Below are 56406 nucleotides of genomic sequence, written 5' to 3'. Positions count from 1 at the left end.
AATTCTCCTTTTTAGCTGCTTGGCATTAGGCCGGGACAGGTATTTTTGTGGATATGAAAAATTACCTTAAGAAAAAAATGGAAAATGATTGTTGACTGAAATAGTCAGGATGTAGCGGGAATTGCTGACACATCATGGAGATTTTTATGAATAAAATTGTGTTTGTTTTTATTTTAGCATTTTCTAGCGCGGTAGGGCGGATAAGTGATAACGCCATCCGCCATTTTGGTGCCACCACACTCACCCAATAAAGGGGACGCTACCCTTTTCAGGGGATTTCAAGTAAAATCAAGGCATAACACGGCGCTGCACTTGATGGCTTCGCCGCAGGTGAGCTTCATCGTTAGACTTTGATGCAATGTTCCTTAAACCATAATGACAACTCATTCTCTTTGAGAACATCAGAAGCTAAATTTTCAAAGGCAATAGTAGCATCAACTTCTGTTGCATTAAGTTTAAAACCATTAATTTCAAGAAACAAAGTACCAATAGTAAATGCTGTTCTTTTGTTTCCATCAACAAACGGATGATTTTTTGCAATACCAAAACTATAAGCAGCAGAAAGATCAAAAATTGAAACGCTAGAGTTATAACTAAATTTTTGTTTGGGTCTAGCAAGTGCAGAATCTAATAAAGACTTATCTCGGATTCCACATCCACCACCATGTTCAGCTAATAGCATGGAGTGTATGGATTCAACAATTTCATCAAGTATCCAAATAGGCTCTCTCATTTAGCTAGCTCGTGGAGAGTGTTTCTATATCGCTTCATTATATCTTCAGCTGCTTCAATTTGGCTTTTGAAATCATCTTGATAAGGTGTTAAAGTGAAGCCTTCAGGGTTTTCTACAAGATATAAAGCATCTCCTTTTGATACTTTCATCTTGCTAAGTGCTTCTTTTGGAAGCAAAATACCCATAGAGTTCCCAACTGAGGTAACTTTTACTTTTAACATAACTAATGCCTTTTGTTAGTACAAATGTTATTACACAGTATAGGGTGGCCTAACCAGAAAATCCAGCGGAGGCAAAAAGATGCCCCGCTGATTTAATCGTTAGGTCTGCGCCGCTCCGCTTCACTGCGTTATTCTTTTGAAGAACAAATAATATGCAAAGTGTTTTAGATGAATTTTTAGGATTGTGGCTTGATAAAAATGGCAATCTGTTATTTATTAAACCTTGGAATACTGGAGGGGTAAAAGTTTCTTTCGCTTCTGGTAAAACTAAAGCTCCGGTTGAACGGGGTTTTATGCAACAACAGCTTACAATTGATGTGCCAGGCGAATTTCATGAAGGGTTTGGAGAGTTAATTGTTCAATTTGGCCCTCCTTATTATGGACCTCAACTCCATCTGAGGCATGAGATAACAGATATTTATGAGGGTAAACCAAGTCTTGAGCCTTCACATGCATTAGTAGCTTCAGCTCCAAAAGAAAAAAAGGAATGGCTCCAATGGCTTGAACCATTGGATGATTATGTTCTTGTTGATGATGATAGAAAAGAGGCAGTTTTATCATCATATCAACTTAGCAGCACATAACGGGACGTTGCAGACGGATGCTTTGCCTTCATACAGAAACAGGAGCGCGGTAGTCAGCTATAGAAAAGACAATACTTTTAGGTCTTCGTAAGTTGTTGTCTTTTCTATAGTCTGACGGTCTCAGGAATGCTTTGCTTCCTATGACAGGGCGGATAAGTGATAACGCCAGTGCGACAAGCTTTGCTTATCGCACTAACGCTATTATTTATGCGCCTATGGAGCTGGTGAGTCAATAGAGCCTTTTTCCCCTCTGGGACCCATTTTCCCTTGAGGCCCTTCTTTGCCTGCTGCCCCTGCTTCACCTTGAATCCCTGGTTTACCTTGAGGCCCTTCTTTGCCTGCTGCCCCTGCTTCACCTTGAATCCCTGGTTTCCCTTGAGGCCCTTCTTTGCCTGCTGCTCCTGCTTTACCTTGAATCCCTGGTTTACCTTGAGGCCCTTCTTTGCCTGCTGCTCCTGCTTTACCTTGAATCCCTGGTTTGCCTTGAGGCCCTTCTTTACCTGCTGCTCCTGCTTCACCTTGAGGCCCCACCTCACCCTGCGCTCCTGGTTCACCCTGCGACCCTGGTATTCCTTGGAACCCTTGTTCACCTTGATGCCCCTGCTCACCTTGAAATCCGGGTTCACCTTGGGGTCCAACGGGACCAGGTTCTCTGGCAAGGTCTTTCAGCTGTTTTTTCAGTGCATTAATTTGTTTTTCAAGCACTTTTTTTAAGTTTTCCAGCTTATTTTTTGCCGCCAGTTTTTTAGTGGTTTTTTTAATGGGTTTTTTTGTGGGCTTTTTTGTGGGCTTTTTGTTTTTTTTCTTTGACATTTTTATTTATCTCCTGAACCGTGGTTGTAAAAATTAATTCTAGCACGGATATTATCAATTATTAGAGAATTTTAGATTTTGGGTGGGTAATACGGCTCATGACCGATTCAGAAATGGGGTAAGAATGAGAATTTTATAACTTCAGCAACTTGGCTGGTCTTTTTCTCCATTTTCTGCGTTGTGAAAACTGTTACATACTATTGCTTCTCTCAATCCACTATATATTACTTTTTACGGTATTTCTGTACGATGACTACATGTTATCCACAATATCATGTCACATGGGAAAGGAGAGCAACATGCCCATTTTACAAGAAGAATTGATTACCTATTATCGTTGGCTGCGACAATATGGATTGAACGACTCGCACAGCGGCAACGCCTCAGTACGCGATGGTGATAACTGCTGGATTACACCAACCGGAGCCTGTGCTGATACCTTAACCTCACGCCAGCTCATTCAGTCCCCACTCAATTACCCGCCCGTACAAGGCGCATCACAGGATACGGCTTTACATCTGGCGGTTTATAACATCAACCCGGAAGCCCATGCCATTTTGCATTGCCATAATCCACATACGGTAGCCATTACGATGAATGGCAAGGATTTTGAGCCAATTGATCTGGAAGGCCAATATTATTTTCAGAAAATTCCGGTCTTGAACATTCCTTATACGGAATACGCAGCGCGCGCACCACAAGCCGTGGCAGCCGTGCTGGCAACGCAACCACTGGTGGTGGTGCGGGGGCATGGTGTTTACGCCCAAGCTTCATCACTCAACCTGGCGTATAAATGGGTCTGCTCGGTAGAACTCTCTGCAAAAACCTTGTGGTTAAACAAACAGTTTGTTATAGAATAAACGGTAAAACATCAAAACAATAAAAAAAAGCCTGAATTGAACCCAGGTTACAATTGCTTGGAGGCCACATGAAACACACCACCTTAATTGCTGCCTGCGGTATGCTATTGACACTGTTTGCACAAACATTACCGGCAACGGTCACAAAATCCCTGCCCTATCCCACAGCAGATGTTGGACAAGTGGACGCACTTGAGCTTGCACGGCAAATTTATTTTGTTAATCACTTCTACGCACTAAAAAACTACGCGATTACCAAAAAAGGCGTAACGGTCACCGTGGTGATTAATCGCACGACGGGCGGCAGAATTACAACCAATACGGTAGAGCGTTATCTGAATAATGACTATCATAATGGTAAAATTAACGCCAAGGATCTGACTATTTTCCGCTCTGGAAAATTGCGTGGTACCGGCATGTTAATTACCGATTATGTTGATGATAATAAAAGTCAGAGTTATGTCATCTGGCTGCCCGCTTTGCGTAAAATTCGCCGCTTTTCCCAACCCGCTCATGAAGATGCCTGGGGGGGGTCTGATTTTACTTTTGGTGATGTTTATCTGCGCAAACCTTATCATGAAGCACATGAAGTATTGGGAGTGGAAACCTTTAATGGCTGCCTGCAACGCATGGAAATTGCAGATGAGCAACGCAATCAATATACCCAGAACCTGCCTGCCGCTTCTTGCGCACCAGAAAACAAACAAGTCTATAAACTAAAAAGTACAACAAAATTTAATGACTGGTGGTATGACTATCGTATCAGTTATGTGGATACACAGAGTTTTGCAGATTATCGTACTGATTTTTTCAAAGATGGTGCGCATATTAAAACCATTGACCGCGACTGGTATACGCTGCCAGGTTATCAAGGCAATGATCCCCGCGCCTTAACCTGGGGTTATTGGTACGGGAAAAATCTGCAAACCGGGCATGAAAGCTGGGCGGTCATACCCTCAACAATTGTTGAATTTGATTCCAGCCGTTTTAAATCTTCACTGTGGTCTGAAAAAACCCTACGTAAAATCAAACGCTGAGGAAAATGTAACATAAAGATGAGAGAAACAGTGGGGTAGCAAATTTGGAGATAAATTTGGAGACACCCATCAAAATAACCAAGTTTTTTATACTGGTATTTAAGTGGGTGTCTGGAAATTTTTAGGATACTCTATCAGTTTTTTTGCTTGGGAAGATGACATCTATAGGGAAAGATGTCATTGGCATTGGGATTAGTTTTGCAACCTGCTGCCCAAGTGATACAACTTGCTTGTATTTCGTATTATTATGTAAATGCACGACAATTTCCCCATCTCCAGGTTTTACAACGCCAATTCCGCTATAATCAAAAGCCCTATAGTGCTCAAAAAAAGGGAGTATTAACCCAAAGATTCCAGGAGGGAAGTTGACCTTAATACCGGTTCCTATGTGAGCGAATTCAGATTTTTTTATTTTAATAACCTTGGTCATGCACGATACAAGATTGAATCCAACACCATCTACATTGCTGTTTTTAGGTGGCAGAAACATTGATGATTCAGCAGGTCTCAAGTGGTTACTTTTTATTGCATCTTTATGTGAGTTATTAAAATCTTCGCATAATCGCTCTGCCATTTTCTCGTCATAATAAAGTTCACTTACTGTAATAATTTCTATTTTATTCATACATACTCGCTTGGTAGGGCGCATAAGCGATAGCGTCATGCGCCGTATAATACTGAAAATTCTGGAAAAGTCTGTAAGCCATTGACTTTAGGTGGTACGCATCCGCGTAAGCCATTGATTTTGTTAGAGGCAAAAAAGTTCTTCGGAGTTTTCAGTATGATAAATGATGAATGGTGCTACTTATCCGCTATGCAGGTTAGGTTTTATCTGAGATAAACTTTGGAAAAGCAATGTATATTTCACGCTCTTGTTTATAGCAAAGTTCTGACTGTACTGGAGAACAGAATAGGTGTAGTCTGATTTCCTCGCTATTTCTTTTCATTGGTGTCTTTATAGCTTTTGCGCCGACATCATACGAACTGCTTGGCTTGTAGGTTTCAATGATGGTGTTTGTTGCGAGTTGAATTTTCATTGCTGCTTTTTGACTGATAAATATTTGCGTTAACGCGAACATTTTTCTGCATTGAGCTTCTGAACGGCATATTGCATGAGCTTTATTCCTGGCATCGAGCCAGTGTATTTGTATATTCTCAATACGTTTTTCCTCAGCTTCTACTTTGTGTTTTTTTTCTGTTGCCGCCAATTTCTTTTTTGCTTTTTCCTTTTCGGCAAATACGATTGCTTGCTGAGCGGAATTAGACAGGTATCCTGGAAACGTGAACTCAAAGTTTTCCCTGGCTGTATTTATTTGTATTGAGTCTGCAATTGTTTCAAATAATGCCAGCCTGTCTTTTTCAAGTTTTGCCGCCTGCACTTGCCCGTACTTGTCCGTGCTGTTTTTCAATGATGACTTTGAAAATGTAGATAGCGCAGTCCGGATGATTTGCGGGTTATTGATAACTGATCTCGCTTTTTTAGCTGCCTCATTACCATCATCAAGATAATCTTCAGCCAGTCTGTATGCGGCTTCTGCGTCCCCTCGCTGCAGTGCATCGTGAGCATAATCAAGATTTGTTTTCCTGATATACGATTGATTGCATCCGTTTAGCGTGATGAGAATAATAATTAAAAGCGCGATGTTTTTAAGCATTTCCTGTCTCTTTTAAGTTTGTGTTGATGTTTGATTGTTATAGGCAAACGGCGGATGGCACTGTGCTTATCCACCCTGTCATAGGAAGCAAAGCATTCCTGAGACTGTCAGACTATAGAAAAGACAACAACTTACGAAGACCTAAAAGAGTTGTCTTTTCTATAGCTGACTACGCCCTTTCGTTAATTAATACCTGATAAAGCATTGTCAGTATAGCGTTTTCATGTTTTCATGGGTGTTATATTATTGTGCTAATTACTATTCAATATTGTAGTTTTTGTGAAAAAATTTGAAGACACCCAGAGTGCAAAAAATTTGAAAAAAAATTTGAAGACATCCATGTTTTAACCCCTTCAAAAACATGGGCATCTGTAAATGACAAAATTTGAAGATAAATTTGAAAAGATAAATTTGAAGACACCCAAAATATTAGATAAATTTGGAGACACCCATCTAAAATAACCAAGTTTTTTATACTGGTATTTAAGTGGGGATAAATTTGGAGACACCCATCGTGCGACAAGCGAAGCTTGTCATTTCTTACAGAGTGAAAGTCTCTGTCTGGTGTAATCAAGTAATTGATTACAAGAAGGTCTAACCAACCACCAGTAGCGAGTGTTGCGCCTCTGGCGGAGCGTTGCAAGCGGTTAAGTCTGCTGCAAACGTGAACAAGAAAGGTGAAGCGTACACAGCGTACTATACAGGTCACAGGGGATATGCACATCCCTGAAGCTATAATCAGCATCGTTAGTCTTATTTAATGCAGATGGCGACACTCTGATGGGAAGTGGAAGCCAACACAAAGGAATCGTCAAAGGTGAGATTCTGGAGGATTTGCCGGTGTGATTGGGCATGACATGTGTTTCTAGAACAAATGGCAGGTTGTGTGAGACCCTTACCGTTCCCGGAATACTGCAAGGTATGCGGATATTTAGCCACAGAAGGGGAAACCCGGAAACAGAGGCAAGCCGAAACCTAAACAGCGTTAACGCGGGTAAGTCTACTCAACCAAAAGAAGAGCGGCTGAAGATGGTAAGGGAGTCAGATACATTCATAGTACTCTGAGCGTGGGAAAGCCACGTACATGGGGAAGGGATGTACAAAACTGCGTAGCCCGCAAAGGCAAACTACACCCAGACATGAAGGACTGGATTAATGGAGCAAACCTCACTGCGGGGAATAGCAAACAAGCGTGCAAAGCGAGCAGTTTTGAAAAGCCCTGTGCGGTAATTCCGCACGCAGGGATTTGTGAGGGGGCAACTGGGTAACTGGTTGTTCTACCTCGATAAAATAACCAAGTTTTTTATACTGGTATTTAAGTGGGTGTCTGGAAATTTTTTTATCTGGAAATTTTTTTAAACCCTTCAAAAACATGGGTATCTGTAAATTGTTTATAAATGGCGAACTAATTCTCGTTGTGTAATAACAACCTCTCCAATTACCTCCCAAACTTCCTCTTTTTCTATAATTTCAGCAAATCGCCCAACAGAAAAACCATTTGGGTATAAATCATCTTTCTTTATAATATCCTCTATTATTTGAGATGCCTCAGGGGACAACATTGCCTCTACATTAGCGTTTTGCTGTTTAATATCCCAAGTTTGAAATCCTTCATTTATTTTTAAAGCAGAGGCTAAATCTCTAGCATAAAAACGATGATTACATAATGCTATTATAACTTCTAGTAGTGAAACTTTTAAAAAACCAGAAAATTTTTCATGGTCATTTTCAAACGAAGTATCAATAATCCAAGCATGAATTTTATTTTCATCAACTTGGATTATACCTAGTTTTTCTTTTAACTCAGCATCGGTATTCAAGGTACTGATGACATGGGGAAGTTTTCGTTTAAGTTGTAACCCCGCTTTGCGTAAGGTGTCAGTTTTGTGTTTCCAAGCTGTCTCTAGAGTTGTCCGCACATAAGTTGATTTTAACTCAAAAACAAATACATGCTCATCTTTAGCACAAATAACATCTATATCACCAACCTCTCCTTCATTTGTTCGAGGAGGTTGGTAACTCTGAATAACATTAAATCCAAATTTTTGAAATAAAAGGGCTAAGTTTTTTTCGATACGGTCAGTTTCGTCTTTTAGTGAGGGGCGTTTGTTGTGAAATCGCCGTAAGTTATTGATAATGGCTGTTCCATTATTTTGTTGAGCTAATTGCCAAGGAAACTGAAATAGCCAACGTCCTACTTTCAAGAAAGGTTTTTCAAATAGTTCTCGAAAAGGCTCTCGTTGTCCATTCTTAGGGTTTTGTAATGATTTGGATAGTGCTTTTATATCTGTACTCCATAAGTCCACTATTACTTGAGCATCCTTTTCTAATATTTTTTCTGATTTTGCAATTTGCTGGACTCGCTCTTGCTGATCTATAAAGTCTAAAGGAATGCGAGGTTTTCCTTTTAAGATATTTGCTACTATAAATTTTTGAAATGCCTGTTTCCAGTCCTGCGTATTTTGTAAAAATTCTGAATAAGGCACAATGAAATTTGATTTAAAATCTGCACATATCATTTCTAAGATATAGGTTGAATTGCGTACAGTAGCAGTTTCTGTATTAATTAACTTATCTATACCATATAGTTCATACAAAATATTTTGATATTTATTGGCAAGTAACCAAGCATTTTGATTATATTCATGGTATTCCTTTGAACCAAAAATTTTATCTTTTAATTTATAATTTTGAAACTCTTCAACAACTATATTATTCCAATAAAGTTCAGAATAATGCAAAAGCTTTTCTCCATCTCGTTTCCAATTACGAAACTTCTCTATATCAGCTACACACAAAACCAATTCACCATTTTGGGTATGTAACTCAAAATTTTCGTCATAACAAAATGTATCAAAAGAGCTATTTTTAAATACGATAAAGTCTTTTTGAATCTTAACTAAACTTTCAAATTTACTAAGTTTATCTGCTATATTTTTAGATATTTTCTCCCCCCATATAAAATGCTTATTTATCTCTGTATAAATAAATTCTTGATTCAGTTTAAATTCATCTGGCAGGCATAACTCTAATTTAGTTAATAGCAATTGATTTATGGCTTGAGTGGAAGCCTGAAAGTTATGGATTTGCCTACTATGATGTGTGATTGCAGGAGCATTACCAACTAAATGCTTAAATCCATACAAAGTCGTGTAGAACAAAAATTCCAGGAAAGAAAACTCAGATAAAACCACTTCAGATTTTTTCAAATGATCTTTACGAGTATGAAACTGATCTGAGATAATATGACATGCCTTATTAAACTCAGAAAAATCAGGACTAGTATCAAGAATTTCTTGAACAGTTTTCCAGCGGGGATGGTCTTGATGCTGTATAAAGACCTTAGAATGCCGTATGGCTTGCTTAAAGGAATTGGGGGAACTTAGAACAACTTTTTGCAAGAATTGAAAATCAACACTTTTTTGTTGAAAAAAGCGAGTCAAAGCTAAAATGAAAGCTTCTGAATCAAAGACTTGTTTGTCTACTTGCTGCCAAAATTGGGAGCGCCAAAAAGCATTATCTCGTTCTTTATGAGAGATATTTTGCTTTTTAATTTTACTGGGTTTGTTATCAAGATATTTATGAGTTTGTTTAATAATTGCGTCTGATTCAGAGTATCCTTTTTTGATTAAAGTATTAAATGAGTCTTGATAGGTGTTTTGAGTGGATAGTTTAGTCATTATAGCCTCTGCATTGTTAAGTTGACCCGCAAGTCATTTGCTTAGGCTTATGAGTTACTAAGCTCAAATTCAATAATAGCAAATTAAATATTTTATGTAAAGTTCTACAGATCGGTAAAATGGGTAAAGGTACGCCCATGAACTTTGTTTTAGCAAAAATCAAAGAAAAAGCAAATTTAAACAAATTTGAAGGCATGTATGAATAAAATTCTAGACACCAACCAAAATTATACAAACAGAAAATTCTAGCCTGGTAGCGACAAATTTGGAGACACCCATCGGAAAAAAATTTGAAGACATCCAAAAAAATTTGAAGACTCCCATATTTTAAACCCTTCAAAAACATGGGCATCTGTAAATTATCTGTAAATTACTATACTTATTTGTGAACAATGAATTGACTTGAGAAAAATTGGCTTCAATTGCTTTTTAATACTGTTTCTCAGACGTAATACTTCCCCAGTTTTATAAAATCCAGGGTAAAATTATCGGGATTATAGGCAACTTAAACCCGAACAGGATTTTGTGCTTTATGGTTTTGTTTGGCTTCAAACTATCCACTACTTTTGGGTGAATATGAAGGCTGCCAAAAACAGGCGTCGGTAATTCCTTATATTGACTTTACTCAGTATTTTGGGGAAACCTTGTGGAAATTCCTGAAACAAGCACTACGCCTGCACCTGCAAAATCCGCTATAATTGCAGGTTTTTGTTCTCTTTTAAGCAGGAGCCTTCATGCCGGAATTCATTTGCGGACAACGTTGGATCAGTGATACTGAAGCGGATCTGGGTCTGGGTTTGGTGGTAGAAACCGAACTACGCCGGGTCACCATCTTATTTCCAGCCTGTGACGATACCCGAATTTATGCGACCGATAACGCTCCTTTGACGCGGGTGCGCTTTCAGGAAGGGGATGAAATCCACAGTCATGAAGGCTGGTCTTTAACGGTTACTCTGGTGGAAGAACACGAAGGTCTGTTGACCTATCTGGGAGAAAAAGCCGATGGTATGCCGGGGTTTTTAACTGAACTGCAATTATCGCATTTTATCCAGTTCAGTAAACCCCAGGATCGTTTGTTTGCCGGACAAATCGATAATCAGAATTGGTTTGGGCTGCGCCATGCGACGCTGGAAAAATACAATGTACTGGCGCAGTCACCCGTGCGTGGCTTGCTCGGCGCGCGCGTCAGCTTATTACCGCATCAGCTTTATATCAGTCATGAAGTCGCCAGCCGCCATGCGCCCAGAGTGTTGCTCGCCGATGAAGTGGGGCTGGGCAAAACCATTGAAGCGGGTTTGATTCTGCATCAGCAGTTATTCACTGAGCGTGCGCGCCGGGTGTTATTGCTAACGCCGGAAACGCTGGTGCATCAATGGCTGGTGGAAATGTTGCGGCGCTTTAATCTGAATTTCAGCGTATTTGATGAAGAGCGCTGTATTGCCAGCAGTAACGAAGGTGAAGATGAGGAAGCCCATAATCCGTTTCACAGCGAACAGCGCATTTTGTGCAGCCTGGAATTTTTGCTGGATAATCCCAAGCGTTTAGCGCAGGCGGTGGATGGTGAGTGGGATTTGCTGGTGGTGGATGAGGCCCATCATCTGGCTTGGTCGGAACAGGAAGTCAGCCCGGAATATCAGGCCGTGGAGCAATTGGCGAGCAATACCCGTGGTCTGTTGCTGCTAACCGCCACCCCTGAGCAATTAGGCCGTACCGGACATTTTGCCCGTTTGCGCCTGCTCGATCCCGCACGTTTTTATGATTATGCGGCATTTGTGGAAGAAGATCGGCATTATGAACCGGTTGCCGCAGCCGTGCAGCATTTGCTCAACGATGAGCCATTACCGCAACAGGCATCACAGGTTTTATTGGAAAAACTCCATGAATCCGCGCACATGGATTGGCTGGCACAATTTAATGATCCCAAAACTGATGCCAAGAAACGCCAGCAGGTATCCCGGCAATTATTAGATTTATTATTAGATAGACACGGTACTGGGCGGGTGTTGTTTCGTAATACCCGCGCTGCTGTCAAAGGCTTTCCTGAACGCAAGTTACACGCGCATCCCCTGGAAGCAGATGACAGCTACCGCTTGCCTGAAGACTACGACGGTGAGCCTGAAGATCGTATTTTACAGGAGCTTTATCCTGAGTTCCAAAATGGGCAGGAAGGTATCTGGTGGCAGCAGGACCCGCGTGTTAGCTGGCTCATTGATTTATTAAACGATTTAAGCGAAGAAAAAGTGCTGGTGATTTGCGCCCATCCGCGCACGGCGCTGGAACTGGAAGAAGTGCTGGCAGCTAAAAACGGGATTCGCGCCACGGTGTTCCACGAAGGCATGACGATTATCCAACGTGATCGCGCTGCTGCCTATTTTGCAGATTTGGAAGCTGGTGCGCGGGTGCTGGTCTCTTCAGAAATCGGCAGTGAGGGACGTAACTTCCAGTTTGCGCATCATCTGGTTTTGTTTGATCTGCCTTTGAATCCTGATTTGCTGGAACAGCGCATTGGTCGCCTGGATCGTATTGGTCAGCAACAGCAGATTCAGATTCATGTGCCGCATATCATGAACAGTGCGCAGGAAAGTTTATTCCTCTGGTATCACGAAGGCATGGAAGCCTTTACCCAAACCTGTCCCGCCTGCCCCAGTGTCTATACCCGGATGCGCCCGGCGCTACTGGAAGTTTTAGCCAGCAGTAGTGAAAGCCACTATCAGGATATATTGGAAGCCTTGCTGGAAGAAACCCAGGCACAACACGCGCAACTACGCGCACATTTACAGTGCGGACGGGATTTGTTGCTGGAAATGAATTCACATCGCCCTAAACAGGCGCAGCAGCTTTGTGAAACGATTGAGGACTGGGATCAGGATTCGCAACTCATGCCCTGGCTGGAACAACTGTGTGATGTGTATGGTATTCGCCTGGAAGAACAGGACGGGGAAACCTGGGTATTACGCCCCGGTAATCACATGGTTTCTGCCAGCCTGCCAGAACTGCCGGAAGATGGCTTGAAAGTGACGCTGGAGCGGGACACGGCGCTGGTACGCGAAGACCTGCAATTATTAAGTTGGGAACACCCGCTGGTGCGTGGCGGCATGGATTGGGTGCTGAGCAGCGATCAAGGCAATACCTCGGTGGTGGCGATTCGTGATAACCGCCTGCCCAGCGGCACTTTGCTTTTAGAGACTTTGTTTGTATTGGTTTGCGCCGCACCGCCGGAGCTGCAAGCGCGGCGTTTCTTACCGGCAACAGTATTACGTCTGGTCTTGGATTTGGAAGGCGAACAATGGCAGAGCTTATTATCCCCCGCTGATATTCGCCAGCAGATCCAGCAGAAAAAACCGGTGAATGTGCATACGGCGCGTAATCTGGTGCGGGCAGCCAATGAGCGTATACAAACATTGGTGAAAAATGCGATTACCCAGGCCAATACACAATTGCCGGACTTGATTACGCGCAGCCTGGAGCAAATGGATAAGGAACTCAATGCCGAAATCACCCGTCTGGAAGCCTTGCATCAGGTTAATCCCAATGTACGCCCGGAAGAAATCGACTTTGCCCGCAGCCGCCAGCAAACCCTGCGCACGCATTTGCAGGCCAGCCAGTTGAATCTGGATGCTTTGCGGGTGATTGTGAATACTTAGGAGTGAGAATTTTATAACTTCAGCAACTTGGCTGGTCTTTTTCTCCATTTTCTGCGTTGTGAAAACAGTTACATAGCTTGCTATGCGCTTGTTTTCACGCCTTGAAAATGAATAAAAATCCTGCGCCCATTTTCTGCATTTATTTCATCCTCACTCCTTAATTTATGCTGTAATCATTCAGGTTTCATGACTATCATACCCGTGTAGACGGGTACCCGGTCGCTATTGACAAAGGCTGGGTGCCTGCCCGTGCAGGAATGACAGTAAAAGTATGGAATTTGAATGATTACATACTTACATAATGGCAGCATAAAGGTTGCTGAGGTAGTTGAATGAAAATCAAGTTAAAAGAACTTGGTTCCATCAAACAGGCAGAGTTTGAACTGGGTGACTTTACAATTATTTGTGGTAATAATAATACTGGTAAAACCTATGCTACATATGCTTTATTTGGATTCTTACATGTTTGGCAGGAATTATTAACCGTTGTAATTAAAGATACAGATATTGAAACCCTACTCAATAATGGTGTGGTCAAAATCGATTTATCAGCATATCTGGAAAACTATATGCTGATTTTAGAAAAAGCTTGTGAGAAATATACCCAATCATTACCAACAATTTTTGCTGCACCAGAAACACATTTTAATACAACAAATTTTCAGATTATTTTAGCCAAGCCTTCTTTGATTGATGAATACGAAGCTAAGTTTCAATCTGAAAATACAGAAATTTTTTCACTATTCAAATCTGAAAATACTACAGAACTGGTTGTTTCTTTATTAGCAGGAATGGAAAAAAATATTTTTCCGGAAAAAATTATTAAACGTATTATTTCAAATGCCATCATTGAAATTTTATTTAAAAAATCATTGCCTAAACCTTTTATTTCCAGTGCAGAGCGGACGGGAGCCACTATTTTTAGTAATGAGCTTAATTTTTCCCGTAACCGCTTATTAAAAGAAATGCACAATTTGGATAAAGACATTGATTCCAGGGAATTGCTATTTAAAAATTATCAGGATTATGCATTGCCTGTTGAAAAAAATGTTGATTTTATTCGTAATCTTAAAAAGGATTCAAAAAAATATAGCTTTATTTCTGAAAAGCACTCTGAAATATTGGATGACTTTACAGATATTATTGGTGGTAAATATCATATTACCGAGAATGATGAGTTATATTTCAATCCTAAGAGAAGTAAAGTCAAATTGACAATGGATGAAAGCTCCAGTGCTGTACGTTCCTTATTGGATATGGGATTTTATCTGCGCCATGTCGCTGAAAAAGGGGATTTATTAATGGTTGATGAACCAGAATTAAATCTGCACCCTGAAAACCAACGCCGAGTTGCACGATTATTTTCGCGTTTAGTGAAAATAGGAATTAAAGTTTTTATCACAACCCATAGTGACTATTTTGTTAAAGAATTAAATACGTTAATCATGCTGAATCATGACAAAGCTTATCTTAAAAGAATTGCTGAAGATGAAGGTTATAAGGATTCTGACCTCATTTCAGCAGAGCGGGTTAAGGTTTATATTGCTGAAAAAGCCTCCATCAAGCTAGATGGAAAAAAACGTAAATATCCCTATCAAACATTAACGCCTGCCAAAATCGATTCAGAATTAGGTATTGAAGCGCGTAGCTTTGATACAACCATCAATACAATGAATCGTATTCAGGAAGCGATTGTATGGGGGGATGATGACTGATTTTGAGATATTGTGTGAATTATTAAAAAAAGAAGCTGTTGTTGAAGTTGAAAAAGATCAGCATGGAAAAAATATACTAAACAACCACCCGCTAAAAGACGGGTGGGTTAGAGCATTTGGCGGCTGAAAGCCGAGATACAGGGCGGACAAGCCCTGTTGTTTAGCCCCAACGGGGCGCATTAATATAGCCAAGGGCAACGCCCCACTACCATTAACTTAAAGAGCCCAATCCTCGGATTGGGAGTCTAAAAAGCACACCCAAGCCAAGGCTTGACCTCCTTTAAACTTTTGTGCCAGTATTAAGTTTAGACTTTTGGTTAAAAATTATTGCTTTATTCTCATTGGGTGAGCAAGTATATCCCTGAAAGGGATAAACATACTAGGAGGCTGTCCGAGAACAGAGGCCGTAGCGAGGGAAGGCTGGTTTGAGGCAGATTTTTTCATTATTTGAGGCGAATATTGGGTATATTTAACGAAAATAAGGGAGAAATCTGACCAAATCCAGCTTTTCCGCAGTAGGTCTTGTGTTTTCGGACAGCCTCCTAGCCTGGGGCAGCGCCCCAGGCAGGTTATTTTGTTGAATTAGAGCCCTGAAAGGGCGATACATCAGAGGGCGCATCATTTATGTATCGCCCTTTCAGGGCTCTGGTATCATCACATTACAAACCCAGGGCGTTGCCCTGGGCTAGTATGTTTTGCCCCTTTGGGGCTTGAATACTTTCTTAAGTTAATGGTAGTGGGGCGCTGCCCCAAGCTATATTAAAATACCCCTTTGGGGTGTTAACGCTAAAACCCATATTTTAAGTTTTACCGTTAAACATTAGAGATAAATCTGTTCGCCTGAAAGGCGAAGGTTTTAACCTTGTGCATGGAAAATAAAACTTCATGAGCCTAAATCTGCTGATAATGATGCTTATACTGTAGAAATTCAAAATGTACCGAAGGATACCCTGATTATAAAAACAGATAAGTTTCCGCCAGCAACAGATTTTTTAAAAAAAATAGAGGATAAAGGCGTTCGTCAACGCGCTGATTTTGTAATTATTTCCCAGAAAACTATCAAAAATAAACTTAAAAACTTAATGATTTTTATTGAGCTGAAACGAGGTAAAACTGATTTAGAAACAAACATTATTCAGCAACTCAAAGGCGCACAGTGTGTGATGGCCTATTGTCGTTCAATAGGACAAATTTTCTGGAAAGAAAACGATTTTTTAGACCCTGATAAATATGATTGTCGTTTTATCAGTATCCGTAATATTAGTATCAATAAAAAACCCAGTTTTACCCAAAATAAACCAGGGCAATTACACAGTTCTCCAGAAAATATGTTAAAAATCAGTTCACCCCATAATTTATACTTCAAACGATTGGTAGGGGCTATATAATGCCGCTATACCCTAGTTTTCACAGTATTTTCCATATCATTCTCACCCCAAATGAAGAACTCACCCAATTATGAGCAGCTTATTTTCCATAGTATTGCTGGCTGGACTGGCCTGGTTTTGGCTCGATACCCTGCGTGTGCGGGAAATTGCCAAGGGTTTATGCCAGCAATTATGCCGTCATCACGGCCTGCAATGGCTGGATAGTTCCATTGCCTTTAAACGCCTGCGCGTGGTGCGTAATTTTCCCTCATCGAAACAGACAAACGCCAGCCATTGGCAATGGCAGTTACAAAGAACTTATATTTTTGAGTTCAGTGCTGACCAGGAGGATCGCCAGCAAGGTACGGTGATGATGAATGGCATGAATCCGGTTTTTATCAATATTCCGGGTTATTATGAGCGGGTGATTGAAAGGCCTGAATAGAATTTACGGTTTACGGTTTACGGTTTACGGTTTACGGTTTACGGTTTACGGTTTACGGTTTCAGTATGCTCTGCTTGTAATGGTGAAAACAAGGTGACTTTACTGCCGGATTGAAAAAGTGTTGCCGGGAATTGTTGGGTTTTACTGCGCAGTTGCAAGTAACCGGGGTAGCGGGTTAAGCCCAATGCTGTGGGCGCTTCGGCGTAAGGTGGCTCGATATGAATTTCAGCTTGAGGATGTACATTTAACATTACTTGCTTAATATTCTGATAATGAATTTCTGGCAGGCCGTCCTGATTCCATTCCAGATAACCACTGTCTTCAGCCTTGAGTATATGGCTGATATTTGCAATGTCTCGGCCTTCTATCTGCAAGCTGCGCCCTGTATTTTTTAGGCTATGAATAATAATAGTATGTCCTGCCAGTTGCCTGGCATTAATGATCAGTACATCAAAATCAAATGAAATTTTAATTGTCTGGGTATTTTGATAACTTACCAGGCGCTGTTGCGAAGCATTTTCCAGGTGAATCTGCTTCCCCTGACGATATAAAAAAAGAATTTCTGCATCAGGTTTTCGGGCAAGTTGTGACGTGGGAGGTAATACATTGTGCGTGCTGTTTTCCATAGCAGCGTCCGCACTGACCTGGTGCATTAAAATTAATGCACCTAATAGCAGGATAGTGATTAATCCTCGGCGGAAACAATAAATACAAAAAATACAGCACATTCGAAGTCATCTATTTTGCAAGGTATAAACTCATCATTGGAAACTCTAATCGAATGATTTCATTAAAAAAGACTAAAATAAAACAAAATATTACCAAAGGTAATGGCGTGGTGACAGGTGGTGTCATAATTATATAAAACTGGCTAACAGCAAGTTAAGAAACTAATGTTACGCAGTCACTACTTATTGCACAACTTCTATAACAACTGGAAACTCGAACCATGAAATTATCCATTATTATTCTCGCCGCCGGTCAAGGCACCCGGATGCGCTCCAGCCTGCCTAAAGTTCTGCATCCACTGGCAGGACGTCCCCTGTTGCATCATGTGCTGGAAACGGCGGAGCAACTCAATCCGGAAACCATTTACGTGGTCTATGGTCACGGTGGCGAGCACGTTTGTGACAGCGTGCAGGAAAAAAATATCCAGATGGTTGCCCAGATGCAGCAACTTGGCACAGGACATGCGGTTGACCAGGTAATGCCCAGCATTCCCGATGATCATCAGGTGCTGGTGTTATATGGTGATGTGCCACTGACCCGAATGGAAACCCTGCAAGCGATGACCACAGAGGCTGGACAAAACCTCAGTCTGCTTACTGTTATGTTGGATGATCCCAGCGGTTACGGGCGTATTGTGCGCAATCAACAGCAACAGGTGCAGGCGATTGTTGAACAAAAAGACGCGGATACTCAAACCCTGAAGATTAAAGAGGCTAATACCGGTATGCTGCGCGCCCCTGCGCAGCAATTGCGGCAATGGCTGCAACAACTGGAAAATAATAATGCCCAGCAGGAATATTATCTCACTGACATTATTGCCATGGCGGTGGCGGACGGCTGTGACATCAATACCTTGCAACCACAGCAGATAGAAGAAGTGCAGGGCGTGAACAACCGCCAGCAACTCGCAGAACTGGAGCGTTTTTATCAATATCAGCAAGCCGAACAACTGATGCTGGCGGGGGTGACACTGCTCGATCCCGCACGTTTTGATTTGCGCGGTCAGGTTAAAACCGGGCTGGATGTGAGTATCGACATCAACGTGGTGCTGGAGGGGCAGGTTACGCTTGGTGACAGGGTACAAATCGGCGCGAACAGTGTGATTAAAAATGCTGTGATTGGTGATGACGTAATCATTTTACCCAACTGCGTGATCGAAGATGCGGTGATAGAAAACCAATGCCAAATCGGGCCATTCTCGCGCATTCGCCCCGATACCCATCTGGCGGCACAGGTCAAGGTGGGTAATTTTGTGGAAATTAAAAAATCCCAGGTTGCCAGCGGCAGCAAGATCAGCCACCTCAGTTATATCGGTGACACCGAAATGGGCAAGGATGTAAACATTGGTGCAGGCACCATCACCTGCAATTATGACGGCGCCAATAAATACAAAACCATTATCGGTGACCGCGCTTTTATTGGCTCGGACACGCAATTAGTCGCACCAGTTACAGTCGGTGCGGGCGCGACCATCGGCGCAGGTTCCACCATCACCCACGATGCCCCTGCCGAAACTCTGAGCCTGAGCCGTAGCCCGCAAAAATTCCGGGAGGGCTGGCAGCGCCCGGTTAAGAAAAAATAAAATATCCGGGATAAAGCATAAAAATAGCCATTGTTGGATTTAAAAGCGGCTGTATAATGGTCATTCCCCTGCAAAATAACAAATAAATAACGACTTTAAAAGAAGTAATATTTAAAAATAGATAGGCAAGAATACTTTGGAATGAGGATAAAATAAAAAGCTAAACTGGGTGCAGGATTTTTGTTCAGTTTTGGATGTTATAAAATCCTCATTCCTTTACTTGTCTGTCATGCTACCGATGGAAAAATTATAATGTATAAAATACAAGTGATGCTACTAAGTATTACTCTAAGCCTGCTCTTATGTAACAATGTTGGTGCTACACCGCCTGCCCCCCGTGAATCCCAGGTCAAAGCCGTTTATTTGAATGGTTATTCCAAATTCATAGCTTGGCCAGCATCCGCCTTTAGTGATAAAAACAGCCCATTTCGTATCTGTATATTTGGTGAAAACCCCTTTGGTCGCTCACTGGAATTGGCTGTAGCTAATGAGACTGTGAAAAACCGCCCCGTTCAGGCCATGTATCTGAATGTGCTGGAACAGGTTTCGCAATGTCAAATTCTTTATGTCAGCGATTCTGAGAAAATTCGTCTTAATACAATTCTGGATAAAACACGGCAATACCCCATTCTTACCGTCGGCAATCTTAAAAATTTTGTGTTCAAAGGCGGCATGATTCAGTTCTACAACCACAATAACCATATTAGTTTCATGATTGATCCCGCCACATTACGCGAGGCAGGTCTGGAACCCAATGCAAACCTGCTACGCATTTCTGAAGTTGTTAAACGCTGATAAAGGGAAAATACTCATGAATACCTATCGATTTTTCATGCTATCAGCAACCTGTTTAATGCTGACTGTTAATGCGACAACTCATGCGCAAGCACCGCTAGATGATGATGCTGCCATGATTGAATACTTAAAAAATCTCGACTTTGGACAGTTACAAGAAGTTGAAGTGACTTTAGATGATACCTTTGATATTTTTGATGGCTTAATCAAAGCCCGTAAGGTAAAAGTGGCTTCCGGCGTTGAACAATCCATGTCACGCGCACCCGCCGTCACAACGGTGATTACCGCCCAGGATATTGAAGCCACGGGTGCCAATGATTTAGATGATATTCTGGAAAGTGTGCCGGGGCTGCATGTGGGACGGGATAATTTTTATAACCCGATTTATAGTGTGCGCGGCTTGTATTCAATTACCAACCCTGAAATTCTGTTGCTCATCAATGGCATTCCCATGCGTGATCTGGTTGCAGGCAACCGCGGCACGGCTTGGGGGGGAATGCCGGTCAATAATATCGCTCGCATTGAGATTATTCGGGGGCCGGGTTCTGCGGTATTTGGCGCGGATGCCTTTTCCGGGGTTATCAACATTATCACCAAACAGGCAGAGGATATTAAAGGCACTGAAGTCGGCGTTCGTGCAGGCACTTACGATACTTACGATGTCTGGGCCTTGCATGGTGGCAAGTTCAGTGGTTTTGAGCTGGCAGCGGCATTGGAAATACAACACACCGATGGCCCTGATGAAATTATACGTGCTGATCGTCAGTCACAACTGGATAAAAAAACGGGCAGCAACGCCTCTTATGCGCCAGGTTCAGTGGAACGCTCACAACGCACCGTGGATGCGCGTCTTGATCTCAGCAAAGGTCTGTGGCGGCTGCGCACCGGTTTCCAGAGCCGCAGTAATTTAGGTGTGGGTGCAGGCATAGGGCGCAGCCTGGATCCGAGAGGTGATGTTGTAGAAATTCGCTATAATGCAGATATCACCTACCATGATCCAGTATTCACGCAGCACTGGGATGTCAGCGCGCAGATCAGCTTTCTTGATCGACGTTTTGAGTCGAAAAACCTCACCTTATTTCCGCCCGGTACACGCTTGCCGTTTCCCCGGCAAGCTACTGGTGTGGTTTATGAAGACGGGGTATGGCAATCACATAGCATGGATCAGCGTTATACCCGCCTGGAACTGGACAGTTTATATACCGGCCTGAAAAATCATGTATTTCGCCTGGGTGCAGGTTATGCCTATGAAGATCTGTACAAAACCACTTATATTACCAACCGGGGACTGGGCGCGGACTTAAAGCCAATTCCTCCGGGGGCTGGCGGCGTGGTACTGGATGATACCCCAGGAGTCATCATGCCGGAAAAAATCCGTAAAAATGCGCATATCTTCATTCAGGATACCTGGGCGCTGGCTGATGCCTGGGAAATGACAGCAGGGGTACGCTATGATGATTACTCAGATTTTGGTAATACCATCAATCCACGTTTTGCCCTGGTGTGGCAGACCTCACCGCACTTAACAACAAAATTGCTCTATGGTCACGCATTCCGCGCACCATCATTCCGCGAGCTTTATGTTTATAATAATATTTATCGCGGTAACAGCGATTTGAAAGCGGAAACTATCAGTACCTGGGAACTGGCCTTTGATCACCGCACACGGGATAATCTGCACCTGGCACTTAATCTGTTTCGTTATAAGATAAAAGACAAAATTTTATTTGTACCCATACCCAACACAGCACAGTTACAGGCAGAAAATAAAGGTGGTCAGAAAGGCTACGGCATGGAACTGGAAGCGCGTTGGAAAATTAATAATAAATCCAGTCTGTTATTTAATTATGCCTATGCACGCAGTGACAATGACCAGGGCGAAGACATGGGTGATTACCCAAGGCATACAATTTATTTGCGTAATGACTGGTTGCTCAAACCTAAATGGTATCTGAATATACAGGCCAATTTTGTAGCAGATCGGCAACGGCCTCCCGCTGACACACGTCCAGCACTGGATGATGACATCACAGTCGATTTAACTTTACGGCGCAAGGATATCCGTGCAGGTCAATGGAATCTCGCAACTGGCGTGCGTAATGTATTCAATAGTGACCGACGTGAACCCATATTGCCAGATATTCCAGATGACCTGCCACTGGCGGGACGGCAGTTTTTTGCTGAGGCGCGTTATCATTTCTAAAGGTTATCATCATGACGCACTTCAAGTTTTTTGCAAAACTATCTATCAAAGCAAAACTCAATGCGGTGATGCTGATCACCAGCATGGTATTGCTTTCCGTGATTTCTATTGGTCTGATCGGTAATGAGATTGTTTCTTTGAAACGCAACCTTTCCAGTGATTTACTGACATTAGCCGACATTATGGGCAGCAATGGCAGTATTGGTCTGGTATTTGGTAATGTACAGGCCACTGCTGATACCCTGGCCTCGCTTAAAGCTAAACCAAACGTGACTGAAGCCAAGGTGTTTGATCAGCAGGGTAAGGCGTTTGCCCATTATGCTGTCGCGCCCTGTGATGAATCGATACCAGCTATCACATTAGACAGCTTGTACACAGAATATAGCAATGAATCCGGTGGCAATGCTGAAATTTTGGAGCAAGCATTTTTCCATCGGGATCGTGTTGAGGTTTTCAAGTCCATTCTTATGGATGATAAAGTCATCGGCACGGTTTATATTCAGTCCAACCTGGATGAAATGTATCTTCGCCTGCGCCATTATGCCTTCATGCTGGCAGGTGTTATGTTTATCGCATTGATTATTGCGTTGCTGATTTCAACCCGTTTACAACAGCTGATTACCCGCCCATTATTTACCTTGCTCACTACCATTAATCAGGTTTCAACGGAAAACAACTACGCCCTGCGCGCCACTGAGGGCAACCATGACGAAGTCGGACGTCTAGTTGAAGGTTTTAATGGTATGTTAAGCAAGATTGAGGAACGTGATGATGAAATTAATACCCTCAATCAACGCCTGACGCAAGAAAACCTGCGCATGGGTGCAGAACTGGATGTCTCGCGGCGCTTACAGAAAATGCTATTGCCACGTACGGCGGAACTCACTGCGATCAGTCGTGAAACCGCATTGGACATCGCCTGCTATATGGAACCAGCGGAAGAAATCGGTGGTGATTATTATGATGTCTTATATCATGATGGCATGGTGAAACTCAGTATTGGTGATGTCACCGGGCATGGCCTGGAAAGCGGCGTGGTCATGTTGATGGTGCAAACCGCCATTCGTACCTTGCTCAATGCCAGAATCAATGATCCCGTGTTGTTTCTCAACCTGCTCAATCAGACAATTTTCGACAATGTGCAGCGCATGGGAACCGATAAAAATCTCACCTTATCAACCCTGGATTATCGTCAAGGCGAGCTGCATCTTTATGGGCAGCATGAAGAACTTTTGGTCATACGTGAAGGGGGCCAGGTTGAGCGCATTGATACCCTCGATCTGGGATTCATGATCGGCCTGGTCGATGACATCAGTAGTTTTGTCGATGGTGTATCAGTGTCCCTGAAACCGGGTGATGGCATTGTACTGTATACCGATGGCATTACTGAAGCGCAACATAAACAAAGCAAAAAGATGTATGGCGTGGAACGTTTATGCCAGATCATCAGCGAGCAGTGGCACCGTCCGGCTCAGGAAATTCAGGAAGCAGTGTTAGATGATTTACGTCACTACATGGGGCCGAAAAAACCACTGGATGATATTACGCTGGTGGTGGTTAAGCGGGTGAGTGAGTAATTAATCTGCGAAAAAGAAGCTTTTGCGTAACACTAAGAGACTATCCAAGAACACAAAACCTACTGCGGAAAAGCTAAATTTGGACAGCCTCCAGTTAATTATTTCCGCGCCTGCGCCACCTGCTCAACTTTTTCCTGAAGTATGGGATATTGCTCAATCAGTTTTTCAAAGGCATCGCGCTGTAGTTCGTAAATCACGCAAGGGGTGATGCTGCGGCAGGTGGCGTTACGTGGTGTTTTATGGAGCAGGGCCATTTCCCCAAAAAAATCACCTGCCAGTAAAGTGGCGAGCTGTTGTTCCTGGCCTTGCAATTCAGGTTCGCTGCTTTCACGCACAATACGCACCACACCGCGCCCAATTAAAAACATGGAGTTGCCGCTTTCACCTTTGTGAATAATGATTTCTCCCGGCGGCAAGGTGAGGTTGCGCAGTTGTTTTGCCAAATGCCCAAGCTCTTCATGGCTAAGGGTCTGGAACAGCGGCACTTGGTGCAACAGTTCCACTGGATCCAGGCGCAGTGCATGGCTTTCGTAACCCCGCAGGTTGCGCAGTGGATTTTGTAATTGTTCGATTAACTCACTCGCGACATGTTCCGGTACAAAACCGGCTTCTGCCTGTGCCTGCAAATCTTCTTTTTGTCCTTGCAGCAGGGTGCGGCGCGCCAGTCGGGTTTGCATGGCGGTGACAAATTCCGGCAATTGCTCAGCGGCGGCATCCAGTCGTTGTTGGGCATTATCATGCCAGCGTTGGTAACTTTGTGCGACTTCATCAATTGCACTGCGTTCCGGGTCCAGGCGTTTGAACTCGCGCAATTCACGCAGTACCTTACGTCCGCCCTGGTATAAGCCCCAGTTTTTTTCATAAGTTCTGGTGGTATAACGCATACGCTTGGCTTCCGCCAGTCTGGCAAAACCCGGTAAGTGGCTGAGCCAGATTAATAATTTGCGTTCCAGCATTTGCCGGGTTTGGGAATGCAAAGTATAGGCAGGCACCTGACCCTGATGACGCATACTGTCGGTTTGCAGCGTCAGGGAGTGTGCGAGGTCGAGGTAAACTTCTTCGCTGAGATGACCTTTGCTGAACAAGCGGTAATAAATCACTTTTTCCGTGGCAAAACAGTGAATATAAAGCAAACGGCGCTCGGTTTCCGAGCTTAAATGATCTTTGCGCAAGTCCTGTAATTGTTGATAGGTTTTATCGATATTTTGCTGGTATTCCTGTTCCAGTTGTCCGGCGATGCGGGCGGAAAACAGGCCACCACTTTTCAGTTCGGGAATACGTTTTGCGGCATTACGCACGGCTTCCAGTGTGCCTTCCAGTTTCGACAGGCGATCTTCCAACGGTGGTTCATTCAAACCCAGTTTTTTCACCAGTGGCTCTATGCTCAATCCCTGCACCAGCAAAGTAAACAGTACTGCGCCCGTCACCACCGCCACCAGCGTTTCATTATATAGCGGTTGCGGCAGGCTCATCACCAAGGCCAAAGCCACCGCACCACGCAATCCGCCCCAGTACAACACAAGCTGATAACCGCGACTGATGGCGGTGGTTTGCTTCATCCAGCGTACTATTGGCAATAAACCGTATACCACCACCGCACGGGAAAGTAACATGCCCACCAGCACCCACAGCAGAATATCCAAAGCCCCCCCCAGCGCGATGAGATTGACTTGCAGGCCGACCAGTAAAAAAATCAGTGCATTGGCGACATAAGCAAAATATTCCCACAAGTGGCTGAGTTGTTCGGAAACCGAGGGTGAGATTTTAGTGCGCCCCCAGCCGCCCATGGTAATTCCGGCAGCAACCGCTGCCATCACACCGCTGACGTGGAACAGTTCTTCCGCCAGCAGAAACGCGGCATAAGCCAGCACAATGGTAAGTTGGATTTCTATCAGCGGATCACTTTCAACTTTGCTCAGCAGCCAGCCAAAAATCCGTGCCGCCAGCCAACCCACCAATATGCCGCCAAGAAATACACCGAGAAAATTCAACGTGCCGCTGAGCACTTCATTAGCAGTAAACACGCCGCTTAAGGCAATCGCAATCAAAATCCGGGTCAATACAATGGCAGTGGCATCATTAAACAGGCTTTCACCCTCAACAATCACCGTCAAACGCTCCGGCGCGCCCAGTTGTTTAAACAAAGCAATCACCGCTACCGGGTCAGTGGCACTGAGTATTGCGCCAAGAATTAAAGCGGTGGAAAATTCTAAAGGTGTCAGCAATGAAATCAATCCACCGAGGATAAAAGTCGATAGCAACACCCCAGGCACTGCCAGTGCCAGAATTGGAAACAGGTTTTGTTTAAGCTGACGGCTGTCGAGATTAAAGGCGGATTCAAACACCAGGGTCGGCAGCAACACCAGCATGATCAATTCAGCAGAAAACTGAAAATGGGCAAATGGATGTAAAGCAGCTTGCACAACAACCGGGCCATTTTGTGCCAGTTGTGATAAGGCAATACCCACCACCACCAGCAATACCGTAAACGGTAAACGACTCCATTTGCTGAATGCCAGCGTGGCTGAAGCGATAAACAGCAGGGTAATCACCACCCCGACAAGTTCTGGCAGGGGTAATTGAGTGGACATCATCAGGCCGCCTTCAATAATTATCTGTATGATACTAAGGAATTAATCCATAGCTATAAGCCTAGACCTAAGCAGGAAGAAACTCAATATCAAATGCTTTGTAAGGTGAGTCTGACAAATTTTGGCAAAGCTGCTCCGCAGAACTATACTGTCTAAAGGTGAGCATTGCTGTTAAATTATGGTTTCTTTTTTTTGAGGAAATATGATGCTTTATAGTCAACGATTTTTTGTGTTTCTAATGACTTGTATTCTGATTTCAGGGTATCCCATGCATACTGCAATCGCAGCCAGTTACCCGGCGGCCACCACTGCTGAAACGGAACTACATCAACTGCTTAATGAGTACCGGGGGCAAAATGGTCTGCCTGCCATTCCCTTGTCTCCCGCACTGACCCACGTTGCGCAGACCCATGTTCAGGATATGAATGCTTTTCCGGCTTCCGGTGCCTGTAATATGCATAGTTGGTCGGCAAATGGGCAATGGAGCGCTTGTTGTTATACGATGGATAATGCCCAGGCAAGCTGTATGTGGGATAAACCTAAGGAACTGACAGATTATAGAAGTGACGGTTATGAAACTGCGGCATCTTCTTTTGGCGCTATCACGGCGCAAGAGGCCATGAACCAGTGGAAAAACAGTTCTGCGCATAATGACACGCTGCTTAACCAGGGATTCTGGACACGGCCCTGGAATGCTGTTGGTATCGGAATTTTGAATGGATATGCTGTTTTGTGGTTTGGTAATCAAGCTGACAGCAGCACATTTGATAGCGGCTCCAGTACAGACGGTGGACAATGCAGTCAATATAACAGTGCCACCGGACAGGTTGAAATGCCTTGCCTGCAACTGGATACAGGTGTACACCGACTGAACCTGAACTTGTTACCTAACCAACCGGGTTTGCGCCTTAGTATTGATATGAACAGTTTTCAGCCTGTTACAGGCATGGTGCCAGGTAATGACTGTGCTGTATTTCCCTATAATCAGAGTCAACTGCACTTAAACTGCCTGGACTTAGGTGAGCAATACTGGCTGAATTTCAACCCGGTTAATGGCAGCAGCGGTATTGAACTGGAGTTGACAGGTTATGGCTTAAGGTAATCAACCTGAGTTCAACGTAAGCGTCTTTCCCTCATTAGCAAATTCTACTGGCTAATGTCTAACTTTGTAAGTTCCGCTTGATACAGCAAGCAGGGTGGGCGAAATACTGCCACAATGTTTATCGGCATTTTGCCCACTAATTGCTGTTGATTGGGTATTTACACACCGGGATTTGTGAGGGGGTAGCCGGGCAACTGGCTGTTCTACCTCATTATCCTAATCGCCGCTATACACACAACCCGCAGTACAGGTTTCCTTTACCATAATTTTACTCAACAGCGGCAAAGTGGGCTTTAAGTGTTGCCAAATCCAACGCGCCAGGTTTTCTGCGGTAGGATTTTCAAGGCCAGGAATTTCATTCAGATAATAGTGATCCAACTGTTGATAAATCGGCTGAAAGATTTGTTTAATATCACCAAAATCCATCACCCAGCCGCTATCCTCTCCCACTTCGCCACAGATATAAATACGTATACGGTAGGTATGTCCATGTAAGCGTGCGCATTTATGACCTTCCGGCACATTGGGTAAGTGATGCGCCGCGTCAAAACTAAAGTCTTTAAAAATTTCCATCAGGGAATATCCAGCCATTTATGGGTTTGTATGCTGAGTCGCCAATGCGGGTGTTGTTTGCAATAGGCGATAGCTTGTTGTAGATGTTGTTGTTGCTTATTGCTATCCAGCGGATCGTCTAAAGCCTGTAACAGGAAGTATTGGAATGGAAGCGATTCAAAAGTTTCAGGGCAAATACCATTTTGTGGATAAATTAATTTAAGTTCATGACCTGAAGTTTGCACTAAATCCGTGCCTGCCTTAGGGCTGACACAAATCCAGTCAAGCTGATCTGGCACTGCAATGGTACCGTTGGTTTCCACGGCAATTTCAAAGTTCAGCGCATGTAAAGCCTCAATCAGCGGAGTGTCCAGTTGCAAGAGTGGCTCACCACCAGTGAAAACAACAAATCCCCGTATACTTTCTGTTTCAGGAAAATAGTGTTTAATATGCAAAGCTAATTGCCTGGCAGTGGCAAACTTTCCTCCTCCCTTGCCATTAACCCCAACAAAATCCGTGTCACAAAACGAACAGGATGCTTTGTGTCGGTCTTGTTCCAGGCCTGACCAGAGGTTACAACCCGCGAAGCGGCAAAATACCGCAGGTCGTCCAGCATTAATACCTTCACCCTGCAATGTATAAAAAACTTCTTTAACGCTGTAGGTCATTGCTCAGGGTGCGCAAATAAGGCATCCAACAATAAAATGACAGCCCCCAGCGTAATCGCGGCATCCGCCACATTAAATGCAGGCCAATGATATTGCTGATAATAGATATCAATAAAGTCAATGACATAGCCAAATTCTATCCGATCCCAGAGATTACCTGCCGCACCACCGAGAATTAATGCCAGTGCCAGTGCTACAGTATGGTGTCCCCGACGCATTTTTACTATCCACACAATAAGCACCATACACACGATAGATGCCAGAATAATAAAAAACCAGCGCTGCCAGCCACCGGCATCTGCCAGGATACTAAAAGCTGCACCAGGATTATAGGCCAGAACAATATTAATAAATGCGTTTACTGTTAGTGGGTTACCCATTTCAATATTCTGGCTCACCCAGCCTTTGCTCAGCTGATCAATAAAAAAGACCGCAACAGATAAGGATAACCAGGGATAATTACCTTTGGTTTTTGCCAGACGCCGCCGTGGTAGTAGCTGTTTATGCGTGACATGATTTGCCAGCTCAGCAGCATCCATTTTCTTTAATAAGGCTTCTTGCGCTTCATCTTGTGTTTCATTAGACATAACGTCGTTGTTCACCCATTTCCAAATTCTCAACACAACGTCCGCAAAGCTGCGGATGTTGCGCATGACTACCGACATCCTTGCGATGATGCCAGCAACGTACACATTTTTCTTCGGCACAGGCTTTGACCTGAATGCGAAAACCTGTTTCCGTATCCACGTCTTCCTGATGCACGCGTGCTTCAGAAGTAATTAATACAAAGCGTAATTCATCTTCCAGCAGAGTCAATGCATCAAACCATTTTTTATTACAAAAAATATCCACTTCTGCATCCAGTGAAGAGCCAATTTCACCGGAAACCCGCAGGGCTTCCAATTCTTTACTGACCACTTCGCGCAATTCAAAAACCTGCGCCCAATAAGTTGCATCCAGCGCAGTATTTTCTGCCATCGGGAATAAGCCATCATACCAACGGCTGAGAAAAACAAAGTCTTCATTTTGTTTTCCAGGCAGATGCGACCAGGCTTCATCAGCGGTAAAGCTGAGAATAGGAGCCATCCAACGCACCAATGCTTGCGCAATATGATACATTGCAGTTTGCGCGCTACGCCGTGCTAAGGCTTCTGTTGCAACGGTATATTGGCGGTCTTTGATAATATCCAGATACAAAGCCCCCATATCCACTGCACAGAATTGGTGCAATTTCTGGTAAATCTGGTGAAAGGCATAATCCTCATAAGCGGTACAAATTTCTTTCTGCAAACGCCATGCCCGATCAACTGCCCAACGATCCAATACCAGCATCTGTTCCGGTGCAAGCAAGTCTTTTTCCGGGTCAAAATCATGTAGATTGGATAATAAAAAGCGCATGGTATTACGCAGCCGACGATAAGCATCGGCAATACGTTTTAAGATTTCATCAGAAACATTCATTTCTGCCCGGTAATCAGTGGCCGCAACCCATAAACGCAGAATATCCGCACCCAGGGATTTCAGCACTTTTTTCGGGTCAACCACGTTGCCTTTGGATTTGGACATTTTCATGCCCTGTGCATCCACCGTAAAACCGTGGGTTAATACTTCTTTATAAGGCGCGCTGCCGCGCATTGCCACGGCGGTAACTAAAGCAGACTGAAACCAGCCACGATGTTGATCCGAGCCTTCCAGATATAAATCTGCTGGTAAACCCAGTTCTGAACTACTGCCTTCCAATACCGTGGCATGGGTCACACCAGAGTCAAACCAGACATCCAGGGTATCGCTGAGCTTGTCATAATCTTCAGCGGCATCCCCCAGCAAGTCTTTAGTATCCAGTTCAAACCAGGCGTCAATGCCTTTGGCTTCCACTTTTTTAGCAACCGTTTCAATCAAAGCCGGGGTATCAGGATGTAAAGCCCCGGTTTGTTTATGCAAAAACAAAGGAATCGGCGTGCCCCAAGTACGTTGCCTGGAAATACACCAATCCGGGCGATTTTCCACCATGCCCGCAATGCGCTGCTTACCCCAATCAGGCAGCCAGGTGACTTTTTCAATTTCTTTGAGCACTTGTTGACGTAAACCATTCTTATCAAAGCTGATAAACCACTGTGGCGTGGCACGGAAAATAATCGGGATTTTATGTCGCCAGCAATGTGGATAACTATGACGGATACCCTGCTCACGCAATAGTTTATGTTGGGTTTTCAGCAATTCAATGACTTTGCGGTCGGCATCAAACACCATTTCTCCGGCAAAGATTGGGGTATTTTCCAAGAAACGTCCATTACTGCCAACGGGGTTATAAACTTCCAGGTCATATTTCAGGCCAACCAGGTAATCCTCCTGACCATGACCCGGTGCAGTATGCACAGCCCCCGTACCAGCTTCCAGCGTGACGTGTTCCCCTAAAATAATCGGTACTTCCCGCTCATAAAACGGGTGCTGGGTCAACAAACCTTCCAGTTCCTGACCTTTGCAATAGGCCACGACATGGTAGTTTTCAACATCATAACGCGCCATGGCATCTTTCAGCAGCGCCTCAGCAAGAATCAGGCGCTCGCTGCCTTGCGCGGTTTCACATTCGACAACGGCATATTCCAGTTCAGGATGTACCGCAACCGCCTGGTTAGCAGGTAAGGTCCACGGCGTTGTGGTCCAGATAACAATCGAAATCGGGCCTTTGCCATATTTCTCTGGCGCGTGATGGCAGCGCTGCATCAGAGCAGCCTCATCCTGTAAAGCAAAGCGTACATCAATCGCCAGCGAATTTTTATCTTCGTATTCGACTTCAGCTTCCGCCAAAGCAGACCCGCAATCGGTACACCAGTGCACAGGCTTGGAACCTTTTTCCAGGTGCCCGTTGTCAATAATTTTACCCAAAGCGCGAATGGTGTCCGCTTCGGTCTGGTAATTCATGGTCAGATAAGGCTTTTCCCAGTCCCCTAACACCCCCAGACGCACAAAATCATCCCGCTGGCGATCTACTTGCTGCTGCGCATAATGACGGCAGGTATCGCGGAAGTCCCGCGCATTAATTTTATAGCCAGCTTTGCCTTTTTTCTTTTCCACCGCCAGCTCAATAGGCAAACCATGACAATCCCAGCCGGGCACATAAGGTGCGTCAAAACCACTTAAACCTTTTGACTTAACAATAATATCCTTGAGCACCTTATTCACTGCATGACCAATATGAATATCACCATTGGCATAAGGTGGGCCATCATGCAATATAAACTGTGGCAACCCTGAAAACTGCTGGCGAATTTGTTGATAGAGTTTTTTCTCTTGCCAGTTTTTTAAAAACCCAGGCTCCCGCTTGGCAAGATTGCCCCGCATAGGGAAGTCAGTTTTGGGCAAGTTCAGGGTGTGTTTGTAATCAGCCACGTAGTGCCTCACAGTTGAGCAAAATGTTGAGATAAATTGAACTAAAAAAGCTTTTTATTATAACAGCCTGCGCATGGAGGATAAATAACCTAAGTGAGGATAAATAATCTAAGGAATGAGGATGAAATAAGAACCGAAACCGGGCGCAGGATTTTTGTTCATTTTCAAGGCATGAAAATAGGCACATAGCAAGCTATGTAACTGTTTTCATAACGCAGAAAATGGAGAAAAAGGCCAGCTTGGTTTCAGGAATTATAAAATCCTCGTTCCTAAGTTCAGCATCAGCTTCTTTTAGCCGCTACGCAGCTAAAAACTACATTCAGCTCAGGCCAGGTTATAACGGATATGCAACTTCATCAGGCTGGGCTATAATGTTAGTATTTTATAAATCATTGATAAAATCAATGTGTTTTATTGAAAACTAAATACATTTACGCTGCACTCGCCACTCATTTTCCCGCCTCAAGTATTAATACAATCAGACTCGGTTGCTTGTAAAAATAGAGATAAGGCAGTATTACGCTTGGGCAGCATCAACAGAAGGGAACCCGGCTGATGAAAGAACTCATTGAATGGAGTAACGATTTAAGCGTCAATATACAGGAAATTGACGAACAGCATAAAATACTGGTTGCTCTGCTCAATAAACTATACGCATCTATTATTACCTCAGATGATCAAACGGTGATTCATGAGGTGCTGACAGAGTTAACCCAATATACAATTATCCACTTTGCCGTTGAAGAAAGCCTGATGCGTATTTTCCACTATCCTGATTATGAAGAGCATAAACAACAACACGCCGAATTGACTCAACAGGTTATCGATCTGAAAAATAAAGTAACAAGTGGGAAAACGCAGATTAGCATGGAGACGTTAGATTTCCTACGCCAATGGCTGACAAGACACATCATGGGTGAAGATAGAAAATATGTAACCTGTTTTCTTGAACATGGTATGGAAAAAACCTGGGCAAAACGCTCTTGGATGGGACGCATCTGGGGTTCATAAGCCTAAAAAAAATCCGCTTATAGCGGATTTTTTTAATTTTAACTCTTTTATAAAATATTCAACATTTTATAAATAGTCATAACCCCTTTCTTCATGCTGACTGATATCCAGGCCTTCCACTTCTTCTTCATGCTCAACACGCAGACCAACCAGCATATCAACCAGTTTCAGTATACCCACCGTGACAATCGCAGTATATACAAAAGTCGCAATCACGCCGACAAACTGCACCCACAACTGCTGCCCCATGCTAGTAATATTATCAGCAAAGCCCATGCCGCTGAATACACCTAATTCAGTGGAGGCAAAAACACCAGCTAATAAGGTGCCAAGAATGCCACCAACGCCATGCACCGGAAATACATCCAGGGAATCATCAATCTTTAGTTTGCGTTTAATTAAAATGGTCATAAAAAAGCACACCAGACCTGCACTGAAACCAATAATTAAAGCACCACCCGGCCCAACATAACCAGATGCCGGGGTAATCGAGCCTAATCCGGCAACCATGCCGGTAACAGCACCTAATACACTGGGTTTACCGTATTTTATCCACTCTAAAAACAACCAGGTCATGGTACCCACAGCGGCTGAAATATGTGTAACAAACATCGCCATGCTGGCATCTGCATTGGCAGCCAATGCACTGCCACCATTAAAGCCAAACCAGCCTACCCAAAGCATCCCTGCGCCGGTTACGGTCATAGTTAAATTATGGGGAGGCATTGCAGTATGGGGAAAGCCTTTGCGATTACCCATCCACATCGCAGCAACAATAGCAGCAACGCCCGCAGTGATATGCACCACAGTGCCACCGGCAAAGTCCAGCAAGCCCATTTTGCTCAACCAGCCACCGCCCCAAACCCAGTGTGTTACGGGGGCATACACCAGAACCACCCAGATGGCGCTAAAGATCAACATTGCTGAAAAACGCATACGCTCAGCAAAACCACCAACAATCAAAGCCGGGGTAATAATAGCGAACGTCATCTGAAACATGGAGAAGCTTACTTCAGGAATATCACCGGTCATTGCATCCTTACCAACGCCAGCAAACATAGCCTTGCCCATACCGCCTATCCAGTCATTACCCACATCAAATGCCAGACTGTAAACGCCGATAAGCCATAACACAGAAACCATGCCGGTAATTGCGAAACACTGCATCAGTACGGAAAGTACATTTTTAGAGCGTACCAGGCCTGCGTAAAACAATGACAAGCCGGGAATGGTCATAAATAGCACCAATGCCGTCGAAGTCAGAATCCAGGCGGTATTCGCTGCATTCATTTCTTCTGCAAAAGCCAGTGTTGGCATCGCCAAAAATAAGGATGAAATAAAAAGATAGGACCAGGATTGCTTATACATCGTAGTGCTTAACTCCCCATAAAAAAATTGCAATGGTGGAGCTTTGGGCAATAAATAGGCCAGATTTTATATAGAATAAAATCAAATGGTTAGCACATATTACCTCACAACACTATAATTTAACGCACTCATTTAAGGCAACTTAATATTATGAATGCACAATAATCGTGCAAGGCTAATGCATTTTTTCACTGTATAACAAACTGGTGATTTGCTCGGAAACCAGACCAATTAAAAAAATAAGCAGTGCTGTCGTGAATAACAACGCGCCCATATTGGTAAAGCGCCCATCGGTGAAATAAGTGTAAGCATAATAAAAAAGCCCCATTAAAAAATTCAGCAGGCTGATAGGGCCAAAAAGTTTCAATGGCGCGTATAAGGTGCCAATCTTAAAAATAATCAACAAAAACCGCACACCGTCATTGAATAATTTAATATGACTCTTGCCCTGACGCTGCCCCGCATGAATCGGCACATATTTTAAGCTGTAACCGGCGCGAAAAAAGGCCATGGTAATGGTGGTTGGATAAGAAAAGGTATTTGGCAACAGATAGAGAAAGGCTTTAAATTTACTGGCGCGGACAGCACGAAAACCGGAAGTCAGATCGGCTATTTTCTGCCCCACCACCCAGCTTGCCAGTTTATTATAAAAACCATTAGCCAGCTTGCGGGCAAAACTGGCCTGAGTCTGTGCGGAACGCGCACCAATAGCCATATCATAACCCGCATCAATTTCCGCCAGTAAACGTGAAATATCTTCCGGGTGATGTTGACCATCGGCATCCATAAACACCAGAATGTCGCCGCTGGCAGCGCGCGCGCCACTTTTAATCGCCGCGCCATTGCCCATGTTATAAGGATGGCGAATCACTTTTGCGCCTGTAGTTTCCGCGATATCTGCTGAGTTATCATCGGAAGCGTCATCAACGACTATCAGTTCCGCATCAGGATATAGATAAGTTAATTTTTCCAGCACCACAGACAGACTGGTAGACTCATTATGACAGGGTAAAATAATACTGAGGCTTTGTTTCATTGAGAATTACTTTTATCCGTCTCTATTATTGATTTATGGTTCTGTTTATTTACCCTTCGTCCCTCAATTTTCTGCTCATCAAGTTGTTTTAACTCAGACATTTTTTTTATCATTATATCTAGGTACGCACCATGAATCATCAGTTCTTTAGGATTGAAACTATTTTTTAATTTTTTTGCCAAAGCAAGTGCTTGGTCAAAAGCGCGCCCCTGTGCTAACCAGTACACCTGCATGGTTTGCGCCTGCGCCCGGTTAGGCATTGGATAAGCAGTTCCTTTTTCTATCATGGCAGCCGCTTTCAGGTATTCACTATGATAAGCAAACAAACGTCCTAATTGTAAATAGAGTAAGGTATGTGTGATATTGATATTAGGATTATCCAATAATACCCCTAAAATCTCTTCAATTTTTTGTCTGGAAATATGTGGGCATAACTGCTCAACATGTGAACTCACCAGTAAATTCAAACCATTACCCAGCCCAAAATCATCCTGGCTTTGTTTAAAATGTGCCAGCATGACTTTCTGCTCTGGAGGTTCAATACGTGGATAAGCGCAGTGTAGATTAAGCCAGAAAATATAATGACTGCTTGACTCAGGAAAAACTTCAAGCATGTGCGCATAATATTTTAAGGCTTCTTCCGGTCTGCCTGAATCACCCATAAATGCCGCAGCGTGGGATTGCGCGTAACCGGAATAAGGATGTTTTTCTGCCCAATAAACTGCCTGTAAAACTGGATTATTCCATAAACCAACTTCGAGATAGCTAATAAAACTCAATAACAACAACCAGACACCGCTGGCAAGCACTATAAATATTTTTAATATTTTCTTTTGAATAATACTGTAAAGGTAAAACAGCAAGCAACTGAAAGCAAATAAAAACCCTAATATGGCAAGATAATTACGATGTTCAAAATAAAGCATTAAGGCTAAAAAGGTAGATTCCAGCGCATGACCTGCAAAAAACCATAAAATCGCAAATGATAAAACAGGTATCTTTTTTCGCCATAACCAGGCAATAACGAGAGCACTACAAACAATAATGACAGCAGGTAAGGTGGAGAAAGGTGTAATCAGATTTTTGGAAATGACATAATCATCATGAAAAATAGTAAAGGACTGGGGTTGAGGTAAAAAAGTGTCCCGGAGATAATCCAGTAAAATGCGGGATTCAGTTAATAAGCGTTCAGTCAGTGAAAATGGACGTATTTCATAACCACTAAGCACATTGGCTACAAACATAAAATAAGCAATAATAATTAATAAGGGGCTATAAACAAAGATTGTTTTCCATAATTTCCACAATTTTGGTTCTGGTATTTTGTGAAATAAGGTAAGTTCCAATACCAATACATATAAAATTAATAAAATTCCGTTTTCTTTACTGAATATGGCAAAAATACCTGCAATAAACATCCCGATAGATGCCCAAAGGTAGCCTTGTCGCAGTTTTCCCTGCGCTAAGACCATCCGACCCTGCACAAAACATAACAGTCCAATCACGGTAAATAATACTGAAAGTTGCGCCATGCGTTGCACAACATATAAAACGGTGGAAACCTGAATCGGGGAGAGCAGCCATAAGGCCGTACTTAACAAAGCGATGAATAAACTTTTATGGGTATCCCAAGCTAACAGACGGGTTATTTTGATGAGCAGCCAGAAAATACAAGTGGCTATGAGTAAATGAATACAAAGATTGACATACTTAAATGCAAAAACATTGTGGATATTATGAAATTGCAGGGCAAAACTCAGCAAAGAGATTGGACGCCCCAAGGCTCCTGCTTCACCACTGAATACATAACGAGACATATCCTCGCTAAGACTGCGATCATCAAAATTTTTGATTTCAGTAATATTATGCTCATCATCCAGAATAAATGAACCATCCAACCCCTGCCAATATAAAATACTGGAAAATCCCAGTAGCAACAGGAAAAGCAGACTATATAACCACTGTAAACGGATACTGGATTTCATTTTTTATCAATTTATACTGAAAATAAAAAAACCTGCCTTTTTACAAAGGCAGGTTTTAACACTTATAATAATAAGAAATACTTATTGTTTACAAGCAGTTGGCAAATAAGCCGCATCTAAAGCATCAGTACCTTTAGCTTGATCAGCAACTATACCTGATTTGCAGTCCCATGATTTATCAGCAGTAACATACTGTAAGTGAACAGTTCTACCTGCACTCGCATCACCCCAATCCTCTGGTGTTCCTCTCATAACTGCCTGGAAGCCATAAGGCCCAGTAGCTCCACCTGCGGGGGTAATCATTGAAGTATATTTCCCTGTAACCTTGCCACCCAGTTTACCTGTAATCTCAGCGGCACTTGCAGGCCAGTTAGTAATACCTTTAGAGCCAATATATTCTTCAACAGGGGTTTTCAGACCTGCCATTAAACCAATTGCTTCAGCCACTTTTGAGCGTTTCAGATAATCAGTGTAAGCAGGAATAGCCACTGCTGCCAGAATACCGATAATCGCGATAACGATCATCAGTTCGATTAAAGTAAAACCTTGTTGTTTTTTCATGAGCTTTATCTCCTAAGATAAAAATATAAAATCAAACATCAATACATCTGTTAATAAATGGTATTGTTGTTGTGTCTTAAGTATTAGCGATAATTGTGCCAATATTTTTTCCATTTATTTTCAAAGGCTTATATATTTTTTTGATTTTTAAAAAAACCATTTGCAGTATTGCAGGCTTCTTATGGCCTCCTATAAAAGAATTAAAAATCAATTACTTACAAGTCTTTAACCACACTTTTGAATGTGCTCAGTTTCAGCAGGTAAACTGTTGAAACTGAGCACATGATTTAAGCATCCAGCTTTTTATAATGAATCCGGTGTGGCTTATCGGCTTCTGTGCCTAAACGGCGGTGGCGATCTGCTTCATATTCTTCATAGTTGCCTTCAAACCAGACCACCTGACTGTCACCTTCAAATGCCAGCATGTGGGTGGCGATACGATCCAGGAACCAGCGATCATGTGAGATGACAACCGCGCAACCAGGAAATTCCAACAGGGCTTCTTCCAGGGCGCGCAGGGTTTCCACGTCCAGATCATTGGTGGGTTCATCTAATAATAAGACATTGCCACCACTTTTTAATAAACGCGCCAGATGCACGCGGTTACGCTCACCGCCGGATAAGTCCTTAACCCGTTTTTGCTGGTCCGTGCCTTTGAAATTAAAACGCCCGACATAAGCGCGGGAAGGGGTTTCATATTTACCCACCTGGATTAAATCATGACCATCAGAAATCACTTCCCACACGGTTTTATCGCCTTCCAGTGAATCCCGGCTTTGATCCACGTAAGCAATTTCAACAGTGGAGCCTTTGCGTATCTCGCCGCTATCTGGCTGCTCCTGCCCGGTTATCATCCGAAACAGGGTGGTTTTACCTGCGCCATTGGGGCCGATAATACCTACGATACCCCCCGGTGGCAGATTAAAACTGAGATCATCCACCAGCAGTTTATCGCCAAAATGCTTGTGCAACTGATTAACTTCTATCACCAAATCACCCAGGCGTGGGCCGGGGGGAATGTAAATCTCGCGGGTTTCATTGCGGCTTTGCACTTCTTGAGATGCCATTTCTTCAAACCGCGCCAATCTGGCTTTGCTTTTAGTGCGGCGGCCCTTGGCATTGCTGCGCACCCATTCCAGTTCTTCTTTCATTGAGCGGGCGCGTGCGGAGGTTTGTTTTTCTTCCATTTCCAGACGTTGTTCTTTTTGCTCCAGCCAATTGGAATAATTCCCTTCCCAGGGAATGCCCTGCCCCCGGTCCAGCTCCAAAATCCAGCCTGCGACATTATCCAGAAAATAACGATCATGGGTGACGGCAACCACAGTGCCGCTATAATCATGTAAAAACCGTTCCAGCCAGGCCACGGATTCTGCGTCCAGATGGTTAGTCGGCTCATCCAGCAGCAGCATATCTGGCTTTTCCAGCAATAAGCGGCACAAGGCCACCCGCCGCCGTTCCCCCCCGGATAATGTTGTAACGTCTGCATCCCAGGGCGGCAAGCGCAAGGCATCGGCGGCCACTTCCAGCGTCCGCTCCAGATTATGCCCATCTTTAGCCTGAATCAGATTTTCCAGTTCTGCCTGTTCTTTTGCCAGCGCGTCAAAATCCGCGTCAGGCTCGGCATAGGCCGCATATACCGCGTCCAGTCGGGTTAAGGCATCCTTGACATCCGCCAGCGCCAGCTCAACATTACCACGCACGTCTTTATCCGGATCCAGTTGCGGTTCCTGAGGTAAGTAGCCGATGTTAATGCCGGGTTGTGGACGGGCTTCGCCGATAATTTCCGTATCCACGCCTGCCATAATACGCAGCAGTGAGGATTTCCCGGAACCGTTAAGTCCCAGAACGCCAATTTTGGCCCCTGGGAAAAAAGACAGGGAAATGTCCTTTAAAATTTCACGTTTGGGCGGCACAATTTTGCCGACCCGGTTCATTGTATAAATATATTGTGCCATTAGTTCGCGTCCATGGTGATAATGGTGATATAGCCGTCTGCGCTTTGTTTCAAACGTTCTGCAATAGTGGAAGCTTCTTCGTAATCGTCGAATTTGGTGCCGTTATTTTCCGGGGAATATTGGTGCAGGGTTTCATTCCATTCCGTAACCACGGATTTATAATGATGCTGAATGCGGTAATATTTTCCGCTTTTGCTGGTTTTAGGTTTCGCTTTGATACGCCCCTGATGAATTTCCACTGCACCACCTGCGGCTTTAGTGGCTTCCCGTTCGCCATCATGCCAGCCCATATCCCACCAGTTGTAATTCTGAGGTTCTTGTTTTTGTTGATAAGGATTACTGCTGCGGGGTTTATTGGCTTGAAAAGCAACTCTTCCCTGTACCAGCAGCAACTCCCGCATCTTATCTTCTTCAGTCACCCCGGTCGTGATTTCAAATATCAGGGTTTCCAGCAAGTCGAGAATATCAGTGGTTTTCCATGTCTTGTGTTGTTCCATGCGCATACGGCGAATCACGGAATGCAGCGTACGTAACACGTCACAGGCAAAATCTATTTGCTCTGGCGTTTCAACTTTTAATTGAATATCAACTTCTTCTTTCGCCATATCCGTTACCGTTTATTAAATAAACCAACAGCAAATAAAATGGCAATTGCACCCACGGTTGCGGTAACAATTGAACCGATTAAACCATTAAATGAGATACCTAACAGGCCAAACAAAAAACCACCGGCAATTGAACCAATAATACCCAATATGATGTTGATAAACAGCCCATAACCACCGCCTTTCATGATATTGCCCGCCAGCCAGCCAGCTACACCGCCGATAACCAGAAAAAGAAACAAGTTTGTCATGCTCATGGGAATGCTCCTTTAAATAAATCCTCTTAATAGAGGATTTAATAAAATGATGACACTTTAATCTGCAAATTCCAGGCGTTCTTCAAATTTTTCCAGCGCCTGAATCGCGCAGGCTTCGTCCTTTTCCCCGCCAGGTGCGCCACTGACGCCAACTGCGCCAAGACGTGAACCCGCCGCAGTAATTGCAACGCCGCCCTGCATAATAATAATACCGTTAATGTGATTTAAATCCATGCGAATGTCTTCCCGGTTTTTGCGAAAAGCACCGGAGTTCATGCCGGACATGACCACGGCGTTGGCTTTTTCTTCAGCGATCTGCAAGGTAAATTGCGCCGCCAGATCATCACGCAACGCCGCACGCTGGATACCATTTCTATCAACCACCACAGCACTGACCTGGTAGCCCATTTTACGGCAAGCCAGTACCGTTTCACTGGCAATATCACGCGCCAGTTCCATGCCGATGTTTTTAACAGTGAACATGTCCGTCGCCTGCACCTGGGCAGATAAACAAAAAAGGCTGGAAAAACAGGTGGTATAAATCAGTTTTTTTATTATTTTCATGAAACTCTTCTCGTTATTGATGTTGTTAAAGCTTACAAGTCGCCTGCCGCACCTGCATGAATGATACTGTGCATATTATCCCGTACTTTTTTTGCTAATGTTTGTAATTCCGGGGTTAAATTAACCATGCTCAGCACCATATCCATATTTAAGGTCACTAACCAGGGCTTTTCATTTTCATCAACAACCACGGTGATGCGACAAGGCAAATAGGCGGCAAAAGAAATATCGGCTCTGACCATTTTATTGGCTATCTGGGCATCGCAAAATTGAAAAATCTCCATACGCCGGATATTTTTTAAACCTTGCGCCTCTAATTCATTGGATAAAGGCTGATGGCCTACCAGTTTCATATTTAAGCTATTGGCGCGTAGCTTCATTGAGTCAATGGCATCATCCAGAGAAATACCCTCTTCCAAAGGTACTTGCCAGGTGGTGTGGGATAAGATCATTTTAGGCAGAGCCTTGCCTGCATCGGCTGAATCTTTCGCTGGCGCGCCAAATGCAGATACTGAAAAAAGCATGGAAAAAATTAAGGGCAAAGAAATAATGGATATTGTTTTTAACATAAATAGTTCCTTAGAGTCTATCAGCTATAGAACCTTTGTAAGATAAAAGGTGATATAAAAGCCCTGTATTCTACCTGAAAACCACTTCATACAGTAAACTTACATCAAGTTCGATAACAGGAAAATGAAAATAAAGGAGCATTTTATGTTTAAAAATCTTGAAGGCCAGCGCATTCCTTCTGTTGTTTTTAAGGTACGTGAAGGCGTTGCCTGGAAGGATGTTAACAGCGATGATTTATTTCAGGGTAAAACTGTTATCCTGTTTTCTTTGCCTGGTGCATTTACCCCAACCTGTTCTGGATTTCATGTGCCGTGCTTTAATGAATTGGCACCGGTATTTTTTGAAAATGGTGTCGATGATATTATCTGCTTATCCGTGAATGATAGTTTTGTGATGCAAGCCTGGCAACTAGAGCAGCAGGCAGATCATATTCGCTTTATTCCTGATGGCAATGGTGAGTTCTCGCAGGCAATGGGCATGTTAGCTGACAAGCAGGAATTGGGCTTTGGACAACGCGCCTGGCGCTATTCCATGCTGGTGAAAGATGGCATCATAGAAAAAATGTTTATAGAAACGGAAGATGAGGATGTTAGTGATCCTTACATCGTTTCTGATGCTGAAACCATGCTAAATCACATCAATCCCAATGCCCATAAACCGATTGATATTGCAATTTTCACCAAAAAAGGCTGCCCTTACTGCGCTAAGACGAAGGACATGTTAAGCGCCCATGATTTAGCTTATGAAGAAATGGTGTTGGGTGAGGATTATTCATTACGCGCCCTGCGCACGATTACCAACGCCAAAACTGTGCCACAGGTGTATATCAATGGCCTGCACATTGGTGGCAGTGAAGCCCTGGAGGCTTGGTTTGAACAACGCAAAAATTAATTGGGACAAGCACGGCGTGCCATATGCCTGTGATTTTAATGATGTGTACTTCTCAACGGAAAATGCTCTGGAAGAAAGTCGCTGTATTTTTATTGCAGCCAACCAACTGACACAACGCTGGTCGCAATGGTCAGAAAAGCGTGCTTTTATTATTGCAGAAACGGGATTTGGCTCGGGACTGAACTTTCTGGCAACCTGGCGGCACTGGCAACAACAGCAAAGCCATGTCACTTTAGTTTATCGCGCCATTGAACGCTTCCCCCTGCATGTACAGGATTTACAGCGTTGTCTGCAAAACTGGGATGAACTGCAAGACCTCAGCACAGCACTCATAAAACAATACCCCCCGGCAGTACCTGGTTTTCATCGTCTGTATTTTGAACAGGGTAGGGTGATACTGGATTTATGTCTGGGGGATGTCAGCGATATCTTGCCACAATGGTCAGCTTATTTTGACCACCAAACACCCGATACGCAGGCATCAATGGTGGATGCCTGGTATCTGGATGGTTTTGCACCAGCTAAAAATCCTGATATGTGGACGCCAGACTTGTATCAGCACATGGCGCGGCTCAGTCAAGTTGGCGCGACTTTTGGTACATTTACCGCCGCCGGTCATGTGCGCCGTGGCTTGCAGCAAGCAGGTTTTAAGGTAGATAAACAACCGGGTTTCGGACATAAACGCGAGCGTTTATGCGGTGTGTATGAGGGTACGGAATCGTTATACACTGCTCAGCAAACCAGCAAAAAACCAAGCAGCAAACAGCCACCCTGGTTTCGCAATACCAGTCCAAAATTTACTGATAAAAAAGCATTAATTCTTGGCGGTGGTGTTGCCGGAACAAGCATTGCATACAGTCTGGCGCAACGCGGCTGGTCGTTACACTTAGTGGAAGCACAGGCACAACTTGCCAGAGGCGCTTCCGGCAATGCCCAGGGCGCGGTTTACCCCCTGTTATCTGCGGACTGGAGTCCCGCGACCCGTTTCTACCTGCAAGCCATGTTGCTTATCCAGCGTCGGCTTGACAGCTTGCGCGATGCGGGTTTTGATATTCCCGGAAACTGGTGTGGCGTACTGTTACCCGCAAGCACCATGCAACAGCAAAAAAAACAACAACAAATCATACAAAATCTGCAACTACCAGCAAAGGTTGTACAACTTTGCAGTGCCAGTGAAACAAAACAGCATTGTGGTATCAATCTCCATCACCCCGGACTGTGGTTTAGCCAGGCTGGCTGGCTTTCTCCTGCTACGCTCTGCCATGCGCAGTGGCACAAAGCAGCGCAACAGACGCAAGCACAACTCAGCCTGAATTGCAGAATTCAAAAAATAAGCCGTCATAATGGCCTCTGGCAGCTTTGGCGTGATGGGCAATGCATTGCTCAAGCACCAGTATTGATACTGGCGAATGCCTGGGAGGCGCTTAAGCTCTTGCCTGAACTGGAACTGCCACTGCAAGCCGTGCGCGGACAAGTGAGTTATCCGCCACAAACGCCTGATAGCGCGAAATTGCGCAGCGTGGTATGCGAAACTGCTTATTTAACCCCAACCAATACAACAGGTCTGCATTGTCTGGGCGCGAGCTATACGCCAGGAGATACAGATACAACGCTTAGTATCGCAGAACATCAGCAGAATCTGCAACAATTACAAAGCCTGCCAGCATTGGCAAACAGCCTGGATACTCAGGAAGAACTGATACATGACTGGGCGGGGCGCGTCAGCGTGCGTTGCAGCAGCCGGGATCATCTGCCTGTAGTGGGTGCGATACCGGAAAAACAGGCTTTTTTTGAAGATTATGCAGAAATGCATCTGGGCAGACGCTTTGATACTTACCCGCAGGAACCCCGGATGCAAAACTTATATGCCAGTCTGGGACATGGCTCTCGCGGTTTATTATCTGCGCCCTTGGCTGCGGAGCTTATCGCTGCGCAGATGAATGCCGAGCCATTGCCTTTAGCAGATGATTTGCAACGCGCACTGAGTCCGCAGCGTTTCTGGGTGCGGCAATTGAAATCCAGCACTTAGGAGCGAGAATTTTATAACTTCAGCAACCTGGCTGGTCTTTTTCTCCATTTTCTGCGTTCCGCCTGTTTGGACTTAGGCAGTTACATAGCTTGCTATGCGCCTGTTTTCACGCCTTGAAAATGAATAAAAATCCTGCGCCCAGTTTCTGTATTTATTTTATCCTCACTCCTTAGGATAAGGGAGAGTTTAGCCTTTATATTGGACAAACCACAACCCTCCTCATAAAAAAGGCTGAAGTTATAAAATTCTCACGCCTTAGTGGCAAAGGTATTGATTAAAACATGGATATTATTTACATAAACGACCTTAGAATCGACGCCCTGATTGGGATTTATCCCTGGGAGCGGCAAATCCGCCAAAGCATTGTGCTGGATATTGAAATGGGCGCAGACATTGCCCGTGCCGCCGCCAGTGATCAGATTGAAGACACTTTGAGTTACAAGGATGTGGCTAAGCGGCTAATTGAGTTTGTCGGCAACAGCGAGTTTTTTCTGGTAGAAACCCTGACGGAAAAAATCGCTGACATCATCTTAACGGAGTTTTCCGTGCCCTGGGTGCGGGTACGTCTAAATAAACGTGGCGCGGTGCGTGGTGCGCGGGATGTGGGTATTTTGATTGAGCGCGGTAAAAGGAATTAAACATGGCAACAGTCTACATCAGCATCGGCAGTAATATTGAGCCAGCAAAAAACATTCATGCCAGTCTTAAGGATTTGGAAGCGCATTATGGCGTGATACAACAGTCCCCAGTATATGAAAGTGCTGCCGTTGGCTTTGAGGGGGATGATTTTTATAATCTGGTTGTGGCTTTTGATACGACTGATGATGTATTAACCGTAAATCAGACGCTGGCAGACATCGAAGCGGCTAACGGACGGGTACGCACCGATAAAAAATTCAGTGCTCGGACATTGGATTTGGATTTGTTATTGTATGATGAGCTGATTTTCGAACAGGGCAAACTGCGCCTGCCGCGTGATGAAATCTTTAAATATGCCTTTGTCTTACGGCCTTTATTTGACTTAATTCCACAACAAAAACACCCTGAAACCGGACAAACTTATGCGGAAATCTGGGAAAATTTTGACCAGGATACGCAGCCTTTGCATTTAATTCACTTATTTTAATAAGAGTGTTACTTGTTCCACAACTGCTGAATTTTCTGATAGCTGATTGCCAGCGCCTGTTGTGCAGCCTGGTTATTCTGGCGCTGGGTAATTTTTTGGCGTAGAGACAGCGCCTGTTGATAAGTTGCAAGTGCAGCGCGGGTATCGCTGCTGCGCAGGCTGTCACCCAGGCGATCATAGGCATAGGCCAGGGCATTTTGCTGTTTCAAATCCGGTTTGCTTTCCAGCGCTTGCTTATAATAAACAATCGCCTGCTGATAAGCTGCCTGTGCAGCATCGCTTTCTTTATTACTGTGATATAAATCACCCAGACGCTCATGACTGATTGCCAGATCTCTTTGCCATTGAAATGCTTCAGGGTTTTGCTCGTAGAGTTGCCGGGAAACCTGTAACGCCTTTAAGAACTGAGTCTTGGCGGCTTCTATTTTTTGCTGTTGTTGCAGCAATAAACCCATGCGATCATGGAGTACAGACAAACGCCGCTGGATCTGGGCATCAGGAGCTTTTATGTTTAACCCCGCGTCCAAGGCTTTTTGATAGGCTTTCAGGGCTTCTTCCGGATCTTTTTTACGCCATAATTCAGCCTGTGCTTCCAACGTGCTTAAATCATTATTGCTGACAACGGGGGCTGGCTGTGGTTTGGCCTGGATACTTTCAGTTTTAACAGGTGTTGCCACGGTTTTTACTGGTGCAGGTGTTTCTGCTTGTTTTGATGGCTGCGCGGGTGTTTGCATCATCGCCACCGGTTTTGAATCGGCTTCTGCTGTCTGGGCAATGAGTGATGCATTATTGCTGCTTTCATCATGGGGCCAGAGTGATGGTGAGGATTTTCCTGGTTCATAATCCAGAATTTGCTCAGAAAATTGTAAAGTAACAAAAACCGCAGCACCAACCAACATCAGTAGTAACAACATGGAAAATGCCTGTAACAACGGATGTGGGGTGAGTGGCTCTATGTCTATTTCTGGCACAGGCGAGGTTTTTGTTGTTGATTTTTTGGTTTTGGACGTTGTTGTCGGTGTGGCAGTACTTGCCACGCTAACATCTGCTGCCGCTAAGGGCTTTAAGCCTTCACTTTCCAGCGTATAAATACCATGCTCATATAATAGTTCCATCAACATGGGGTATTGTTGCATGACATTTAATGCGGCAATATCAATTTCTGCAATAATCTGAATCCAGCCGGTTTCCGCCAATTCCAACAAACGCTCAATGAATTGTCCGCGTTGTTGCTCCGATACCCTGGGCGAGAAAATGCCTTCCAGTGCCGTAATATGTAACAATAATTGCCGAGTATCATCCATATCATCGGTTTTTGCAAAATGCCCTGGCAATATATCCTGCATTTGTCCCACTACGGTTTTTAATAATAAAACCGCAGCTGCCGGGTGTTGTTGTAATAAATAATATAAATCCGTGGCTTGTAAACGGGCTTGGGCTTTAAGTGCTGGCAAACCGAATAACAGTGCATTTGCCAGGGTTTGCAGCGGTGCTTCCGCTGCAATATCACTTTGCAGTGCATGAAACGGCAAAGCGATAATCCGCCGGTGTCCATAATCAGGTTCGGGTAATTGCGCTATCAGCGATGTAGTGTCCAATACGGCATTTTCTTCCGCGTGGGCCAATAATAACAAAGCACAACCATTAGCAGACTGCTGTTGCAGTGCATGCGACAGAATATGGGCATCAAACATCAGGGCTTGATGTTTGTCCATGATCTGGGATGTTTCCGTCGGGTTGGAGTCTGACATAACAAAACCTGTATAAGTGGCTTGAGCAAAATAACTTGAGTTCGATATAAGGTTTTTTATCCAAAAATGCTTGAATCTGGCACAGATTATCAAGAAGCTTGCGTTGAACTCAAATAAAAGCAATATCCTAAGCCTCTGTTCAACATCTGGCAAGCATCTTTCATCTTAAATCCGTATGAAACAAAAAGTATTTTTTGCACTCTTTTTGTGTCTTAAAGCACAAGAAAGGAGCTTTTGCATAATGCCTTTATACTACAACGCGATCCACAGCAACAGCAGATCCTCCCTGTGTATACCACTAACCAGGCTTTCCAAGCTGGTGATGTCGCTGGAAAGACATGCCTGGGTGCGTGTGGACAAAAGCCAAAATGCATGAGGAGCGAGAATTTTATAACTTCAGCAACTTGGCTGGTCTTTTTCTCCATTTTCTGTGTTATGAAAACAGTTACATAGCTTGCTATGCGCCTGTTTTCACGCCTTGAAAATGAATAAAAATCCTGCGCCCAGTTCCTGCACTTATTTCATCCTCACTCCTGAGTACCTTTTGAAATTGATGAAAACAGGACTGGAGAAATATTTGCAGAAAAAGAATGAAGCTTATGTCAAATTCATGTCACTTATTGTTCTTTATCGTTAATATCCTTATTACTGTTTGCTATCTCTTGCTCTTTAAGTTTCTCCACTTCACTGGTTACTTCTGGAGGTAAAGAGGCAGCAAATTTTGACATCATGTGATCAATAGGTTTTTCAATGTTTGGAAGTTTCGGCTGTTCCACATCAGCATTTAGAGATAATAAATCCTGAGGGTTAAAGCGGTAGCTTGAATCCTTTTCAAGTAATTTAAATACCTTTTCCCTGAACGCCCTGGCTTCCCAATGTTTATAAGATCCTGGATAAATAAAATTGATCATTTCAGGGTTCTCATTTAATAATTTTGACACCCCTTCCATTTTTTCTTTAAGATAGGTTTGCGTAACCAATAAACGTGCAAATTGTGCAGAATCTCCACTAGACATCGCATCAATCATACGTCTGGGTAAAGACTCTTCTGAAAAAGCACGTTTTTCACCTTCTTCATCGGCTTCCCTGTCTCTTTGTTCTTTTTTATGTTTAGAAATTTCTTTATGGTTTTCATTTTCTGTACGAGCACGTTCAACCTGTGCTTTCAATACAAATTGTCTATCATGTTCTTTTCTTTCCATTGCTATTCTATCAGATAAAGATTGAATTTCTGCTTCAATTTCTTCTCCTGAATAAATAAATTCTCCAACACTGACATCAATACTGGCTTGATCAATAAAACATAAAATGCGGTTTGACTGACCACGGCTGAATAATTTCTTCCGGGTGTTTTGAATAATTTCAATAATGCCATTCATATCATTATTGATTTCATCTTCCAGAGTGTGTTCCCAGTCCGCTTTGGAACTCAAGCGCAAACTGGTGTGAACCACGGAACTGGGTGCATTTTTATCAATATAGGTGCTGGTCAGAAATTCCTTATTAACTTTATGGTGATTTTTCAAGTGCTCATACAGCCTGGTTTTAAATGTGCCAAAATCATTTCTGAATTTCAGACACTCTTCCACAATCATTTGCGCTAACAGTGCTTCACTACGCTGGCGGCGGGTTGCGGCGGAAATATCCACATAACGGCTGAAAACCTGGTGTAACAATTCTTGCAGACGACTTTTTAAAATATCTGTAATAAAAAGGCGACTGGTGGTTTTTTTATTCTGTTTTTCTTCATTTTGAGTCTTCTCCAGTTCCTCTAAGGCCTGCGCCAGATTTTCTGGAGTCACTTCCAGTTCCTGTCCTATTAATGCAGGCATTAAACTGAATACCAAATCAAAGCCTTCATTGGTGAGTTTATTACACAACGCAGGCAGTAATTCAGGGCGTTTGCCATCTGCTGCCTGATGAATAATATATTGCCAGGCAGACGTTTCAGTCGGATCCACCTGACGAATACGATTGACTTCATCTAAAAATTCATTAGTAGATTCTGACAGATTTTTAATCTCCGCCTGGGTCATTACCAACCGGATAATATCATCCAGGCAAGCTTGTTTATCATCTGATTGATGGCGTTTGGCTTTATATAAATCCAGTATTTTTAGAACATCACACACCTCATCCAGGGTGAATGGACGTTTCATGCTCAGACCATCTAACAAGGCACTCAAAGGCTCGCGTAATTTGAAACGCACCACCAGACCACTTTCATTACCAGGTACAGGTGGTAAGGAACTGAGCAGGTTAAATGCACTTTTATCCTGAATATATTTTGATCGATTTTGCCCATAGCGTTCGATTTCTATGGGTTTTTCTTCGCCAGTATAGAGAATACGGGCATGTTCCAGGTCAAATTGAATATTACTGATATAATCCGGGGCTGGAAAAATATTTGCCAGGTCAGTTTTACGTTTTTTGATATCTGCCTGATGCAGCGCTTCTTTTTCCTTATCGATATAAGTGGGGATTTCAAGATAACGCCCTTGCTGGCGGGTCTGGGTTTTCGGTAAATCGACTGCACAGTGATATTCAAAGTTCAGCGGAATGGTCATCGGTGTGAAATCAATGCCGCGCGAGTCAAACAAGGTGCGGGTTCCCGGTGTCGCATGTAAGTTCAACATGACATGATAGGGGGGATAACGGTTCAGTAATAACTCATATTTTCCCGTGATCACCGCCATCTGAAAATAATCTTTAATTAAATCTGGCTGCCTGCGCTGCTTAAAAGAATAACCGATATAAATATGTGCTACATTATTCGGGCGTAACATGCTCAAAGAAAACACCAGATTATCAAAACGCTTACTAATGTCTGCATTTTTTTTCTTGCGTAAAACCTGATAAGCATCCAGAATTGTTTGTAGAAAACGTGCCCGATCACGTTGCTCTGGAAAACCCACCTTACTCCATTCCCCAATATATTCCTGCCAAATGGGAAATAAATGCTTTTTCACTAAAGTGTGTTCCCAATAGGCTTGCTGCTCAGCAGGCAACCAGTCATTATCAATCAACCAACTACCATACCATTTGGTTGACAGCCATTGCCGCACACGCATTAAAAAACCAGAAGCAGCATACGCCTGATACATGATTTTACCCAGAGCGTGTAAACTTTGCACATCCTCTCTTAAAGCAAAATGTGTAGTAATCGTTTGTTCAATATGGCGTTTCCAGCGGGCATGAAAACGTTGATGGACATCACTTAAACGGGGGATATTGTCCAAACTGATACATTCCAGAAACTCGCAGGCAAACTGTGTCAAACTAATTTGCTCATCTTTCAATTTCAGGAAATTTGTGACCAGCAGGCGTTTTCGGCACGCCAAGGTATCACTGTGCTCCAATTCCAGGTGGGTGCGCAGAAAACCTAAGCTCACCGGTTTTTTATCCGCTTCCAGATATTTCAAAAAACCCATTAAAAATAAACAATCAGGATTCATTAAAGCTTTAACCTGAACACGGTAACATTGATATAAGGCAGGTAAATGGCGGTGGGTGCGTTCGCTGTACTGAAATTTTGTAGCCCGAAAAGCAGCAATATAATGATTAATTAAGGTATAAAACTGACCATTGTCAATGGCCGTGGAAAATACCAGTTTACGGGTAATTAAATGCTCGCTGTTAACTAAGGCCAGTAATGCCGGATGTTTTTCCAAATCCTCCAAAATTGCTTCATCAACGATTAAAAATAATTTAGATAAGGGCAGACTCTCTTTATATTGGCTGAACAAGGCAATTGCAGTATCTGTGTTGCTCAACATGCCAAAAATGACATCCACTTTTTTACTGGTTTTAATTAAGCGCTGCAACAAACTATCATCCACCTTAAAATCTTCAGGTGTATACGATAGCGTCATCTGATCATGACTATCCCAGGTGGCCTTAATGTCTTCCAGGGTATCGTGCAATAATGAATTGGAGCCGGGGGCACATAATAAAACGGATACCGATGTCGTATTCAGTTTCTGAAAAAACGCCTGCATGACAACCGGTAAAAAATATTTTGTATGGAAATAATGAGCTTGGGGGGACTTGGGTTTAATATGCTGAAGCATTTGCATGATTGGGATCCCTTTAATTTTTTATAAAACTTCACTATTTCACTGATAAAAAACATTGCACATAAATACATTTCAGGGCGCAAAGGTACAGAATAGCGAGGCTCTGCTTGTAGCACAACATAGACCGCACTAACATAAACCAAGACAATATAAAGTATTTTAGGCTCTATTTTATTATTATCTTCACCCTTTTTAAAAACAAAAAATATTCCCAACAGCGCAAACAAAACCAACCATAAATGCAAAGATTTCATCATTGAAAGGCTCATCATTGCAACCACATTTTCTGTATAAAGAGAATGTGTTACCGCATAAACATAAATATCACCCTGCCCAATTAATATATTCCAACTCCATAAAAGATAAGGTTTTTCCAAAAAATACCACTGTGCATAATGACTGGGGTTTTCTATGATTCTGTCTATTAACAACGGCAAGAAAGTAGAGATGGAATCTTGAGCTATAGTTAAATCTAAGGTGGCTGGATTATTGGGATCCCGTGGGTCTTTACGCCAAATATCAAAAAAATCATGGTGTGCGCCCACAACCAAATTGGCTAAAACTCGACCAGAACTAGATTCTCCGCTGCTATCAACATTAAGATGATTTCGCAAAGACCATGACAATACAATCACCAAAAAACTCATTAACATAACAAGGATGATTTTTTTATTATAATCCGTTTTTATAAAAGAATAATAAAACAATATTGCCAAAAATAATGGTGCAAAAAATATAACAGGATTGACTAAATAAGCTAAGCCAAAACTTAACCCCGTTATAATAGATAAATAATGATTTTTATATTTAATCCATAACATAAATAAATAAAGCGATAACATTAAAGTAAAAGAAAATAATGTTTCCGTTAAAATATAATTACCTAAACTAATCAAATGAGGACTAAATACCGTTAATAATGCAGCACTAAACGCCAAATGCTTATTTAAAAATAAGCGCCCCATCAAAAAGGTTAGTAAGGCAATTAATCCACCCAAAATAGCTTGGGCTATCATTAAAATAAAATAGAACTCAATTTCTAATATTTTTGCTATTTTATGGATAAGTACAATAAAAAAAGGATAGGCAGGTGCCCAGAATGAATCAGGAATGGGGGGGGTGTTCTCTCTATCTTTAGAAAAAATATAATATATATCAATATTTTTAGCATAAGTCATATAACTAGAAGCATCACCACTTAATGGTTGATATACATGAGTATTATTAAAATACTCAATACGAATAAATAAAGCTAAACAAAATATAATAACAGCATAGCATATATTTATTTTAGATAAGTCAGTCATATTTTAAAAATCCATAGCGTTAGTTACCGAAGTTACGCACGGCAAAGAAAATAATCATCCTGGAGGCTCTATTTGTTTTTTTTGATCCACCAAGATCAATATAGTCAAAAATAAAGCAACTGTGTAACTTTAATTAGTTATCATTACTTTTTATCTTTATCTTTATAAACTAAAGAAGGATGAAACCCCTTGGTAAAATATAAGGTTCTGCGTTTTGATTCATCATAAGTTCTGCCCAAGTACTCACCTATCACACCCAAGCTAATTAACTGAATCCCACCTAAAAATAATATAATAACGATAATAGAGGGATAACCAGATATTGGGTTATCAAAAATTAAGGTTCTGATAATCATATAAATCCCATATAAAAAAGAACCTGATGCAGCAATAGTACCAATATAAGTTGATATTTTTAAAGGCATATCAGAAAAAGAGGTAATACCCTCAATGGCAAAATTCCACAAATACCAATAACTCCATTTTGTTTCACCAGAGGCTCTGGGATCACGATCATACATCACCGCTTTTTGTGGATAACCTATCCATGCAAATAAACCCTTCATATAACGATGGTGTTCATTTAAAGTTTTAAGCGCATCGACGGCACGACGGCTTAACAAACGAAAATCTCCTGTGTCTTTAGGAATTTTAACACGGCTTATTTTCCAAAGTAACTGATAAAATAAAGTGGCTGATTTTGTTTTTAACCACGTTTCTCCATGGCGTTTTTTTCTTTGGGCATAAACCACATCATAACCATTTTTCCACTCATCAATCAGTGCAGGAATTAGTTCGGGTGGGTCTTGTAAATCAGCATCAATCACAATCACAGCATCACCAATACAATGATCAAGTCCTGCTGACATCGCTATTTCTTTACCAAAATTCCGACTTAGATCAACAATACTAATGCAAGGGTCTTGCTCTCTTAATTGGTTTAATAAAAACAAGGTTTCATCTTCACTGCCATCATCAATATAAATAATTTCATACTCACAATTGAGTTGCTGCATAACCCTTGTTATGCGCTGATGAAATGTGGCAATCACATCCGCCTCATTATAGGTAGGTACAATAACTGATAATATATGATTCAATCTATTTCTCTTTTTTTATAAACCCAAAAAGAACTCAGCATAAAATTCCATATCGTAATAATAATAATGGATATTAACTGAATAAATAAATAATAATGAGAAGCAAAAACAGAAGCATAGTGCATAATAACAAAATTAATTAAAAACCCTATCATATTCATAATAAAGAATCGAGATAGAGCCGTTGTATGCGACGATGTAGTATAAAACGTCCAATGATAATGACTTAAATAATTAAATATAATTGATAAAATATAAGAAAAACTACTGGCAATAATAATTGAAATCCTTAAATATTCTATCACACAATACAGCATGGAAAAGTAAATAATTGTCGTCAATATACCAACGACTGCAAATTTTAAATTTTGCTTTTTAAAAAAATACATATCATCATTATTTTTTAGCACGCAAAACATAACACTGTGTCCACAACAAAAAATCGAAGCGGGTTCCCCTTATTTTATCTTCCAAATACCGTTCTAATTTCAAGCCAAAATTACCCGTAAATTCGGCAAGAAAAGGAATATAAAGCCCGCATTTATACTGTGTTTCAATTAAAAAACCCGCATTCTTAAGCTGTTGCTTTAATTGCTTTTCCGTTAATAAATTAATATGACCTGCTTCTATAATTTCCTCATCATAGATTTTGCGTACAATTTGAATAATACCGGGTAAAAAAGCAATTTTTGCCGTCAACTCCAAAGGACTATAGCGCTGAGGCGTTGATAATATTAAGCGCCCTTGATCCGCCAACAATTTTTTTAAGCTATGCAAAGCAGCTTGAGAATCAGCAATATGTTCAATCACCTCTGTACATAAAATAAGCTTAAAAGAATGAGCCGCTTGAGACGAATGGCTAATGTCATCAATCACATACACAAGCCCTGCTAGATGGCTCCACTTTTCTTTCACATAATCAAGATAACGCGGCTCAATATCTGATGCCGTGACTTGCTCGGCTTGTTTTTTTAAGATAGGTAAATAAACCCCTGCACCCGGCCCTACTTCTAAAGCCGTTTTAAGTTGCCCCGCCGCCTGAATAGAGCGGCTAATCCAGTCGCGTCTAGCGCAATGTAAATAGCGTCTTGTCGGGTTTTTTGAAGTATAAAGTATTTCTTGTAATCTAAGTAAAGATTCAGTCATGGTGTTTAGAAATTCCCTTTAGGAAGGTCTGATTATGGCAAAAATATAGACAGCCCCAAAATATAGCCCCAAAATATAGAGAACCAAGAAAATAAAAAAATAAAACTACACTATCGTTCCAATGTTCTCAACCAGTCAAATTATTGAAAAATTCACTGATTATACCGCTTTGTGTGGATCGAGGTAGAACAACCAGTTACCCAGTTACCCCCTCACAAATCCCTGCGTGCGGAATTACCGCACAGGGCTTTTCAAAACTGCTCGCTTTGCACGCGGTTTTTGTTGTTGCTTAGAAGTCATGACAGATACAGGGTTTGGCTATACCAAAGTGCTTGACCATTTCCTTAAAACCCAACCAGTTGTAGCTTTTGCGCTGTGAGCGTCGGTTCAGCCATTTCTGGAAGGTTTGCGTAATGTGGTATGCAAAACTGTTCAGGCTTTTGTAGTTTCCCCGGATACCGTAATAATTGTAGTATCCACGTAACTTTCTGTTGAGTTTCTTAAACAGTATTTTCTTTGGTAATTGGCAGTTTTTCTTGAACCATTGGGTGAAATTCGCGCGTGATGCACTGAGCTTTTTCCGTGAGGTTCTGCGCTTGAGAAGAGGCTTGCGCCAGCATTTACGCTTGTAGCGTTGGCTTAGTTCCCAATGAAATTCAAATCCCAGAAATTCAAAACGGGTGTTCAGTTTTGGATATATCGGACTGAATGTCATCATGTTTGTCTTATCCTCTGCTACTTCCAGACCAAACTTGTTAAGTCTGAGTTTGAGCGTTTGGTAGAATCGCCTGGCATCATTTTCATATTCAAAGGCACAAACAAAGTCATCTGCATAACGACAAAGGTATACCTGTCCCCTACAGTGAGTTTGTACCTTTTCATGGAACCAACCATCAAGCACATGATGGAGATAAATGTTTGCCAATATGGGCGAAACAATACCGCCTTGTGGTGTGCCTGTGGTCGGGTTAGTGATTCGCCCTTCATCAAGTATGCCCGCTTTGAGCCATTTCCGTATCAGATTCAGGAAGGGTTTGTCATCTATGCGCCTGCTTAGCATTTCCAGCAGCAAGTCATGGTCTATATTGTTGAAAAAGCCTTTTATATCAGCTTCCACCAAATAGT

Annotated in this window: 46 protein-coding genes; 18 read left to right on the top strand and 28 right to left on the bottom strand. The window is 42.9% G+C overall.

Going from position 1 to position 56406, the window contains the following annotated elements:
- Window positions 1-343 precede the first annotated feature (343 nt).
- Window positions 344-733: a type II toxin-antitoxin system death-on-curing family toxin gene (locus QUF61_RS11830; protein WP_103921435.1), complete on the bottom strand. Its 390-nt coding sequence runs from the start codon at window positions 731-733 to the stop codon at window positions 344-346.
- On the bottom strand, window positions 730-954 hold the full coding sequence (locus QUF61_RS11825; RefSeq protein ID WP_103921436.1) for an AbrB/MazE/SpoVT family DNA-binding domain-containing protein: 225 nt from the start codon (window positions 952-954) through the stop codon (window positions 730-732). The genes QUF61_RS11830 and QUF61_RS11825 overlap by 4 nt, the downstream gene beginning before the upstream one ends.
- Before the next feature lie 152 nt (window positions 955-1106).
- Between QUF61_RS11825 and QUF61_RS11820 the strand changes: the two genes are divergently transcribed.
- Window positions 1107-1538: a hypothetical protein gene (locus tag QUF61_RS11820; RefSeq protein WP_103921437.1), complete on the top strand. Its 432-nt coding sequence runs from the start codon at window positions 1107-1109 to the stop codon at window positions 1536-1538.
- A gap of 104 nt (window positions 1539-1642) precedes the next feature.
- On the opposite strand, the gene QUF61_RS11815 is transcribed toward QUF61_RS11820, so the two are convergent.
- Entirely contained in the window at window positions 1643-2197 is a 555-nt protein-coding gene (locus QUF61_RS11815; protein WP_289681851.1) for a hypothetical protein, read from the bottom strand.
- A gap of 453 nt (window positions 2198-2650) precedes the next feature.
- Between QUF61_RS11815 and QUF61_RS11810 the strand changes: the two genes are divergently transcribed.
- Window positions 2651-3211 (top strand): class II aldolase/adducin family protein, encoded by a 561-nt coding sequence (locus QUF61_RS11810; protein WP_289681850.1) that lies wholly within the window; start codon window positions 2651-2653, stop codon window positions 3209-3211.
- Between the two features lie 68 nt (window positions 3212-3279).
- Window positions 3280-4248: an outer membrane lipoprotein-sorting protein gene (locus QUF61_RS11805; protein ID WP_286019497.1), complete on the top strand. Its 969-nt coding sequence runs from the start codon at window positions 3280-3282 to the stop codon at window positions 4246-4248.
- Between the two features lie 121 nt (window positions 4249-4369).
- Here the strand turns inward: QUF61_RS11805 and QUF61_RS11800 are convergent, their stop codons facing one another.
- The 3 genes from QUF61_RS11800 to QUF61_RS11790 all read right to left on the bottom strand — a co-directional run bounded on the left by QUF61_RS11800 (window position 4370) and on the right by QUF61_RS11790 (window position 9583).
- A complete protein-coding gene (locus tag QUF61_RS11800; RefSeq protein ID WP_289681846.1) occupies window positions 4370-4873 on the bottom strand; it encodes a dCTP deaminase/dUTPase family protein in 504 nt (167 codons plus the stop codon).
- Between the two features lie 196 nt (window positions 4874-5069).
- Window positions 5070-5903, bottom strand: a complete 834-nt coding sequence (locus tag QUF61_RS11795; protein ID WP_289681844.1) for a hypothetical protein — start codon at window positions 5901-5903, stop codon at window positions 5070-5072.
- Between the two features lie 1391 nt (window positions 5904-7294).
- Complete coding sequence (locus QUF61_RS11790) at window positions 7295-9583, bottom strand: hypothetical protein (protein WP_289681842.1); 2289 nt, start codon at window positions 9581-9583, stop codon at window positions 7295-7297.
- Between the two features lie 734 nt (window positions 9584-10317).
- Here QUF61_RS11790 and rapA point away from each other — a divergent pair.
- The 5 genes from rapA to QUF61_RS11765 all read left to right on the top strand — a co-directional run bounded on the left by rapA (window position 10318) and on the right by QUF61_RS11765 (window position 16754).
- Entirely contained in the window at window positions 10318-13227 is a 2910-nt protein-coding gene (rapA, locus tag QUF61_RS11785; RefSeq protein ID WP_289681841.1) for an RNA polymerase-associated protein RapA, read from the top strand.
- Between the two features lie 332 nt (window positions 13228-13559).
- Window positions 13560-14942, top strand: coding sequence for an AAA family ATPase (locus QUF61_RS11780; protein WP_289681840.1), 1383 nt, complete (start codon window positions 13560-13562; stop codon window positions 14940-14942).
- Window positions 14932-15069 (top strand): hypothetical protein, encoded by a 138-nt coding sequence (locus tag QUF61_RS11775; protein ID WP_177428582.1) that lies wholly within the window; start codon window positions 14932-14934, stop codon window positions 15067-15069. The genes QUF61_RS11780 and QUF61_RS11775 overlap by 11 nt, the downstream gene beginning before the upstream one ends.
- Before the next feature lie 955 nt (window positions 15070-16024).
- Window positions 16025-16330, top strand: a complete 306-nt coding sequence (locus QUF61_RS11770) for a hypothetical protein (protein WP_289681838.1) — start codon at window positions 16025-16027, stop codon at window positions 16328-16330.
- Window positions 16331-16400: 70 nt separating this feature from the next.
- A complete protein-coding gene (locus QUF61_RS11765) occupies window positions 16401-16754 on the top strand; it encodes a DUF3301 domain-containing protein (RefSeq protein ID WP_103921456.1) in 354 nt (117 codons plus the stop codon).
- A 38-nt stretch (window positions 16755-16792) separates the two neighbouring features.
- Here QUF61_RS11765 and QUF61_RS11760 read toward each other — a convergent pair whose 3' ends face one another.
- Window positions 16793-17407, bottom strand: a complete 615-nt coding sequence (locus QUF61_RS11760; RefSeq protein ID WP_289681836.1) for a hypothetical protein — start codon at window positions 17405-17407, stop codon at window positions 16793-16795.
- A 296-nt stretch (window positions 17408-17703) separates the two neighbouring features.
- Here QUF61_RS11760 and glmU point away from each other — a divergent pair, with 296 nt between their 5' ends.
- The 4 genes from glmU to QUF61_RS11740 all read left to right on the top strand — a co-directional run bounded on the left by glmU (window position 17704) and on the right by QUF61_RS11740 (window position 23640).
- Window positions 17704-19065 (top strand): bifunctional UDP-N-acetylglucosamine diphosphorylase/glucosamine-1-phosphate N-acetyltransferase GlmU, encoded by a 1362-nt coding sequence (gene glmU, locus QUF61_RS11755; protein ID WP_289681834.1) that lies wholly within the window; start codon window positions 17704-17706, stop codon window positions 19063-19065.
- Between the two features lie 252 nt (window positions 19066-19317).
- A complete protein-coding gene (locus QUF61_RS11750) occupies window positions 19318-19860 on the top strand; it encodes a YfiR family protein (RefSeq protein ID WP_103918375.1) in 543 nt (180 codons plus the stop codon).
- 16 nt (window positions 19861-19876) lie between these two features.
- A complete protein-coding gene (locus QUF61_RS11745; RefSeq protein ID WP_289681832.1) occupies window positions 19877-22063 on the top strand; it encodes a TonB-dependent receptor plug domain-containing protein in 2187 nt (728 codons plus the stop codon).
- A gap of 11 nt (window positions 22064-22074) precedes the next feature.
- Window positions 22075-23640 (top strand): PP2C family protein-serine/threonine phosphatase, encoded by a 1566-nt coding sequence (locus tag QUF61_RS11740; RefSeq protein WP_289681831.1) that lies wholly within the window; start codon window positions 22075-22077, stop codon window positions 23638-23640.
- 98 nt (window positions 23641-23738) lie between these two features.
- Here the strand turns inward: QUF61_RS11740 and QUF61_RS11735 are convergent, their stop codons facing one another.
- Entirely contained in the window at window positions 23739-26234 is a 2496-nt protein-coding gene (locus tag QUF61_RS11735) for a cation:proton antiporter (protein ID WP_289681830.1), read from the bottom strand.
- Between the two features lie 265 nt (window positions 26235-26499).
- Here QUF61_RS11735 and QUF61_RS11730 point away from each other — a divergent pair, with 265 nt between their 5' ends.
- Complete coding sequence (locus QUF61_RS11730) at window positions 26500-27333, top strand: CAP domain-containing protein (RefSeq protein WP_289681829.1); 834 nt, start codon at window positions 26500-26502, stop codon at window positions 27331-27333.
- Between the two features lie 216 nt (window positions 27334-27549).
- On the opposite strand, the gene queD is transcribed toward QUF61_RS11730, so the two are convergent.
- The 4 genes from queD to ileS are packed head-to-tail and all read right to left on the bottom strand — an operon-like array spanning window position 27550 to window position 31943.
- Window positions 27550-27906, bottom strand: coding sequence for a 6-carboxytetrahydropterin synthase QueD (gene queD / locus QUF61_RS11725; protein WP_103918381.1), 357 nt, complete (start codon window positions 27904-27906; stop codon window positions 27550-27552).
- The gene (queE, locus tag QUF61_RS11720) at window positions 27906-28553 is read right to left on the bottom strand and encodes a 7-carboxy-7-deazaguanine synthase (protein ID WP_289681828.1); all 648 of its coding nucleotides are present in this window, start codon (window positions 28551-28553) and stop codon (window positions 27906-27908) included. Before queE ends, queD begins: the two co-directional genes overlap by 1 nt.
- A complete protein-coding gene (gene lspA / locus QUF61_RS11715; RefSeq protein WP_407080058.1) occupies window positions 28550-29140 on the bottom strand; it encodes a signal peptidase II in 591 nt (196 codons plus the stop codon). Before lspA ends, queE begins: the two co-directional genes overlap by 4 nt.
- The gene (gene ileS, locus QUF61_RS11710; RefSeq protein WP_289681825.1) at window positions 29133-31943 is read right to left on the bottom strand and encodes an isoleucine--tRNA ligase; all 2811 of its coding nucleotides are present in this window, start codon (window positions 31941-31943) and stop codon (window positions 29133-29135) included. The genes lspA and ileS overlap by 8 nt, the downstream gene beginning before the upstream one ends.
- 555 nt (window positions 31944-32498) lie before the next feature.
- Between ileS and QUF61_RS11705 the strand changes: the two genes are divergently transcribed.
- Window positions 32499-32954 carry a bacteriohemerythrin gene (locus QUF61_RS11705; protein ID WP_289681823.1) on the top strand — a complete coding sequence of 152 codons (456 nt, stop codon included), beginning with the start codon at window positions 32499-32501 and terminating at the stop codon, window positions 32952-32954.
- 66 nt (window positions 32955-33020) lie between these two features.
- On the opposite strand, the gene QUF61_RS11700 is transcribed toward QUF61_RS11705, so the two are convergent.
- The 9 genes from QUF61_RS11700 to QUF61_RS11660 all read right to left on the bottom strand — a co-directional run bounded on the left by QUF61_RS11700 (window position 33021) and on the right by QUF61_RS11660 (window position 41854).
- Window positions 33021-34322 carry an ammonium transporter gene (locus QUF61_RS11700; protein WP_103918384.1) on the bottom strand — a complete coding sequence of 434 codons (1302 nt, stop codon included), beginning with the start codon at window positions 34320-34322 and terminating at the stop codon, window positions 33021-33023.
- A gap of 175 nt (window positions 34323-34497) precedes the next feature.
- Complete coding sequence (locus QUF61_RS11695) at window positions 34498-35358, bottom strand: glycosyltransferase family 2 protein (RefSeq protein WP_103918385.1); 861 nt, start codon at window positions 35356-35358, stop codon at window positions 34498-34500.
- Window positions 35355-37343 carry a hypothetical protein gene (locus QUF61_RS11690; RefSeq protein ID WP_289681821.1) on the bottom strand — a complete coding sequence of 663 codons (1989 nt, stop codon included), beginning with the start codon at window positions 37341-37343 and terminating at the stop codon, window positions 35355-35357. The genes QUF61_RS11695 and QUF61_RS11690 overlap by 4 nt, the downstream gene beginning before the upstream one ends.
- An 81-nt stretch (window positions 37344-37424) precedes the next feature.
- A complete protein-coding gene (locus QUF61_RS11685) occupies window positions 37425-37904 on the bottom strand; it encodes a pilin (RefSeq protein WP_289681819.1) in 480 nt (159 codons plus the stop codon).
- Between the two features lie 287 nt (window positions 37905-38191).
- Window positions 38192-39859 carry an energy-dependent translational throttle protein EttA gene (ettA, locus tag QUF61_RS11680; protein ID WP_103920525.1) on the bottom strand — a complete coding sequence of 556 codons (1668 nt, stop codon included), beginning with the start codon at window positions 39857-39859 and terminating at the stop codon, window positions 38192-38194.
- Entirely contained in the window at window positions 39859-40464 is a 606-nt protein-coding gene (locus tag QUF61_RS11675) for a hypothetical protein (RefSeq protein ID WP_103920526.1), read from the bottom strand. Before QUF61_RS11675 ends, ettA begins: the two co-directional genes overlap by 1 nt.
- Before the next feature lie 5 nt (window positions 40465-40469).
- A complete protein-coding gene (locus tag QUF61_RS11670; RefSeq protein ID WP_103920527.1) occupies window positions 40470-40721 on the bottom strand; it encodes a GlsB/YeaQ/YmgE family stress response membrane protein in 252 nt (83 codons plus the stop codon).
- Between the two features lie 57 nt (window positions 40722-40778).
- The gene (locus QUF61_RS11665; protein WP_289681818.1) at window positions 40779-41204 is read right to left on the bottom strand and encodes a GlcG/HbpS family heme-binding protein; all 426 of its coding nucleotides are present in this window, start codon (window positions 41202-41204) and stop codon (window positions 40779-40781) included.
- Window positions 41205-41317: 113 nt separating this feature from the next.
- Complete coding sequence (locus QUF61_RS11660) at window positions 41318-41854, bottom strand: DUF302 domain-containing protein (RefSeq protein WP_103920529.1); 537 nt, start codon at window positions 41852-41854, stop codon at window positions 41318-41320.
- A gap of 145 nt (window positions 41855-41999) precedes the next feature.
- On the opposite strand from QUF61_RS11660, the gene QUF61_RS11655 reads away from it, so the two are divergent.
- From QUF61_RS11655 to folK, 4 genes are all read left to right on the top strand, one after another.
- Window positions 42000-42746: a glutathione peroxidase gene (locus QUF61_RS11655; RefSeq protein WP_177428476.1), complete on the top strand. Its 747-nt coding sequence runs from the start codon at window positions 42000-42002 to the stop codon at window positions 42744-42746.
- Complete coding sequence (gene mnmC, locus QUF61_RS11650) at window positions 42727-44775, top strand: bifunctional tRNA (5-methylaminomethyl-2-thiouridine)(34)-methyltransferase MnmC2/FAD-dependent 5-carboxymethylaminomethyl-2-thiouridine(34) oxidoreductase MnmC1 (RefSeq protein WP_289681815.1); 2049 nt, start codon at window positions 42727-42729, stop codon at window positions 44773-44775. Before QUF61_RS11655 ends, mnmC begins: the two co-directional genes overlap by 20 nt.
- A 281-nt stretch (window positions 44776-45056) precedes the next feature.
- Window positions 45057-45413: a dihydroneopterin aldolase gene (gene folB / locus QUF61_RS11645; protein ID WP_103920532.1), complete on the top strand. Its 357-nt coding sequence runs from the start codon at window positions 45057-45059 to the stop codon at window positions 45411-45413.
- Window positions 45414-45415: 2 nt separating this feature from the next.
- Window positions 45416-45901: a 2-amino-4-hydroxy-6-hydroxymethyldihydropteridine diphosphokinase gene (folK, locus tag QUF61_RS11640; protein WP_103920533.1), complete on the top strand. Its 486-nt coding sequence runs from the start codon at window positions 45416-45418 to the stop codon at window positions 45899-45901.
- Between the two features lie 8 nt (window positions 45902-45909).
- Here folK and QUF61_RS11635 read toward each other — a convergent pair whose 3' ends face one another.
- The 7 genes from QUF61_RS11635 to QUF61_RS11610 all read right to left on the bottom strand — a co-directional run.
- Window positions 45910-47652 (bottom strand): hypothetical protein, encoded by a 1743-nt coding sequence (locus tag QUF61_RS11635; protein ID WP_289681811.1) that lies wholly within the window; start codon window positions 47650-47652, stop codon window positions 45910-45912.
- Between the two features lie 617 nt (window positions 47653-48269).
- Window positions 48270-51728 carry a hypothetical protein gene (locus QUF61_RS11630; protein ID WP_289681809.1) on the bottom strand — a complete coding sequence of 1153 codons (3459 nt, stop codon included), beginning with the start codon at window positions 51726-51728 and terminating at the stop codon, window positions 48270-48272.
- The gene (locus tag QUF61_RS11625; protein WP_289681807.1) at window positions 51626-53035 is read right to left on the bottom strand and encodes an ArnT family glycosyltransferase; all 1410 of its coding nucleotides are present in this window, start codon (window positions 53033-53035) and stop codon (window positions 51626-51628) included. Before QUF61_RS11625 ends, QUF61_RS11630 begins: the two co-directional genes overlap by 103 nt.
- 143 nt (window positions 53036-53178) lie before the next feature.
- Window positions 53179-54135, bottom strand: coding sequence for a glycosyltransferase family 2 protein (locus QUF61_RS11620; protein WP_289681804.1), 957 nt, complete (start codon window positions 54133-54135; stop codon window positions 53179-53181).
- On the bottom strand, window positions 54132-54524 hold the full coding sequence (locus tag QUF61_RS18230) for a GtrA family protein (RefSeq protein ID WP_407080057.1): 393 nt from the start codon (window positions 54522-54524) through the stop codon (window positions 54132-54134). Before QUF61_RS18230 ends, QUF61_RS11620 begins: the two co-directional genes overlap by 4 nt.
- 7 nt (window positions 54525-54531) lie before the next feature.
- A complete protein-coding gene (locus QUF61_RS11615) occupies window positions 54532-55281 on the bottom strand; it encodes a class I SAM-dependent methyltransferase (protein WP_289681801.1) in 750 nt (249 codons plus the stop codon).
- Window positions 55282-55570: 289 nt separating this feature from the next.
- The coding region (locus QUF61_RS11610; protein WP_289681800.1) for a reverse transcriptase domain-containing protein at window positions 55571-56406 on the bottom strand (836 nt) is incomplete at its 5' end.

Source organism: Candidatus Venteria ishoeyi (assembly GCF_030378065.1).
Lineage (GTDB): Bacteria > Pseudomonadota > Gammaproteobacteria > Beggiatoales > Beggiatoaceae > Venteria > Venteria ishoeyi.
The sequence above is the reverse complement of the archived record's forward strand: the minus strand, read 5'-3'. Positions and strand labels throughout refer to the sequence as shown.

What these genes read in the sequence shown, in the direction of transcription:
- QUF61_RS11830 (WP_103921435.1), bottom strand. Translation starts at nt 733, where the DNA reads ATGAGAGAGCCTATTTGGATACTTGATGAAATTGTTGAATCCATACAC.
- QUF61_RS11825 (WP_103921436.1), bottom strand. Translation starts at nt 954, where the DNA reads ATGTTAAAAGTAAAAGTTACCTCAGTTGGGAACTCTATGGGTATTTTG.
- QUF61_RS11820 (WP_103921437.1), top strand. Translation starts at nt 1,107, where the DNA reads ATGCAAAGTGTTTTAGATGAATTTTTAGGATTGTGGCTTGATAAAAAT.
- QUF61_RS11810 (WP_289681850.1), top strand. Translation starts at nt 2,651, where the DNA reads ATGCCCATTTTACAAGAAGAATTGATTACCTATTATCGTTGGCTGCGA.
- QUF61_RS11805 (WP_286019497.1), top strand. Translation starts at nt 3,280, where the DNA reads ATGAAACACACCACCTTAATTGCTGCCTGCGGTATGCTATTGACACTG.
- QUF61_RS11800 (WP_289681846.1), bottom strand. Translation starts at nt 4,873, where the DNA reads ATGAATAAAATAGAAATTATTACAGTAAGTGAACTTTATTATGACGAG.
- QUF61_RS11795 (WP_289681844.1), bottom strand. Translation starts at nt 5,903, where the DNA reads ATGCTTAAAAACATCGCGCTTTTAATTATTATTCTCATCACGCTAAAC.
- QUF61_RS11790 (WP_289681842.1), bottom strand. Translation starts at nt 9,583, where the DNA reads ATGACTAAACTATCCACTCAAAACACCTATCAAGACTCATTTAATACT.
- rapA (WP_289681841.1), top strand. Translation starts at nt 10,318, where the DNA reads ATGCCGGAATTCATTTGCGGACAACGTTGGATCAGTGATACTGAAGCG.
- QUF61_RS11780 (WP_289681840.1), top strand. Translation starts at nt 13,560, where the DNA reads ATGAAAATCAAGTTAAAAGAACTTGGTTCCATCAAACAGGCAGAGTTT.
- QUF61_RS11775 (WP_177428582.1), top strand. Translation starts at nt 14,932, where the DNA reads ATGATGACTGATTTTGAGATATTGTGTGAATTATTAAAAAAAGAAGCT.
- QUF61_RS11770 (WP_289681838.1), top strand. Translation starts at nt 16,025, where the DNA reads ATGATTTTTATTGAGCTGAAACGAGGTAAAACTGATTTAGAAACAAAC.
- QUF61_RS11765 (WP_103921456.1), top strand. Translation starts at nt 16,401, where the DNA reads ATGAGCAGCTTATTTTCCATAGTATTGCTGGCTGGACTGGCCTGGTTT.
- QUF61_RS11760 (WP_289681836.1), bottom strand. Translation starts at nt 17,407, where the DNA reads ATGCACCAGGTCAGTGCGGACGCTGCTATGGAAAACAGCACGCACAAT.
- glmU (WP_289681834.1), top strand. Translation starts at nt 17,704, where the DNA reads ATGAAATTATCCATTATTATTCTCGCCGCCGGTCAAGGCACCCGGATG.
- QUF61_RS11750 (WP_103918375.1), top strand. Translation starts at nt 19,318, where the DNA reads ATGTATAAAATACAAGTGATGCTACTAAGTATTACTCTAAGCCTGCTC.
- QUF61_RS11745 (WP_289681832.1), top strand. Translation starts at nt 19,877, where the DNA reads ATGAATACCTATCGATTTTTCATGCTATCAGCAACCTGTTTAATGCTG.
- QUF61_RS11740 (WP_289681831.1), top strand. Translation starts at nt 22,075, where the DNA reads ATGACGCACTTCAAGTTTTTTGCAAAACTATCTATCAAAGCAAAACTC.
- QUF61_RS11735 (WP_289681830.1), bottom strand. Translation starts at nt 26,234, where the DNA reads ATGATGTCCACTCAATTACCCCTGCCAGAACTTGTCGGGGTGGTGATT.
- QUF61_RS11730 (WP_289681829.1), top strand. Translation starts at nt 26,500, where the DNA reads ATGCATACTGCAATCGCAGCCAGTTACCCGGCGGCCACCACTGCTGAA.
- queD (WP_103918381.1), bottom strand. Translation starts at nt 27,906, where the DNA reads ATGGAAATTTTTAAAGACTTTAGTTTTGACGCGGCGCATCACTTACCC.
- queE (WP_289681828.1), bottom strand. Translation starts at nt 28,553, where the DNA reads ATGACCTACAGCGTTAAAGAAGTTTTTTATACATTGCAGGGTGAAGGT.
- lspA (WP_407080058.1), bottom strand. Translation starts at nt 29,140, where the DNA reads ATGTCTAATGAAACACAAGATGAAGCGCAAGAAGCCTTATTAAAGAAA.
- QUF61_RS11705 (WP_289681823.1), top strand. Translation starts at nt 32,499, where the DNA reads ATGAAAGAACTCATTGAATGGAGTAACGATTTAAGCGTCAATATACAG.
- QUF61_RS11700 (WP_103918384.1), bottom strand. Translation starts at nt 34,322, where the DNA reads ATGTATAAGCAATCCTGGTCCTATCTTTTTATTTCATCCTTATTTTTG.
- QUF61_RS11695 (WP_103918385.1), bottom strand. Translation starts at nt 35,358, where the DNA reads ATGAAACAAAGCCTCAGTATTATTTTACCCTGTCATAATGAGTCTACC.
- QUF61_RS11690 (WP_289681821.1), bottom strand. Translation starts at nt 37,343, where the DNA reads ATGAAATCCAGTATCCGTTTACAGTGGTTATATAGTCTGCTTTTCCTG.
- QUF61_RS11685 (WP_289681819.1), bottom strand. Translation starts at nt 37,904, where the DNA reads ATGAAAAAACAACAAGGTTTTACTTTAATCGAACTGATGATCGTTATC.
- ettA (WP_103920525.1), bottom strand. Translation starts at nt 39,859, where the DNA reads ATGGCACAATATATTTATACAATGAACCGGGTCGGCAAAATTGTGCCG.
- QUF61_RS11675 (WP_103920526.1), bottom strand. Translation starts at nt 40,464, where the DNA reads ATGGCGAAAGAAGAAGTTGATATTCAATTAAAAGTTGAAACGCCAGAG.
- QUF61_RS11670 (WP_103920527.1), bottom strand. Translation starts at nt 40,721, where the DNA reads ATGAGCATGACAAACTTGTTTCTTTTTCTGGTTATCGGCGGTGTAGCT.
- QUF61_RS11665 (WP_289681818.1), bottom strand. Translation starts at nt 41,204, where the DNA reads ATGTTCACTGTTAAAAACATCGGCATGGAACTGGCGCGTGATATTGCC.
- QUF61_RS11660 (WP_103920529.1), bottom strand. Translation starts at nt 41,854, where the DNA reads ATGTTAAAAACAATATCCATTATTTCTTTGCCCTTAATTTTTTCCATG.
- QUF61_RS11655 (WP_177428476.1), top strand. Translation starts at nt 42,000, where the DNA reads ATGTTTAAAAATCTTGAAGGCCAGCGCATTCCTTCTGTTGTTTTTAAG.
- folB (WP_103920532.1), top strand. Translation starts at nt 45,057, where the DNA reads ATGGATATTATTTACATAAACGACCTTAGAATCGACGCCCTGATTGGG.
- folK (WP_103920533.1), top strand. Translation starts at nt 45,416, where the DNA reads ATGGCAACAGTCTACATCAGCATCGGCAGTAATATTGAGCCAGCAAAA.
- QUF61_RS11635 (WP_289681811.1), bottom strand. Translation starts at nt 47,652, where the DNA reads ATGTCAGACTCCAACCCGACGGAAACATCCCAGATCATGGACAAACAT.
- QUF61_RS11630 (WP_289681809.1), bottom strand. Translation starts at nt 51,728, where the DNA reads ATGCAAATGCTTCAGCATATTAAACCCAAGTCCCCCCAAGCTCATTAT.
- QUF61_RS11625 (WP_289681807.1), bottom strand. Translation starts at nt 53,035, where the DNA reads ATGACTGACTTATCTAAAATAAATATATGCTATGCTGTTATTATATTT.
- QUF61_RS18230 (WP_407080057.1), bottom strand. Translation starts at nt 54,524, where the DNA reads ATGTATTTTTTTAAAAAGCAAAATTTAAAATTTGCAGTCGTTGGTATA.
- QUF61_RS11615 (WP_289681801.1), bottom strand. Translation starts at nt 55,281, where the DNA reads ATGACTGAATCTTTACTTAGATTACAAGAAATACTTTATACTTCAAAA.